The 56,810-nt window shown below is 64.8% G+C and carries 54 protein-coding genes (2 of these 54 running past the window's edge); 30 read left to right on the top strand and 24 right to left on the bottom strand.

All coding sequences use genetic code 11. The features are described from left to right. The 3 genes in view from mtnA to G513_RS0112650 are tightly spaced (at most 47 nt apart) and all read left to right on the top strand, a layout consistent with a single transcriptional unit that may run on beyond the window. Positions 1–147: the 3' end of an S-methyl-5-thioribose-1-phosphate isomerase gene (mtnA, locus tag G513_RS0112660; protein ID WP_022977216.1), read on the top strand. Its footprint begins 864 nt before the window's first position; 147 of the gene's 1,011 nt are visible here — the last part of the coding sequence; its start codon lies beyond the left edge, outside the window; its stop codon occupies positions 145–147. Further along, positions 144–668 carry a gamma carbonic anhydrase family protein gene (locus G513_RS0112655; RefSeq protein ID WP_022977215.1) on the top strand — a complete coding sequence of 175 codons (525 nt, stop codon included), beginning with the start codon at positions 144–146 and terminating at the stop codon, positions 666–668. Before mtnA ends, G513_RS0112655 begins: the two co-directional genes overlap by 4 nt. 47 nt (positions 669–715) lie before the next feature. Further along, positions 716–1,576 carry an N-acetylmuramoyl-L-alanine amidase-like domain-containing protein gene (locus G513_RS0112650; RefSeq protein WP_169560635.1) on the top strand — a complete coding sequence of 287 codons (861 nt, stop codon included), beginning with the start codon at positions 716–718 and terminating at the stop codon, positions 1,574–1,576. Positions 1,577–1,594: 18 nt separating this feature from the next. Here the strand turns inward: G513_RS0112650 and G513_RS0112645 are convergent, their stop codons facing one another. Next, positions 1,595–2,359 (bottom strand): ParA family protein, encoded by a 765-nt coding sequence (locus G513_RS0112645; RefSeq protein WP_028475486.1) that lies wholly within the window; start codon positions 2,357–2,359, stop codon positions 1,595–1,597. A 216-nt stretch (positions 2,360–2,575) separates the two neighbouring features. On the opposite strand from G513_RS0112645, the gene ppnP reads away from it, so the two are divergent. Next, complete coding sequence (gene ppnP, locus G513_RS0112640; RefSeq protein WP_022977212.1) at positions 2,576–2,863, top strand: pyrimidine/purine nucleoside phosphorylase; 288 nt, start codon at positions 2,576–2,578, stop codon at positions 2,861–2,863. Here ppnP and G513_RS0112635 read toward each other — a convergent pair whose 3' ends face one another. Together G513_RS0112635 and G513_RS0112630 are read right to left on the bottom strand one after the other, a co-directional pair. After that, a complete protein-coding gene (locus G513_RS0112635) occupies positions 2,864–3,499 on the bottom strand; it encodes a LuxR C-terminal-related transcriptional regulator (RefSeq protein ID WP_022977211.1) in 636 nt (211 codons plus the stop codon). Then, the gene (locus G513_RS0112630) at positions 3,492–4,835 is read right to left on the bottom strand and encodes a sensor histidine kinase (RefSeq protein ID WP_245563110.1); all 1,344 of its coding nucleotides are present in this window, start codon (positions 4,833–4,835) and stop codon (positions 3,492–3,494) included. The genes G513_RS0112635 and G513_RS0112630 overlap by 8 nt, the downstream gene beginning before the upstream one ends. 549 nt (positions 4,836–5,384) lie before the next feature. Between G513_RS0112630 and G513_RS0112625 the strand changes: the two genes are divergently transcribed. Then, positions 5,385–6,293 carry a bestrophin family protein gene (locus tag G513_RS0112625; protein WP_022977209.1) on the top strand — a complete coding sequence of 303 codons (909 nt, stop codon included), beginning with the start codon at positions 5,385–5,387 and terminating at the stop codon, positions 6,291–6,293. Between the two features lie 55 nt (positions 6,294–6,348). Further along, entirely contained in the window at positions 6,349–7,344 is a 996-nt protein-coding gene (locus G513_RS22855) for a universal stress protein (protein ID WP_084711512.1), read from the top strand. A gap of 45 nt (positions 7,345–7,389) precedes the next feature. On the opposite strand, the gene G513_RS0112615 is transcribed toward G513_RS22855, so the two are convergent. Beyond that, a complete protein-coding gene (locus G513_RS0112615; protein ID WP_022977207.1) occupies positions 7,390–7,893 on the bottom strand; it encodes a SixA phosphatase family protein in 504 nt (167 codons plus the stop codon). 58 nt (positions 7,894–7,951) lie between these two features. Here G513_RS0112615 and G513_RS0112610 point away from each other — a divergent pair, with 58 nt between their 5' ends. After that, on the top strand, positions 7,952–8,392 hold the full coding sequence (locus tag G513_RS0112610; protein ID WP_022977206.1) for a thioredoxin family protein: 441 nt from the start codon (positions 7,952–7,954) through the stop codon (positions 8,390–8,392). Here the strand turns inward: G513_RS0112610 and G513_RS22850 are convergent. From G513_RS22850 to G513_RS22845, 3 genes are all read right to left on the bottom strand, one after another. Beyond that, positions 8,389–9,135 carry a class I SAM-dependent methyltransferase gene (locus tag G513_RS22850; protein ID WP_022977205.1) on the bottom strand — a complete coding sequence of 249 codons (747 nt, stop codon included), beginning with the start codon at positions 9,133–9,135 and terminating at the stop codon, positions 8,389–8,391. The genes G513_RS0112610 and G513_RS22850 overlap by 4 nt on opposite strands. Continuing rightward, a complete protein-coding gene (locus G513_RS0112600) occupies positions 9,128–9,445 on the bottom strand; it encodes an SCP2 sterol-binding domain-containing protein (RefSeq protein ID WP_022977204.1) in 318 nt (105 codons plus the stop codon). The genes G513_RS22850 and G513_RS0112600 overlap by 8 nt, the downstream gene beginning before the upstream one ends. Positions 9,446–9,515: 70 nt before the next feature. Then, positions 9,516–9,806: a hypothetical protein gene (locus tag G513_RS22845; RefSeq protein ID WP_156891639.1), complete on the bottom strand. Its 291-nt coding sequence runs from the start codon at positions 9,804–9,806 to the stop codon at positions 9,516–9,518. 413 nt (positions 9,807–10,219) lie between these two features. Between G513_RS22845 and dusA the strand changes: the two genes are divergently transcribed. The 4 genes from dusA to G513_RS0112575 all read left to right on the top strand — a co-directional run bounded on the left by dusA (position 10,220) and on the right by G513_RS0112575 (position 13,711). Next, positions 10,220–11,275 carry a tRNA dihydrouridine(20/20a) synthase DusA gene (gene dusA, locus G513_RS0112590; RefSeq protein ID WP_022977202.1) on the top strand — a complete coding sequence of 352 codons (1,056 nt, stop codon included), beginning with the start codon at positions 10,220–10,222 and terminating at the stop codon, positions 11,273–11,275. After that, positions 11,272–11,994: a UDP-2,3-diacylglucosamine diphosphatase gene (locus G513_RS0112585; protein WP_028475483.1), complete on the top strand. Its 723-nt coding sequence runs from the start codon at positions 11,272–11,274 to the stop codon at positions 11,992–11,994. Before dusA ends, G513_RS0112585 begins: the two co-directional genes overlap by 4 nt. A gap of 63 nt (positions 11,995–12,057) precedes the next feature. Beyond that, positions 12,058–12,888 (top strand): transporter substrate-binding domain-containing protein, encoded by an 831-nt coding sequence (locus tag G513_RS0112580; RefSeq protein WP_022977200.1) that lies wholly within the window; start codon positions 12,058–12,060, stop codon positions 12,886–12,888. A 103-nt stretch (positions 12,889–12,991) separates the two neighbouring features. Beyond that, a complete protein-coding gene (locus G513_RS0112575; protein WP_211219666.1) occupies positions 12,992–13,711 on the top strand; it encodes a TIR domain-containing protein in 720 nt (239 codons plus the stop codon). Positions 13,712–14,322: 611 nt separating this feature from the next. Here the strand turns inward: G513_RS0112575 and G513_RS0112570 are convergent. After that, positions 14,323–14,748, bottom strand: a complete 426-nt coding sequence (locus G513_RS0112570; protein WP_022977198.1) for a hypothetical protein — start codon at positions 14,746–14,748, stop codon at positions 14,323–14,325. Between the two features lie 345 nt (positions 14,749–15,093). Between G513_RS0112570 and G513_RS0112565 the strand changes: the two genes are divergently transcribed. The 6 genes from G513_RS0112565 to G513_RS0112540 all read left to right on the top strand — a co-directional run bounded on the left by G513_RS0112565 (position 15,094) and on the right by G513_RS0112540 (position 21,871). Beyond that, a complete protein-coding gene (locus G513_RS0112565; RefSeq protein ID WP_022977197.1) occupies positions 15,094–15,408 on the top strand; it encodes a hypothetical protein in 315 nt (104 codons plus the stop codon). Between the two features lie 84 nt (positions 15,409–15,492). Beyond that, on the top strand, positions 15,493–16,761 hold the full coding sequence (locus G513_RS0112560; RefSeq protein WP_022977196.1) for an efflux RND transporter periplasmic adaptor subunit: 1,269 nt from the start codon (positions 15,493–15,495) through the stop codon (positions 16,759–16,761). Positions 16,762–16,789: 28 nt separating this feature from the next. Then, positions 16,790–17,512, top strand: a complete 723-nt coding sequence (locus G513_RS0112555; RefSeq protein ID WP_022977195.1) for an ABC transporter ATP-binding protein — start codon at positions 16,790–16,792, stop codon at positions 17,510–17,512. A 16-nt stretch (positions 17,513–17,528) separates the two neighbouring features. Beyond that, complete coding sequence (locus tag G513_RS0112550) at positions 17,529–18,836, top strand: ABC transporter permease (protein WP_022977194.1); 1,308 nt, start codon at positions 17,529–17,531, stop codon at positions 18,834–18,836. A gap of 15 nt (positions 18,837–18,851) precedes the next feature. Continuing rightward, complete coding sequence (locus tag G513_RS0112545) at positions 18,852–20,069, top strand: ABC transporter permease (RefSeq protein ID WP_022977193.1); 1,218 nt, start codon at positions 18,852–18,854, stop codon at positions 20,067–20,069. Positions 20,070–20,080: 11 nt separating this feature from the next. Then, a complete protein-coding gene (locus G513_RS0112540) occupies positions 20,081–21,871 on the top strand; it encodes a DUF885 domain-containing protein (RefSeq protein ID WP_051144422.1) in 1,791 nt (596 codons plus the stop codon). Here the strand turns inward: G513_RS0112540 and G513_RS25510 are convergent. Next, positions 21,849–23,138 carry a BLUF domain-containing protein gene (locus G513_RS25510; RefSeq protein ID WP_022977191.1) on the bottom strand — a complete coding sequence of 430 codons (1,290 nt, stop codon included), beginning with the start codon at positions 23,136–23,138 and terminating at the stop codon, positions 21,849–21,851. The two genes, G513_RS0112540 and G513_RS25510, sit on opposite strands and share 23 nt — an antisense overlap. Before the next feature lie 382 nt (positions 23,139–23,520). On the opposite strand from G513_RS25510, the gene G513_RS0112530 reads away from it, so the two are divergent. From G513_RS0112530 to G513_RS0112515, 4 genes are all read left to right on the top strand, one after another. Beyond that, the gene (locus G513_RS0112530) at positions 23,521–24,864 is read left to right on the top strand and encodes a sigma-54-dependent transcriptional regulator (RefSeq protein WP_022977190.1); all 1,344 of its coding nucleotides are present in this window, start codon (positions 23,521–23,523) and stop codon (positions 24,862–24,864) included. A 76-nt stretch (positions 24,865–24,940) separates the two neighbouring features. Continuing rightward, a complete protein-coding gene (locus tag G513_RS0112525) occupies positions 24,941–25,507 on the top strand; it encodes an ABC-type transport auxiliary lipoprotein family protein (RefSeq protein ID WP_084711510.1) in 567 nt (188 codons plus the stop codon). 2 nt (positions 25,508–25,509) lie between these two features. Beyond that, complete coding sequence (gene thpR, locus G513_RS24960; RefSeq protein ID WP_022977188.1) at positions 25,510–26,097, top strand: RNA 2',3'-cyclic phosphodiesterase; 588 nt, start codon at positions 25,510–25,512, stop codon at positions 26,095–26,097. 199 nt (positions 26,098–26,296) lie between these two features. Then, positions 26,297–28,498 (top strand): PhoX family protein, encoded by a 2,202-nt coding sequence (locus tag G513_RS0112515; protein ID WP_022977187.1) that lies wholly within the window; start codon positions 26,297–26,299, stop codon positions 28,496–28,498. Between the two features lie 126 nt (positions 28,499–28,624). On the opposite strand, the gene G513_RS0112510 is transcribed toward G513_RS0112515, so the two are convergent. After that, positions 28,625–29,935 (bottom strand): chloride channel protein, encoded by a 1,311-nt coding sequence (locus G513_RS0112510; RefSeq protein ID WP_022977186.1) that lies wholly within the window; start codon positions 29,933–29,935, stop codon positions 28,625–28,627. A 150-nt stretch (positions 29,936–30,085) separates the two neighbouring features. Here G513_RS0112510 and G513_RS0112505 point away from each other — a divergent pair, with 150 nt between their 5' ends. From G513_RS0112505 to G513_RS22825, 3 genes are all read left to right on the top strand, one after another. Further along, positions 30,086–30,511, top strand: coding sequence for a heavy metal-responsive transcriptional regulator (locus G513_RS0112505; protein WP_022977185.1), 426 nt, complete (start codon positions 30,086–30,088; stop codon positions 30,509–30,511). Between the two features lie 4 nt (positions 30,512–30,515). After that, positions 30,516–31,037 (top strand): DUF4396 domain-containing protein, encoded by a 522-nt coding sequence (locus G513_RS22830; RefSeq protein WP_022977184.1) that lies wholly within the window; start codon positions 30,516–30,518, stop codon positions 31,035–31,037. 114 nt (positions 31,038–31,151) lie between these two features. Then, entirely contained in the window at positions 31,152–35,966 is a 4,815-nt protein-coding gene (locus G513_RS22825; RefSeq protein ID WP_022977183.1) for an NAD-glutamate dehydrogenase, read from the top strand. 24 nt (positions 35,967–35,990) lie between these two features. Here G513_RS22825 and G513_RS22820 read toward each other — a convergent pair whose 3' ends face one another. The 4 genes from G513_RS22820 to G513_RS22815 all read right to left on the bottom strand — a co-directional run bounded on the left by G513_RS22820 (position 35,991) and on the right by G513_RS22815 (position 40,794). Beyond that, the gene (locus tag G513_RS22820) at positions 35,991–37,493 is read right to left on the bottom strand and encodes a M16 family metallopeptidase (protein ID WP_051144416.1); all 1,503 of its coding nucleotides are present in this window, start codon (positions 37,491–37,493) and stop codon (positions 35,991–35,993) included. After that, complete coding sequence (locus tag G513_RS0112485) at positions 37,490–38,854, bottom strand: M16 family metallopeptidase (protein ID WP_028475478.1); 1,365 nt, start codon at positions 38,852–38,854, stop codon at positions 37,490–37,492. The genes G513_RS22820 and G513_RS0112485 overlap by 4 nt, the downstream gene beginning before the upstream one ends. A gap of 63 nt (positions 38,855–38,917) precedes the next feature. Then, positions 38,918–39,625 carry a DnaA regulatory inactivator Hda gene (hda, locus tag G513_RS0112480; protein ID WP_022977182.1) on the bottom strand — a complete coding sequence of 236 codons (708 nt, stop codon included), beginning with the start codon at positions 39,623–39,625 and terminating at the stop codon, positions 38,918–38,920. Further along, a complete protein-coding gene (locus tag G513_RS22815) occupies positions 39,622–40,794 on the bottom strand; it encodes an AI-2E family transporter (RefSeq protein ID WP_211219665.1) in 1,173 nt (390 codons plus the stop codon). Before G513_RS22815 ends, hda begins: the two co-directional genes overlap by 4 nt. A 61-nt stretch (positions 40,795–40,855) precedes the next feature. Here G513_RS22815 and purM point away from each other — a divergent pair, with 61 nt between their 5' ends. The 4 genes from purM to katG all read left to right on the top strand — a co-directional run bounded on the left by purM (position 40,856) and on the right by katG (position 45,725). Then, positions 40,856–41,947, top strand: a complete 1,092-nt coding sequence (purM, locus tag G513_RS0112470) for a phosphoribosylformylglycinamidine cyclo-ligase (RefSeq protein WP_022977180.1) — start codon at positions 40,856–40,858, stop codon at positions 41,945–41,947. 10 nt (positions 41,948–41,957) lie between these two features. Next, the gene (gene purN / locus G513_RS0112465; protein WP_022977179.1) at positions 41,958–42,638 is read left to right on the top strand and encodes a phosphoribosylglycinamide formyltransferase; all 681 of its coding nucleotides are present in this window, start codon (positions 41,958–41,960) and stop codon (positions 42,636–42,638) included. Next, a complete protein-coding gene (locus G513_RS0112460) occupies positions 42,635–43,369 on the top strand; it encodes a DUF3108 domain-containing protein (protein WP_022977178.1) in 735 nt (244 codons plus the stop codon). Before purN ends, G513_RS0112460 begins: the two co-directional genes overlap by 4 nt. Positions 43,370–43,541: 172 nt before the next feature. After that, positions 43,542–45,725 carry a catalase/peroxidase HPI gene (gene katG / locus G513_RS0112455; protein ID WP_211219664.1) on the top strand — a complete coding sequence of 728 codons (2,184 nt, stop codon included), beginning with the start codon at positions 43,542–43,544 and terminating at the stop codon, positions 45,723–45,725. Between the two features lie 163 nt (positions 45,726–45,888). On the opposite strand, the gene G513_RS0112450 is transcribed toward katG, so the two are convergent. From G513_RS0112450 to G513_RS0112410, 9 genes are all read right to left on the bottom strand, one after another. Further along, on the bottom strand, positions 45,889–47,241 hold the full coding sequence (locus G513_RS0112450; protein ID WP_022977176.1) for an MBL fold metallo-hydrolase: 1,353 nt from the start codon (positions 47,239–47,241) through the stop codon (positions 45,889–45,891). A 16-nt stretch (positions 47,242–47,257) separates the two neighbouring features. Next, a complete protein-coding gene (locus G513_RS0112445) occupies positions 47,258–47,542 on the bottom strand; it encodes a DUF3862 domain-containing protein (RefSeq protein WP_022977175.1) in 285 nt (94 codons plus the stop codon). Positions 47,543–47,609: 67 nt separating this feature from the next. Next, positions 47,610–47,954 carry a hypothetical protein gene (locus G513_RS0112440; RefSeq protein ID WP_084711533.1) on the bottom strand — a complete coding sequence of 115 codons (345 nt, stop codon included), beginning with the start codon at positions 47,952–47,954 and terminating at the stop codon, positions 47,610–47,612. 81 nt (positions 47,955–48,035) lie between these two features. Beyond that, complete coding sequence (locus tag G513_RS0112435; RefSeq protein WP_022977173.1) at positions 48,036–49,157, bottom strand: trans-sulfuration enzyme family protein; 1,122 nt, start codon at positions 49,155–49,157, stop codon at positions 48,036–48,038. Positions 49,158–49,224: 67 nt separating this feature from the next. Then, on the bottom strand, positions 49,225–49,536 hold the full coding sequence (locus G513_RS0112430) for a hypothetical protein (RefSeq protein WP_156891637.1): 312 nt from the start codon (positions 49,534–49,536) through the stop codon (positions 49,225–49,227). 94 nt (positions 49,537–49,630) lie between these two features. After that, positions 49,631–50,089, bottom strand: a complete 459-nt coding sequence (locus G513_RS0112425) for a flavodoxin family protein (RefSeq protein ID WP_022977171.1) — start codon at positions 50,087–50,089, stop codon at positions 49,631–49,633. Beyond that, positions 50,086–50,547 (bottom strand): RNA-binding S4 domain-containing protein, encoded by a 462-nt coding sequence (locus G513_RS0112420; protein ID WP_022977170.1) that lies wholly within the window; start codon positions 50,545–50,547, stop codon positions 50,086–50,088. The genes G513_RS0112425 and G513_RS0112420 overlap by 4 nt, the downstream gene beginning before the upstream one ends. Position 50,548: 1 nt before the next feature. Further along, entirely contained in the window at positions 50,549–50,806 is a 258-nt protein-coding gene (locus tag G513_RS0112415) for a hypothetical protein (RefSeq protein WP_022977169.1), read from the bottom strand. 7 nt (positions 50,807–50,813) lie between these two features. Beyond that, on the bottom strand, positions 50,814–52,139 hold the full coding sequence (locus tag G513_RS0112410) for a sigma 54-interacting transcriptional regulator (protein WP_022977168.1): 1,326 nt from the start codon (positions 52,137–52,139) through the stop codon (positions 50,814–50,816). A 161-nt stretch (positions 52,140–52,300) separates the two neighbouring features. On the opposite strand from G513_RS0112410, the gene G513_RS0112405 reads away from it, so the two are divergent. Next, positions 52,301–52,720, top strand: a complete 420-nt coding sequence (locus G513_RS0112405) for a group II truncated hemoglobin (RefSeq protein WP_028475475.1) — start codon at positions 52,301–52,303, stop codon at positions 52,718–52,720. Here the strand turns inward: G513_RS0112405 and G513_RS22810 are convergent. Further along, positions 52,717–55,818, bottom strand: coding sequence for a ligand-binding sensor domain-containing diguanylate cyclase (locus tag G513_RS22810; protein WP_022977166.1), 3,102 nt, complete (start codon positions 55,816–55,818; stop codon positions 52,717–52,719). The genes G513_RS0112405 and G513_RS22810 overlap by 4 nt on opposite strands. Positions 55,819–56,033: 215 nt before the next feature. Here G513_RS22810 and G513_RS0112395 point away from each other — a divergent pair, with 215 nt between their 5' ends. Next, on the top strand, positions 56,034–56,810 hold the 5' portion of the coding sequence (locus G513_RS0112395) for an SDR family NAD(P)-dependent oxidoreductase (protein WP_022977165.1). 39 nt of this gene lie beyond the right edge of the window; 777 of the gene's 816 nt are visible here — the first part of the coding sequence; it begins with the start codon at positions 56,034–56,036; the stop codon falls past the right edge of the window.

Raw genomic sequence — 56,810 nt, 5'->3', positions numbered from 1 at the left:
AAGGGCTCGCAGATCGCACCGACCGGCATGCAGGCTTTCAACCCGGTGTTCGACGTGACGCCGGCCAGCCTGATCGACGCGGTCGTGTGCGAGCGTGGCGTGGTGACGCCGCCGACGACGGCGGCCATCGGAGCCATGCTCGGATGATCTACCAGCTCGAAAACCGCGTTCCGCAACTGGCGGAGAGCGCCTGGATCGCCGACAACGCCGTGGTCATCGGTTCGGTGGTGATGGAGGCCGGCAGCAGCGTCTGGTTCAACTGCGTGGTCCGCGGCGACAACGATCTGATCACCATCGGCGAGAACAGCAACGTGCAGGACGGCTCGGTGCTGCATACCGACACCGGCTTCAAGCTGACCATCGGCCGCGACTGCACGATCGGCCATCAGGTGATGCTGCACGGCTGCACGATCGGCGAAGGCACGCTGATCGGCATCCAGAGCATCGTGCTGAACGGTGCGGTGATCGGCAGGAACTCGATCGTCGGCGCCGGCAGCGTGGTGCCGGAAGGCAAGACTTACCCGGACAACGTGCTGATCCTCGGCAGCCCGGCGGTGGTCAAGCGCGAGCTGTCACCGGCCGAGTACGGCCGCATGCGTCACGGCGCCACGCACTACGTGCAGAACGCGCGCCGCTATCGCGATCACCTGAAGCCGTTCGTGCGCTGATGGCTGGGTTTCGATCAGTTCTGCAGGTTCTGGCGTTCGCTCTGAGCTTGATCAGCGGCGCAGCGTCGGCTGATGCGCCGCTGTCCAGTGCCGATCAGGCGAGCTTCGATGCAATCGTTGCCGACCTCGCGCCAACGGCTGGCAGCACACGCTGGACGGCGCTACTGCAAGCTACCGCGACCCATCCGAAGCTGGTTGGTGCGCGCTACGAATCGGCGCCGCTGGACCGTGATGCGAAAGGAACGAGTGAGCCGCTGCGCGCTGGCTTCGATGGCTTCGACTGCGTCACCTATGTCGAAACCGTGCTGGCTCTGGCAAGGACCATCGCGCAAGACAAGCCGACCGCTGCCGGCTATGCCGACGAGCTGAGCAGGCTGCGTTATCGCAATGGCGAGCCCGGCTTCTGCGCGCGCCAGCATTACTTCAGCGACTGGGCCGAGCTGCAGGCCAATGCCGGGGTGCTCGACGAAGTCACCACCAGCATCGCCGGCGATGCCGCCAATCTGGCGACCATCCGTCTGACCCACGGCTTCGACTACCTGAGCCGCAATGCCAACAAGACTGCCGCGCTGATCGGTGCGCCGGAGCGTCTGGCCTGCGTGCTCGCGCAGGAAAAGAGTTTGTCGGATCGCGATGACGGCACGCCGTACATCCGCGCCACCAGCCTGGCAAAGATCGCCGATGGCCTTCAGCCCGGCGACATCATTGCCTGGGTGGCCGATGTGCCGGGCCTCGACGTGATCCATGTCGGCCTGATAGTCGCCCGCCCGAATGGCCGTCTCGAACTGGCCCAGGCTTCGCAGCGCAACGGCGCGGTCGTGGTGTCGCCGGATCTGCTGCGCTACGCCAGCAGCCTTCGCCAGCAGCGCGGCGTGCGTGTGTTCCGGCCGCGCGATCCGCGTCGCTGAGCGTTTTGAAGGCTGGGCTCAGCGGCCCAGCGAATCGAACAGCGCGATGTATTCCTGGGTCACGCGATGCGTCGGGTCGAGATGGATCATCGGCTTGTGCAGCTCGTGCGATTCCTTGACGCGCACCGATGACGACAGGCTGGCATCGAGCAGCGGCTGGCCCTCGGCCCTCAGTTCGGCGACCACGCGCTGCGGCAGCTTGGCGCGACTCTGGAACTGATTGACGATGATGCCTTCGATGCTCAGATCTTCGTTGTGGTCGGCGCGCAGTTCGTGGATGTTGTCGATCAGCGTGTACAGCGCCTGGCGCGAGAACTCGTCGCAGTCGAACGGGATCAACACGCGGTCCGCCGCGATCAGCGCCGAGCGGCTGTAGAAGTTCAGCGCTGGCGGCGTGTCGATGAACACCGCGTCGTAGCCTTTCAGCTTGTCCAGCGCTTGGTTGAGCTTCTGCACCTTCTGCTTGGCTTCGAGCTTCACCTGCAGATCGTCGAGCCGGGTACTGGCGGCCACCACGTCGAGATTCTCGAACGGCGAGTTGGTCGCGTAAGTCACGAACGGCGGCGACTGGATCGAAAAGCTCAGCGTCGCTTCGAAGAAATCGGCGATCGAGCGATCGGCAGTCTGGGCCAGCGGGCCGAGCAGGTACTGCGTCGAATTGCCCTGGGTATCGAGATCGATCACCAGCGTGCGCAGGCCGCGCGAGGCGGCGATCGCGGCGAGATTGCAGACGATGGTCGTCTTGCCGACGCCGCCTTTCTGGTTGAACACGACACGACGGATCATCGAAGGCCTCGAAAGCGTGGAAGCAGCGCAAGTGCGTGGCCCGATTATCGCCAGATTCGCAAGTTTTTGCCGCGTTGCAGCAAGCGAGCGGCGAGGCTGCTTGCATGAGGCTGGCGACTGCCGTCAGGATGCGCGCCCACCGGCCGGCAATGCCCGGCATCGCTGGCCGGTGCGGAAATCATCGATCACATCAACCGAGCAGGGGATTGCAGCATGCTGAAGCACAACAGCTACTTCGAAGGCGCCGTGCAGAGCGTCGGTTACCAGCGCAACGGCCTGCGCGGCTCGGTTGGCGTCATCGCCCCGGGCGAATACCACTTCGGTACCGAAGCGGCCGAGCGGATGACCGTGGTCAGCGGCCTGCTGCAGGCCAAGCTGCCGGGTGCCGACTGGGCCAATTTTCCGGCCGGCACCTACTTCGAAGTCGGTGCCAATTCGGGCTTCGATGTCCGCGCCGTCGGCGGCCCGGCCGCTTATCTGTGCGAGTACTTCGCGGCCTGATCAGATCAGATCGCCGTAGCTCTGGATCACCACCATCACCAGCTGGCTGCGCGAGCGCACGTCCAGCTTGTTGAACAGCTGCTGGAAAGTGGCCTTGATGGCGCTTTCGGAGCTGGCCAGCTGACGGGCGATCTGCTTGTTGGAATGCCCCTGAAGCAGGCCGCGCAGCACGGCGCGCTCGCGCTCGGTGAAGCTGACCCGATCCGGTGCGGCGCTGGCGGCGACGATCGACTGCAGATAGCGCTGCTCGATCAGCACCTGGCCGAGGGCCACGGCGTGAATGCTGGCCTTCAGCTCGTCCGGTGACACCTCCTTGCGGCAGATGCCCGACAAGCCAAGCCGGATCAATTCCAGCGCGTCACGTTCGGGCAGGCCGGCGGTGACCAGCAGCGCGGCACCGGCGCCGGGCGGGCGGCGGCGCATGAAATCCAGCGCCGTGTGCTCGCCGAGATCGTAGTCGACGATCACCACGTCCGGCCGCTGCTGCGCGATCTCGGCCAGCGCCGGTTCGAGCAGGCCGGATTGACCGACCACGACAAAGCGCGGATCGGCATCCAGCAGGCGCAACAGGCCTTCGCGGAACAGCATGTGATCGTCGAGCAGGTAGAGCCGGATCGGTGCGGACGCCTCAACCATGAGCGGCCTCGTTGACTGGCGCCAGCGGCAACAGCAGTTCGAAGCAGCAACCGCTGTCGCCCGGTACATGGCGAAGCTGGCCATCCTGATGGGTCATCAGCGCGCGCGAGATGTAGAGCCCCAGTCCGGAGCCGTTGGCGCCCGAGCGGAACGGCTGGAACAGATGCTCCGGCTGCGCGAGGCCGGGACCGGAATCGAGCACCCGAAGCACGGCGCGGCCGTCGTCGATATGGGCGCTGAGCTGCAGCAGGCGATGGCTCTGATCGGACACCGCGCGCAAGGCGTTCTGCGCCAGGTTCAGCAGCACCTGCAGCAGGGCGTGGCGGTCGGCGCGTACCGGCGGGAAATCCGGCGGCACCGCGATGTGCACTTCGCCCTCGATATCGGCCCAGTCCGGCGCGATGATCACTTCCAGCTCGGTCAGCAGGGCCTGCAGGCTGGTTTCGCTGACTGAAGGATGGGCCTGGCGGCGCAGATCGAATGACGCCAGTTCCAGCAACGCCTGGACCAGACTGCGCAGGGCAGCGAGGTCGGGATCGTCCTGCATCGCCGGATGGCGGGACAGGTTGGAGCTGACCACGCTGGCCGCCGAACACAGGTTGCGGATCTCGTGCGACACCGCGCCGGCCAGCAGCCGGTTGTACTTGTTCAGATCCTGGAAGTGGGCGTATTCGCGTTCGCGCACTTCATCGGAAACGTCGACCACGATCGCCGCCAGATGCCGCGTTTCACGCTGGCCGTAGACCGAGAACCAGATCGTCGTCGGAAACGAACTACCGTCGGCGCGCTGGCCCCAGGTCGAGGTCGAGGTGCGCATGCCATCGATGTTGGCACTGACCGACAACGCGTCATGCAGTACCGGCAGATAGCCGCGCACCGCTTCGCCGATCAGCGATTGGCCCGGCTCCAGATCGAGCATTTCGTGCGCGGCACGGTTGGCGGCGACGATGCGGCCGTCGCTGGCCACGGTGAGGATCGCCGCCGGGCTGCTCTCGGCCAGCAGCCGCAGCTGGCGTTCGGCACGGCGGCGCAGATGCTGCTCGGCACGCAGGCGCGCGTAATGGCCGAAGACCATGCGCCGCGTGCGACTGATCTCGGCCACCAGCAGGCCGCAGCCGGCGTAGGCGATGGTCGCCATGAAGAAGCGCAGTGATTGTTCGACCATCTGCTCGTTCATCACGAACAAGCCACGCAGCCCGGCGCAGGCGACCGCGGCCATGACGATATGGCGGCGGCTCAGCACCGTGGCCGCCAGCACCACCGGCAGGATGTAGAGCAAGCCCAGCGATACACCGAGGCGCGAATACCATTCGGCCATGACCAAGCCTGCAAGCATGGCCGCTGCTATCCAAAGGGTCGCGGCGTAGCCCAGTTTCACCACCTGGCCGCGTATTTCGAACGGCAATCTCAAACGCTCCATGCGATGACTCTTGGATAGGGTCTGTTGACATTACTTTGGTCGCTGCGTTGCCGGTCAAAAAGCCGCCGGGCGAGGCGCGAACCGCAGGCCATAGCCAACTATGGTCAAGGTTCGCAACGAAGTCCCGGCGGCTTTTTGGCCGCAACCCTTCTGGGCGGGATCGCCAATAAAGTTTACTGGGCCCATTGCTGCCTTACTCGTCGCGCCAATGGGTCGGCCATTGCCCGCTCCTTGTTCGTTGCACTGGGCAAAAACGACCTCCGCCGTAGAGACCAAAGCAATGGCAACAGACCCTAGTGGATTCAAGCTCAGATCGGCTTTGAATCACGAGGTTCCGAAACCTATCGAAAGATAGCTCCGCTGCATCTTCCGGCCGATTCAGAGCGGACAACGGATGCCGTTTCGATAGCAGACAGGCGAGCCGCCTCGGCCTGTAATGGCACCACGATTTCTTCGGGTGCACCCATGATTCTTCGAGACAGCATTCCTCTTCAGCGGCTCTGGCCGCGAACCTACAAGCGCCTGCTGGTGTTGGTGGCCTTCGACTGCGCAGTGGCGGCACTGTACGTGTTCGGCGACTGGCACTGGCTGTCGCTCGATGCGCTGCCGCTCGGCACGCTCGGTTCGGCGCTGACCATCTTCCTGGCCTTTCGCGCCAACGCGGCTTACGGCCGCTGGTGGGAAGCGCGCCAGCTCTGGGGCCAGCTGGTCAATACCTCGCGGGCGCTGTCCCGTCAGGTGCTGACCGCGCTCGATGTCGATGACTCCAACCCGCAGCAGGTTGACTTGCGCAACGACATCGTCGTGCATCAGATCGCCTTCGTTCATGCCTTGCGCTGCCATCTGCGCAAGCAGAATCCGTTTCCCGAACTGGCCGGCGTGCTCGGCCGTGCGCAGACCGATGCGTTGCGCGGCTACGGCAACGTTCCCAATGCGTTGACCCTGCGCATGGCCGAGCAGCTTCAGCAGGCGCGTGAGCTGGGCATGCTCGACAGCCTGCGCTGGAGCTCGCTCGACACCAGTCTGACCACGCTGGCCAACATCCAGGGCTCCTGCGAGCGGATCAAGAACACGCCGCTGCCGCGCCAGTTCAGTTCGCTGCCGCGGGTGCTGGTCGACGCTTATTGCTGGCTGGTGCCGCTGGCGCTGGTGTCCGGTCTGGGCATCTTCACGCCGGTCGCCTCGGCCCTGATCAGCTTCACCTTGATCGCCATCGATACCGCCAGCGGCGCGATCGAAGATCCGTTTGAAAACACCGTCAACGACACGCCGATGACCGCGCTGTCACGCGGTATCGAACTGACGCTCCGCGAAATGCTCGACCAGCGCAAGGCGCTGCCCGAAGTCCGCGCCATCGACGGCTTCGTCTACTGACGCCGCCTCTTTCCCATCCCCTCAATCCCCCCATCAAGTCTGCCCAGGAGCTGCCATGTCCCCCATGTCCCAGACCGCGAATCCGCATCTGATCTTCGCCACCAATTTTTCCGAGGCCTGCCACGCCGCCATTCCGATGGTGGCGCAATGGGTCGATTCGCTGCAGGCCAAGCTAACCTTGCTGCACGTCCATGGCCGCGGCGCGCAAGCGCAGGCATCACGCTCGCTGGATTCGTTCTTTGCCGAGTCCGCTCACTATCCGCACAGCGATCGGCAACTGCTCAGCGGCTCCACGGCAGCCGGCATCGCCGAGTTCTGCAGCCAGCATCCGGAGTCGATGCTGGTGATGCCGCCCAGCGTGCGCACCTATCTGCCGCGCCCGTTTCACAGTTCCTTGCGCACCGAGGTGCTGCGCCACGTCACCACACCGATGCTGACCATGCTGCCGGACACTTACGCGGTGCCCGAACTGCCGAAAACCGGCGGCCGCGTCGCCTGCTGGATCACCGGCGACGAAACGCGTCTGGACCACGTGCGTGAAGCCGCGTCCCTGGCACGTCAGCGCGACGCCGAACTGCATCTGCTGTTCGTGTTGCCCGAGGTCAGCGAAGGTCTGATGCTGGAAGCGCTGTACTCCGAGCGCCCGCTGGCCGAGCCTGCCGCGATCCAGCGTCTCGAAGATATCGCCGCTCGCGTGGGCGACGATGTGCGAGTTCGGGTCCAGATCGGCACCGGCCAGACCCAGCGCACCTTGGCGAAGCTGCTGCGGCAGAGCCGGGCCCAGACCCTGGTGGTCGATCGCGATACGGCAGTGCGCAAGCGCCTGCTGCTCTCCTCGTTCACCTCGGCACTGCGTGAGAGCCCCTGCCTGCTGATCTGCGTGCCGCCGCGCTTCAAGCAAGAGAACGATCTGCTGCCGCCGCCGAATGCTCGGTTGCCGCTGGAGAAGAAGCCGATTCAGCCAGGGCTCATCGTGGCGCGCCGCGAGATTGCTCAACCACGCCGCTCATGGCTGGCGGCTGACTGGTCGTCGGATTTCGTCCCTGCGTGAATTCGGTGCTATCGGCAAGACGCCCGCTGGGCGCTTGCCGGCGTTCTACTGCTGGCCTTCCTTGGCGTAGTGGAAGGCCAGCACCTGGGCGCTGCCGGGTACGATGTCCTGCCAGCGCTCCTCCTCGAAGCCGAGGATGACGACACCGCAAGTCGGCAGTTCGATGAACGGCAGCGGGCCGTCGACGAGCAGGCGGGCGACATCGGTGAAGCCCGGATTGTGGCCGAACATCAGCACCTGATCATCGGCCTCGTCCAGCGTGTTGATCAGGTGCAGCAAGGTGCCCGGTGTGGCGTCGTAGATGCGTTTCTCGATGCTGATCTGCGCTTCCGGCAGCTCGAAGGTTTCAGCGAACAACTGGGCCGTGGTCAGCGCCCGGACGGCAGGGCTGGCAATCATCCGGAACGGAGGTGTCAGCAGGCCTTGCAGCCGCAGCGCCATGATCGGCGCGTCACGTCGGCCGCGAGGATTCAGCGGGCGATCGAAATCGGCGAGCATCGGATAATCCCAGCTCGATTTGGCGTGGCGGATCAGGATCAGGCGTTTCATGGGCGCGGAGAGTACCGGAAGCGGATGACCGCTTTCGGAAACAGGAGTGAGGCTGCAGATGAATCGCAAATGGCTGCGTTACGGAGCGTATGCACTGGTGCCGGTGGCGCTGTACTTCGGCTATGTCGAAGTCCAGACCCGTCGCGGCATGGCAGCGATGGCGGCGACTGAACTGCAGTTTCGACCGCTGGCGGCAGCGCTGGTTCAAGCCAAGGCTGCGGGCAAACCGGTGCTGGCTGATTTCTCCGCGATCTGGTGCCCGACCTGCCGCCGCCTGCACACCGAGGTGTTCAGCGATCCCGCCGTCAAGGCTGCGATCAACGCCGGCTATGTGCTCAGCGGCATCGACTATGAATCCGCCGAAGCGCCGGCCTTCATGGCCAAATACGACGTCAGCAGCTTTCCGAGCCTGCTGGTGCTCGACGGCGATGGCGCCTTGCTGCGCAAGCTGCCGATCACTTTTGATCCCGCCGCGTTTGCCGCTGCCCTGAAGCATTAATTACGCAGATAGACATCGAAGCGGAGTTGCGTGCCTTCGAATCGCAACGAAGGTTCGACCCCGGCCAGTGGCGGCGCCTTCGACGGCCGCTTGACCACCACTCGATGACGCGCGGCCAGCAGTGCCGGCGCCAGCAGTTCGTCGGCATCGGCATCGCCACCGGTGAGATCACGCAGGATCTGCATTTCCTTCGACGGCAGCGCCGCCTTGCCATCGTCCGGGTACATCGGATCGAGATGGACGACGTCGAACGCCGCGCGATTCTCCGCCAGCGCCATGAACGCGCAAGCATCGGCTTCGATGATCGCGATGCGTTCGCCGATCGCCTGCGTCGCCGACGTGGCGAGCACGCGGGCGAGGGCGTCGCGGAGCAGCGCGCAGACTGTCGGATTGCGTTCGACCAGCGTCACGCGAGCGCCGAGTGCGGCCATCAGATAGGCATCGCGGCCCAGGCCGGCGGTGGCATCGAGCACATGCAGCAGGCCGTCTTCCGGCTTGCGCGGCTTGTGCAGGCCGATCGCCTTGCCAAGTGCCTGCTTGCGGCCGGCGCCGATGCGGCGGCTGACATCGGCGGTCAGCCAGTCGGCGTGGATCGCGCCGTATTGCGGGCGATGCAAGGCGCGCAGGCACAGATACTCGTTGCCGCGTTCGACTTGTGTTTCGAGCGCAAAAGCCCGCTCAAAAAAAGGACCCCGGGCCTCGCGGTCCGGGGTCTTCGTGCTCGGCGGCGGCCGATCAGCCAAGCTTCGAGGCGTCGAAGAAGCTTGTCATGCGCTGCGCCAGCATCATGTCGCCGTCGAGCTGCAGCTTGCCGGTCATGAACGCGGTCATGCCGTTCAGGTCGCCCTTCAGCAGCGAGACGAGATCGTCGTCGTCCATCGTCAGGGTGACATCGGCGTTGGCGGCCGTGCCCTGGTCGAGCGAGCAGCTGCCGCCCTTGATGGTCAGGTAGGCCGGCGACGAGATCGCGAACTGGACGACGGCATCGGTGCCGGCGGCGGCGCTGGCATCAAACGCGGCGGGGAGTTTCTTCAGGAAGTCGATGGCGCTCATGGGGGTGCTCCTTAAAGGGAGCCGCATCCTACTCGGGCCGCTGCCGTGATGTAAACAACTGTAAACATAATTACCGAACGTCCGGGCCGGGCGGCGTCATCATCATCGACTGGACCCGCGCGGCCGTCGTTGCCGACAGCAGCACCGGTGCGATCGAGCTGCGATACAGCCGTCCCTGCACGGTCATGCTTGCCGCAAGGCCTTCTGTCGTACGGTGATCGAGCACCACGTAGTCGATCCCCTCAGCCAGATCGCCGGCCAGCGCCTTGAATGCGCGGAACGCCGAACCCTTCGGCAGGCCAGCCGCTTCGTCGAGTTCACGCATCGAAAGCCAGCCGGAGTAATCACTCGTTCCGGTCATCGCGGGTTTGGCTCGGCGTTCGCGGGCTCGCGAGGCGACAGCAGGAGGAGGGCTTCGGTCATTCGGTTCGGGCTCGGAATGGCGGGATTCTACGAGCGATGCCGTCGCCGCGAGCGACCCCCGGAATCCTGAAAGCAAACGGCTAGCTGGCGCGCCATTTGCAGCCAAATGTGCCGCAGCGCTCAGGCCTTCACCGGCACCCGGTGTACGGCGAGGGGCCTAAGTCTTTATCCTTGTGCTTGATTAGTCCCGGTTTTTACCTGTTTTTCCGGAACTTTCACGGCGAATCTGGCCTCACAGCCAAGCTAGCGGTTCAAACGATCCGAGACACTGCAGCACCCGGAACGCTCCACCAGGCGTCCGGCTTCCAATCCGGCAAGCCAAGGCTGCGCCGCGACCTACAAGGAATCAGGATGGACCTGTCCAGCGCCGCCGCCCCGACGACGGAATCCGCAAGCCCCGCCGGCTCGCACAACCCATGGCGTTTCTGCGTGGCGCCGATGATGGATTGGACGGATCGGCACTGCCGGTTCTTCCATCGCCAGTTGACCCGTCACACCCGGATGTACACCGAGATGGTCACCACTGGCGCGCTGCGCCACGGCGACGTGCCGCGCCATCTGCGCTTCGACAAGGCCGAGCATCCGGTTGCTCTGCAGATCGGCGGCAGCGATGTGCCTTTGCTCGCCAATGCCGCCGAACTGGGCGCGGAATACGGTTACGACGAACTGAATCTGAACTGCGGCTGCCCGTCCGATCGTGTGCAGGACGGCGGTTTCGGCGCCTGCCTGATGATGGGCCCGAAGCAGGTCGCCGCCGGTGTGCTGGCGATGAAGAAGGCCAGCGGCCTTCCGGTGACGGTGAAGTGCCGCATCGGTGTCGACTACAGCGAGGACTACACCTTCCTGCGCGATTTCATCGAGCCGATCGCCGAAATCGGCTGTACGACCTTCATCGTACACGCCCGCAAGGCTTGGCTGAGCGGCCTGAGCCCGAAGGAAAACCGCGAGATTCCGCCGCTGCGTTACGACACGGTCTACCGTCTGAAGCAGGAATTCCCATCGCTGACCATCGTCATCAATGGCGGCATCCACACGATGGATGAATGCCTCGCCCATCTGAAGCAGGTGGATGGCGTGATGCTCGGCCGCGAGGTTTACGAAAATCCGTACCGGCTTGCCGAAGTCGATTCGAAGCTGTTTGGCGACACTCGGCCGGCGCCGACCCGAGTCGAAGTGGTCGATGCGATGTACGACTACATCCACGCCGAACTGGAAGCCGGCAACAGCCTGCCGCATATCACCCGGCACATGCTCGGCCTTTATCGCAACCAGCCGGGTGGCAAGCAGTTCCGGCGCGTGCTCAGCGAGCATGACGCCAGCCGCGAACCGGATTGGGACACCATCGAAGCGGCGCTTGCCGAAGTGGAACGGGCCGCAGCCAACGTCGGAAATCGCGCGGCCGCGTGAGTCGTTCGACTTTGCTGTTGTCGGACCTGCACCTGCCGAACACGCCGTCGCCACTCCGCGAACGCTTTCTAAGCTTTCTTGCCGGTCCGGCTCGCAAGGCAGAAGCGGTCTACATCCTCGGTGATCTGTTCGAGGTCTGGATCGGCGATGCCGAAGGTCTGGCCGATTACCGTCCGGAAGCCCAGGCACTGCGCGCGCTGCGCGATAGCGGCGTCCGGGTTTGCTACCAGCATGGCAATCGCGATTTCATGCTCGGCGCCGCGTTCGCGAAAGCGGCCGGGCTCGAACTGCTGGCCGATCCGATCATCGTCAAGCTGGCCGGCGAGCCGACCCTGCTGAGCCATGGCGACATCTGGTGCACAGACGATCTCCCGTATCAGCGCTGGCGCCGTTTCTCGCGCAACCCGGTGGCCCAGTTCGTCTACCGCCGTCTGCCGCGCGCCTGGCGTCAGAAAGTCGCGGGCCAGGCGCGGGGTGATGGCACGCGCAACAAGCCGGCGGCGATTCTCGACGTCAATGCTGATGCGATCCGCAACGCCTTCGCCGAGCATGGCGTGGCCCGGATCATCCACGGCCACACCCATCGGCCCACCGTGCATGTGCTGGATATCGACGGTCGCCAAGTCGAACGCCTGGTGCTGGCGGACTGGCGGCCGGAGCTTTGCGAGTACCTGCAGATTGACGACGCCGGCCTGATTCGCAAGACCGTGCCCGGCTGATTGCGGCGGCCCGGACGGCGGTCGATGTAAGCTCGAATCGAGCCCGAAACCGACACCCCGCCGATGCGCCACGCCCTGCTGCTTGCTCCTCTGTTCACCTTGCTGCTCGGTCTGTTCGGCGCGCCCGCGGCGACAGCCGCCGATCAGGCGCTCTGGGAGAAATCGACCCTCAACCAGATCATCAAGCGCGGCGAACTGAGAGTCGGCCTGGAAGCCGGCTACCTGCCGTTCGAGATGCGCGACAAGCGCGGCGAGATCATCGGCTTCGATGTCGATCTGGCCAAGCTGATGGCGCGCTACATGGGCGTCAAGGTCAGCTTCGTCAACACTCAGTGGGACGGCATCATCCCGGCGCTGCTCACCGACAAATTCGACATCCTGATGTCCGGCATGACCATCACGCCGGAGCGAAACCTGCAGGTGAACTTCGCGCGGCCCTACATCACCATCGGCCAGACCATCCTGCTGGCAAAGAAGCACGCGGACACGGTGAAGTCGGTCAAGGATCTCAACGATCCGAAATACGTGATCGCCACCAAGCTCGGCACCACTGGCGACATTGCGGCCAAGCGCTTCCTCGGCAAGGCCAAGCTGAAGACCTTCGAGACCGAAGCCGATGCCGCGCTGGAAGTACGCAATGGCCGCGCCGATGCCTTCGTTTATGACCTGCCGTTCAATGTCGTCTACATCGCGCAGTTCAAGGACTCACTGGTCCATCTGAAGGAGCCGTTCACCAAGGAGCCGCTGGGCTGGGCGGTGCGCAAGGGCGATCCGGATTTTCTGAACTGGCTGGATCATTTCCAGGATCAGATTCGGAATGATGGGAGTTATGACGCGCTTTATGGCAAGTGGTTTGAGGGGGTGGCTTGGTTGGCGAATGTGCAGGGAGGGTGAGGGCGCCTTGCTGTGCTAAGCGAAAAAACTGATTGAGCCTCCAAGCTGTTTTGCCTTTCCAGCGTTAATTTTGCTCGGGATATATATGGATAAATGCTTCGTTATGCAGCCGTTTGATGGTGGAGTCTTCGACAAAAGATACGAGGATGTATTCGCTATTGCCATCGCAGAAGCGGGCCTCGAAGCATACCGAGTAGATCAGGATCCTCAGGTTGCTATACCTATTGAGGATATCGAAAACGGAATTCGAGACGCGCGAATTTGCTTGGCTGATATCACTTTGGATAATCCAAATGTGTGGTTCGAACTGGGTTTCGCTTATTCCGCAGGTAAGAATGTCGTACTTGTCTGTTCCAATGAAAGAACAACGAAGTTTCCATTCGATGTTCAACACCGATCGATCATCAAGTACACGTCGGAGGCCCCGCGCGATTTTGAAGAACTAAAAAAATCAATTACTAATAAGCTGAAAGCGTTTTTACACCGTGAAGAATCGTTGCCAAAAGTGTCTGAAATGGCCCGCCTTGTCCAGATCGATGGGCTGAGTCAGCACGAAATAGTTGCTATCGCGTCGGTAGCAGAGAACCTAGAACATCCTCATGATTACGCCACGACTTACCAAATTAAGCGAGATATGGATCGAAGTGGATTTACTAAGATAGCCACTACAATTGCCCTTCGTGCACTAATTGACAAGGAATTTCTGGTGTACGAAAAATTCACGGATGAAAATGGCGACCCCTATTCGGCGTATTACTTCACCCCAAAGGGCTGGGCATGGGTAGTTAATAATCAGGACCGATTCCTGATGCGGAAGCCATAAGTCAGAGAAGAAGCAAAGTAATTGGCCTACGAGTAACAAGTAGCCCGAGTATGTGGGGAAAAGCAGCTTCATCGCGCATCTCGACGGATTTGATGCGGTTCATTTGATGTGCTTTCGGACTTGCTCGATCTGTTGTATTTGCTTGCTGATTTCACCGAACTATTCCGCGCTTTCGCGCGGGTAACTTTCCCTGACGCCCGAGGAGAGTGGCGCCCCGGCGCTGCGTCGGATCGCAAGTCCTTCTGATCGACCCCCGGCCCGGCCCAACATCGCGGCCGGGCGTTCAGATTCGCAGCGAGCAGTGCTCGCAAAGCGCGAATCTTCACCCTGCGCTTCTCGGCCACGTCGGGGCTTTTTGACGCGCTATCCTTGGCGCGGCAAAAAGGCTTCGGCTCCTGCCTCGCCCCCTGCGGGGCCTGTTCCGCCATGTCCTGCGATGCTCGGCGCTGCGTAAGGGGAAGACCGTCAAAAGCTCAAGCGGAAGCCGCGTCAACGGCCGAAATGTCAGTCCGGCGAAAGCCGGAATCCAGAGTCGGGGAGTTCGCGCGTGGTGCTCTGGATACCGGCTTTCGCCGGTATGACAACGGACTTAGTGATGGCAGTTTAAGAAATCACCGCTTTCCACTGAGTGGAAAACTTGCCATCAAGCCGATCCCTTTGGACTGCCCGAACTTCCAGTGGCCGAGCTTGAGTTTGCCGGGGGTGGGGTAGTCGACGTTCCAGACGATCGGTTGGGCTTTGGGGGAGACGGTGAGTTCGTCGGTGTTGGACGGTGATTCTGCGGTCAGCGTTCGATGCAGGGAGCGTTGCTCGGTGGCCGGGGTGGCAATGACGCTGTTTGCGGATTTTCCCCAGGGTTTCAGAGATTTGATTCCTTCCAGCATCGAGCTTGCGTGAACTGTGATGTTGTTCCCGGCTTTCGGCGCATGCGGCTTCGGCAGTTCGCGTGCTTCGGCGGGAGCGATGGCCAGAACGAGCAGGGCAGCGAGGATCTGGTGTTGGATGTTCAGCTTCGAGACTGCGATCTGGTAGGTCATTTCTGCGAGCTCCGGGTCCGGGAGAGCTGTGGAAGGGCTGGTCGACTAAACGCGAGAGCAAGCCTCGATCCCGGCCCGCTTTCAGCGCCTTGTCGATGCCGAATTCCGGTGTATTCCGTGCTCGTGCGGACAGTAGCGATGGATGCTGAATCCCGTCGCGAGGACATGCCCGGACGGTATTGCTGTCCGTCTCACTCGCAGACACTGTCCGGTGTCTGTCCGCGGACACTTTCGTCGAGTGCTCGACAATGCACTTTAATCAATGAAAACAGGGCAATAGGCCCGTTATCCAGGCCGGCACGGCGTTTGCGCTAACTAGCCTGCAATCGGAACGGGAGAGTCGCGATGCACAAGCGGATCGGGGTGATGGTGCTGGGTCTGGGTTTGAGCTTGCCGGCGCTGACGGCGGTGGGTAGCCGGATGATTCTCAGCGGCAAGATCGACGCGGTTGCTGCGTCGGCCACGGCGGTGAGGCGGTCGGATGCCAGACCGGAAATTCGCGTCGGCGGTGCAGAAGTTCCACATCCCGGCGTGCCTTGCCGGCGCAGTGCCGGTGACGCCTTGCCTGAGGCCGCGCCGAAGTACGGCATGGCGCCGAAGTCCGGTTGCAATCTGCGGCTGGTCAAGCGCCGGCCGGGCGACGCGATGATCTGGGTTTAACGCCCTTCACCAACGGGGCGTCAGCGCCCCTCGCTATCGAATTCCTTTCAACGATCACCGTCCTTGCACGGTGATGGAGACCGCATGTTTCGTGAAACCACAGGCCAGGATCGCGTGATCGCCGCAGCACCGGTCTGGCGGCGGCGTGCGCCGTGGCTGGCGGGCGCTGCGCTGTTGCTGATCGTGCTGGCGTTGGCGCTGCCGGCGGCGCGTCGTCTGCTGACCGCGGAAGCCACGGCCAGCCTGGCGCGGCTGAATGTGGCGACGGTCGAGCGCGGCGATTTCGTTCGCGATATCGCTGCCGAAGGCCGCATCGTCGCAGCGGTCAGTCCGACCTTGTACGCGCCGGCCGCTGGCATCGTGCAATTGCGGGCGCAGGCCGGTGATCGCGTCGAGCAGGATGCGGTGATCGCGGTCATCGACAGCCCGGAGCTCAGTAACCGGCTGGCGCAGGAGCAGTCGCAGCTGGCGGCGCTCGATATCGATTTCCAGCGCGCCCGGTTGCAGGCGCGGCGCCAGCAGATGACCGTGCAGGAATCGGTGGACCGTGCCGAAGTCGATCGAAAGACGGCGATGCGCGAAGTCGAGCGCAGCCGCAAGGCTTACGAACAGGGCGCGTATTCGGAGCTGCAGGTGCTGCGCAACGAGGACGCCTTGGAGAAGGCGGAGTTCGCGCTGAGCCGTGCCAAGGAAGATCTGCTGATGGAGCCGGAGCAGATTCGCTTCGATGTCGAATCGAAGAAGCTGGCCCGTGATCGTCAGCAATTGCTGGTCGGCGATCTGGCGCGCCAGGTCGGGCAGTTGAGTCTGAAGGCGCCGGTGGCGGGGCAGATCGGCCAGTTGCTGATCGCCGAGCGGGCCAGCGTGGCACGCGATACGCCGCTGCTGACGGTGGTCGATCTCAGCCGCCTGGAACTGGAAATCAAGGTGCCGGAAAGCTTCGCCCGCGATCTGGCGACGGGCATGCCGGCGCAGATCAGCGGTGGTGGCAAGCAGTGGCCGGGCGAGTTGAGCGCGGTATCGCCGGAAGTGGTCGCCGGCCAGGTTTCGGCCCGGGTGCGCTTCAGCGGCGCGCCGCCGGAAGGTTTGCGCCAGAACCAGCGGTTGTCGGCGCGCGTGCTGCTCGATGAGCGCAAGGACGTGCTGACCGTGCAGCGCGGCCCGTTCCTCGATTCCGGCGCCGGCCGAGTTGCCTATGTCATTCGCGGCGACATCGCCGAGCGCACGCCGATCGAGGTCGGCGCCACCAGTCTCAATCGCGTCGAAATCCTGTCCGGCCTCGTCGCTGGCGACCGGATCGTGATTTCCGGGACGGACGATTTCAAGAGTGCTGCGCAGGTCGTCCTGCACTGACACCCGAACTGAACAACGGAGCAAAGCCATGCTGAAGATGAACCACCTGTCCAAGGTCTACCGCACGCATCTGATCGAAACGCATGCGCTGCGCGATTTCTCGATCCACGTTCGTGAAAGCGAGTTCGTTGCGGTCACCGGGCCGAGCGGCTCGGGCAAGACCACGTTCCTCAACATCGCCGGCCTGCTCGAGGAATTCACTGGCGGCGAGTACTTCCTCGATGGCGTCGACGTGCGCGGCATGAACGACGCAGCGCGCTCGAAGCTGCGCAACGAAAAGATCGGCTTCATCTTCCAGGGCTTCAACCTGATTCCCGATCTCAACCTGTTCGACAACGTCGACGTGCCGCTGCGCTATCGCGGTTTCAATGCGGCGGAGCGCAAGCGGCGCATCGAGGACGCGCTGGCGCGGGTCGGGCTGTCGGCGCGCATCCGTCATTACCCGTCGGAGCTGTCCGGTGGCCAGCAGCAGCGGGTGGCGATTGCCCGGGCGCTGGCCGGTTCGCCGAAAATCCTGCTGGCCGATGAACCGACCGGCAATCTCGACACCCAGATGGCGCGCGGCGTGATGCAGCTGCTGGAGGAACTCCATTCCGAAGGCGCGACGATCCTGATGGTCACCCACGATCCGGAACTGGCGGCACGCGCGCAGCGCAACGTTCACGTGATCGATGGCCAGGTGGTCGACATCCATGCCGAACCGCGGATGCGCGGGCTCGGTGTAGTCGCCGCACAAGCTGCGCACGGCTGAAGACGAGACCACGATCATGTTCGGCTACTACCTGAAACTCGGGCTGAAAAGCCTGCGCCGCAACCCGGTGCTGACTGCGCTGATGGTGTTCGGCATCGCCCTCGGCATCGCCGCGAGCATGACCAGCTTCACCGTGTTCTATCTGATGGGCGGCGATCCCATTCCCTGGAAGAGCGATCGCCTGCACGCCGTGCAGGTCGACAACTGGGACGCCAACGAAGCTTTCGATGACAAGGGTCGTTTGCCCGATCAGATGACCTACATCGATGCCAAGGCGCTGATGACTGCGGCCAAGGCTGATCGTCAGGCGGCGATGTTCAAGGTGGCGTTGCCGATTCAGCCCGAGAATCGCGAGGTCAAGCCTTATCTGGAGATCGGCCGCGCGACCTACGCCGATTTCTTCGCGATGTTCGAGCCGCCGTTCCAGTACGGCGGGCCGTGGAATGCCGAGCAGGACGCCAACAGCGCGCGGGTCACGGTGATCACCCAGGAAACCAACGAAAAGCTGTTCGGTGGCGCTGATTCTGTCGGCCGCACGGTGCGCTTCAACAACGTCGAATACACGGTGGTCGGCGTGCTGGCGCACTGGCAGCCGCGGGTCAAGTTCTACGACGTGACCAACGGGCCGCTGACCGATGCCGAAGCCGCCTATCTGCCGTTCACGACGGCGATCGATCTGCGCCTGGATTCCACCGGCAACAACAACTGCTGGAAGAACTCCGATCCGGGTTGGGAAGGCTTCCTGGCCTCGGAATGCATCTGGACCCAGTTCTGGGTGCAGCTCGACAGCCGCGAGAAGCTGGACGCCTACAAGTCCTTCCTCGATGCCTATGTCACCGAGCAGAAGAAGCAGGGCCGCTTCCCGCGGCCGGTCGCCACCTTGCTGCCGGACGTCAACCAGTGGCTGAGCTTGCAGGAAGTGGTGTCGCGCGATGTCGAGATCCAGGTCGGCCTGGCCTTCGCATTTCTCGCCGTCTGCCTGGTCAACACCGTGGGCCTGTTGCTGGCGAAGTTCATGCGCAAGAGCGGCGAGATCGGTCTGCGTCGTGCGCTCGGTGCCAGCCGCCAGCAATTGTTCATGCAGCATCTGGTGGAAGCGGGTGTCGTCGGCATCAGCGGCGGGCTGGTCGGGCTCGCGCTCACCGCGGCTGGATTGATGGGCGTGAGAGTGCTGTACACGCAGTTCAAGAACATCGCCCAACTCGACTGGACGATGATCGCCATCACGCTACTGCTGTCGGTGGCGTCGGCGATGCTCGCGGGCCTGTTCCCGACCTGGCGCGCCTGCAAGGTGCAGCCGGCCACCCAGCTCAAGACGCAATAGCCCGGAGACGCTGCCATGCTCGAACTACGTCCCATCCTGTCGGCGCTGATGCGCAGCAAGGTATCGCTGGTGCTGATCGGCCTGCAGATCGCGCTGACCCTGGCGATCGTCTGCAACAGCCTCTTCATCATCAGCGAGCGCGCCACGCTGATGGAGCGGCCGAGCGGCATCAACGAAGCCGATACCTTCACCATCGGCAGCATCGGTTTCGGTGCCGATTTCGATCTGCGTGCCTCGATGGCCGAAGACCTCGCGATGCTGCGCGGCTTGCCGGGCATCGTCGACGCCGCGCCGATCAATTCCCTGCCGCTGAGCGACGGCGGCTGGAGCCAGGGCGCTTCGCTGAACAAGGAACAGAAGACACCGACCGCACCGACCGCGATGTACTTCATCGACGAGCACGGCCTGAACACGCTCGGTGCGCGGCTGGTCGCCGGCCGCAACTTCCGGCCCGATGAAATCGGCAGCCGCACCCGCCAGTCGCAAGGCTGGCCGCCGGGCGTGATCCTCAGCAAGCCGCTGGCCGAAAAGCTGTGGCCGGGCGTCGATCCGATCGGCAAATCGTTCTATCTGGATACCGAGGCGGCACCGAGCACGGTGATCGGCATCGTCGATCCGCTGCAATCGCCCTGGATTCACAACAAACGGATCATCGATTACTCGACCGTGGTTCCCGAGATGATTGGCGATGGCCGCTTCACCCGCTATGTGCTGCGTGCCGAGCCTGGCCGGCGCGACGCGATGATGAAGCTGGCTGAAGCGAAGATGGCCGAGCTGAATCCCAATCGCATCGTCCGCGACGCGAAGAGCGTCGAAAAGATCCGCGCCGACGGCTACGCCGAAGACCGGGCGATGATGATCATCCTTGGCGTGGTCATTGCTTCGCTGCTGATCATCACTGCACTCGGTATCGTCGGCATGGCCAGCTTCTGGGTGACTCAGCGGACCAAGCAGATCGGCACGCGACGGGCGCTGGGCGCCACGCGCGGCGCGATCCTGCGTCATTTCCTGGCCGAGAATTTCGTCATCACCAGCTTCGGGCTAGTGGCCGGAACGGTGCTCGCCTACGGCTTCAACGCCTGGCTGATCCAGCACTACGAAACCGCGCGGATGCCCTGGTACTACGTGCCGGCCGGCTGCGTGACCCTGTGGCTGCTCGGCCAGATTGCCGTGCTCGGCCCGGCGCGTCGGGCTTCGCGGGTGACGCCAGCGATGGCGACACGATCGGTGTGAAGCGCTTGCCCATGCCGAACGTCCTGGTCCATCTTGGCCGTATCCTGTTCGTGATGCTGTGCTTGTCCATCGGCAGCAGTTTCGCCGCCGACGATGATTCGCTGGCGGCCCGGCGCAAGGCGCTGACGGCGCTGCTCGACGAGCAATGGCAGGACCAGCTCGAGCAGAGCCCCGAGCTGGCAACCACCATCGGCGACTACCGCTACAACGATCGCTGGACCGACAACTCGCTGGCGGCGACGGCCAGGCGTCAGCAGCGGGCCGCCGATTTTCTCGAGCGTTTTGTAGCGATCGACAGCAGCGGCTTCCCGGAACCCGAGCGCCTGAACCGCGAACTGATGATCGATCAGCTCAAGGACGGCCTCGAGTTCAACCGCCTGCGCCTGCATCTGATGCCGCTCGATCAGACTGCCGGCGCGCATCTGCAGTACCCGCAATTCATGAGCGTGCTGCCGACCGACACGGTGCGGCAGTTCGAGGACTACATCGCGCGCCTGAACGCGATGCCGGAGCAGATCGACGCTCTGATCGCCGTCGCCCGCAGCGGCCTCAAGGCCGGGTTGATGCCGCCGAAGTTCCTGCTCGAAAAGGTCGTGACCCAATGCCGCAGCCTTGCCGAGCCGGCCGGTATCGCCAGCGCATTCGCGGCGCCGCTGCAGAAATTTCCGGACAGCATTCCGGCCGCCGAGAAAGCCCGATTGAAAGCAGCGGCTATTGCCGCGATCGATGGCAAGGTGCGGCCGGCCTATCAGCGTCTGGCGACTTTCGTGGCCAGGGATTACGCACCCCAAGGCCGCCGCGAGCCGGGCATCTGGGCGCTGCCCGATGGCGATGCGCTCTATCGTTTCGAGGTTCGCTCGCAAACCACGACGACGATGACGCCGCAGGCGATCCACGAGCTCGGGCTGGCCGAAGTGGCTCGCATCGAAGCGGAGCAGACGCAGATTGCCAAGCGCCTCGGGCATCAGGATCTGGCCAGCTTTCGTGCAGCGCTGAAGAAGGATCGCAGCACCTTCGCGAGCTCGCCTCAGCAGATCGTCGATGCCTACAGGCGCTACAACGCGCAGATGGAACCGATGCTGCCCAAGCTGTTCGGCCTGCGGCCGAAGACGGCGGTGATCGTCAAACAGGTCGAGGCCTATCGCGAGAACGAGGCGCCGGGCGCGTCGTACATGCAGGGCACGCCGGACGGCAAGCGGCCGGGGCAGATCGAAGTCAACACCGGCGACTTCGCGCACCGCTCCTTGCTGACCATCGAGTCGACGGCCTACCACGAAGGCTCGCCCGGCCATCACATGCAGATCTCGATCGCCCAGACGCTGCCGGAGTTGCCGCCGTTCCGGCAGCAGGCCGGTTACACGGCGTATGTCGAGGGCTGGGCGCTGTATGCCGAGCGGCTCGGCAAGGATGTCGGCTTCTACACCGAGCCGCTCAGCGACTACGGCCGCTTATCCGATGAGCTGCTGCGCGCCAACCGCCTGGTGCTCGATACCGGCGTGCACTACAAGCACTGGACGCGGCAGCAGATGGTCGACTGGTTCCACACCCATTCGTCGGACGACGAGCCGGACCTGCAGTCGGAGACCGATCGCTACATCGCCTGGCCAGCTCAGGCGCTGGCCTACAAGCTTGGTCAGCTACGCATTCTGGCCTTGCGCGAAGAAGCCAAGGCGGCCCTCGGTGATCGCTTCGACATCCGCGCCTTCCACGACACCGTGCTCAGCGGCGGCGCGCTGCCGCTGGACAATCTCAGCGAACGGGTACGCGCCTGGATAGCAACTAGCGCTTCAGCGTCGCCATGATCTTGGCGGCCAGCAGCGGTGCCGAGCGGTTGCTGGCATCGGCACCGATGTCTGCACCGATCTGTTCGTGCTCGTAGAACACGCGGCCACCGACCACGACGACCAGCTGCGGATTGCGCGAGGCATCGCGGACATGCTGGATGGTCTGCGCCATGCGGGGCAGCCAGTGCTCGCGGCGGAACGAGTTGCTCAGCGACAGGTCGAGCGCATCGAACCAGGTATCGGCAACCAGCTGTTCCAGCGCTTCATCGGTGGCTGGCGCTTCGTACTGGGTATTCCAGCCGGCCTGCCAGAGCACTTCGGCGTCAAGACTGGCGCCGAGCCGGTGCTGCTCGCCGGGCTGCGGTGTGACTAGCACGGCCGGCAGATGAACGCCCCGTGTTCGCGCAGCACCTGAAGTTGCGTTGCGCATCGAGCTCTGCACGCGGCACAGCGCGACGGTCAATTCCAGTTCAGTGCAGTCATCGGCCTGCCAGAGATCGCCGAGGCTGCGCGCCAGCGGTTCGTAAAGATCCGTGCACAGCGCACCGATCGAGCGGGATAGCGACTGCAGTTCTCCGAACTGCTGGTCTCCGGCGTGAGGATCGGTGGCGATCAGCAGCTTCGCCAGTTCGGCGATGCGCGGATCGACCGGTACCTGCACCTTATCACCAGTGTGCAGGGCCGCCAGCTGCGGGATCAGCACCTTTTCGACCACATTCCGCAGCGCTGCGTACTGGGGCTTCTCGGCGATGCGCTTCGCGGCAGCCTTGGCCGACAGCGGCTCGCGAGCGATGACCACCGGTGACTTGATCGCCATCGAGGCCAGCAGTTCGGTAGCGGCATGCGGACGACGGCTCAGCGAGTCGATCAGCATCGGCGGCAGCTGGAGGGCGCCAGATTGCGCTTTGCCGGTTCTGAGGCTGCGCGTCGACAGCTTCATGTCCCAGTCGCCGAAGCAGCGCAACGGCGCCGGATTGCGACCGAGCACGTCGATCGCGCCATGTCGTGGATCGCGCTGGATCGACGGCCAGACCTTCTCGATGCTGGCTTCTGGTCCTTCCAGCCATTGGAAGAAGCGGCCTTCGTCGTAGATCATCAGGCCGGTCAGACCTTCGGCATGATTGCGTGCCGCAGCTGCCCGTTGCAGTTCGTCCAGATCGGATTCCGACATCGGCCTGGCGGCGCGGCTGTGATAGACCAGCGACCAGATCGGCGGCGCCGCGTCGTCGCGGACGGACTCGCGGGAGTAGGGCTTGCCTGGCTGAAACGAACGGGAAGTCTGCATGGTCGGCTCCTCAGCACGATGTCCCGAGCGGCCCGGCTGAACGCGATCTGAGCAAGCGCTGCGGCCGCAGCCATGCCCTGGAAAGCGTCCGATCGGTGCACCCCGCCGAAGGACTGTTTTTCTGACCTCTTTCTGGCGTCGGCAGGCTTCCTGGCTCATGGACCCGGATTCCCTCGTCGCATCCAGAAATAGCGGTCCCTGGATGACCGAAGCGATGGCAGGTTGGCCTTCGATCCGAGCCTTGTCAAGACAGATTGACTGCCGTTTGTCCGAGTATCCGAACACATGGATAGTCGCTTTGTGCAGCGCTGACGTCTGATCTGAAAAGCGCCTGCAAACCAAAGCCTGCCGTGCACGCATCAGACGTTACGATGGAGTGCCCATGCGAACGATCCTGATCATTGACGACAACCCCGGCGTGCTTGAAGCGTTGAGCCTGCTGTTTTCGCTGCACGACATCCAGGCGATCACGGCGCTGTCGCCCGAGGCCGGCCTGGAAGTGCTGACCCGCGAGCCGGTCAGCCTGGTGATCGCCGACATGAACTTCGCTGCGGATACCACCTCGGGCCAGGAAGGTGCGGCGCTGTTTCACGCCATTCGTGCCCGCAATCCCGATCTGCCGGTGATCCTGCTGACGGCTTGGACGCAGCTCGCGGTCGCCGTCGAACTGGTCAAGGCCGGTGCTGCCGACTATCTCGCCAAGCCCTGGGACGATGCCAAGCTGCTGGCGACGGTCGAGAATCTGCTGGAGCTGGCCGAAGCCGCACGCGAAGCGACGGCCAGACGCGCCGAGCGCAACCGCCGCCGGGAAGCGCTGGCGGCGCGCTTCGATCTTTGCGGCCTGGTCTACGCCGCCGATGCCACCGAGCGGGTGGTGACGATGGCCTGCCAGATCGCTCGCTCGAACGCGCCGGTGCTGATCACCGGCCCGAACGGCGCTGGCAAGGAACGCATCGCCCAGATCGTTCACGCGAATTCGGCAGTCAAGGCCGCGGCGTTCATCGCGGTGAATTGCGGAGCATTGCCCACCGAACTCGCCGAGGCCGAACTGTTCGGTGCCGAAGCCGGCGCCTACACGGGCTCGACGCGCCCCCGCGAAGGGCATTTCGAAACTGCCGAGGGTGGCACCTTGTTTCTCGACGAGATCGGCAATCTGCCGCTCTCGGTACAGGTGAAGCTGCTGCGGGTGCTGGAGTCCGGCGACTACCAGCGCCTGGGTTCCAGCCGGGTGCGCAAGGCGCGGGTGCGGGTGCTCAGCGCGACGAACAGCGAGCTGCCGCAGATGATTCGCGAAGGCCGCTTTCGCGAAGATCTGTACTACCGCCTGAACGTCATCGAACTGAACCTGCCGCCGCTGACCGAGCGCATGGACGATGTCGATCCGCTGGCCGAGCATTTCCTCCGCGACAGCGGCGCCGTGCTGTCCGACGAAGCCCGCGAGCTGCTGCACGCACACAGCTGGCCGGGCAATGTCCGCGAACTGAAGAACGTGCTCGAACGCGCGCGGCTGTTTTGCCAGCAAGGTACGATTGCGCCCGCCGATCTCGGCTTGCAGGTGCAGCCGCGCGCGGTCGCTCGTTCGCTGGATGATCCGAGCAAGGAAGCGATCGAAGCGGCGCTGGCAAAGGCCGGCGGCATGGTCAGCCGCGCGGCGCAGTCCCTGGGTCTGTCGCGCCAGGCGCTGTATCGACGCATGGAGCGTTTCGGGATCGCGCAGCCGGGCTGAGCAGAACTGGGCGCGGCAGTTGCGCGGGCCGGAGGTCCCCCGGACACTAGGCACCCCGCTCAAGAACGTCCGCCCGATGCAACAGAACCGCCGCCAAGTCTTGAGCCTGCTCGGTGCGCTCCTCGCCGGTTGCGCCGGCAAATCAATGGCTCTGGCGCCTGCTGCAGCGCCGCTGCGCATCGTCGTCGAACCTTTCGAAGTGCGCGGGCTTTATGCCGACCGTGGCTTCGTCAATCGCATTGCCGACCGGCAATCAGGCAGCAGCTTGATCGGCCCGCCAGCGCTGCTGTTCGGCGATGTTCTGGTCGATCACCTGCGGGCCGCCTACGGCCAGGATTCGGTGCTGGCGCAGCCGGCGCGGTTCGGTAGCGATATTCGCCTGCGGCCGGTCTTGCAGCGGCTGGAACGAGTGTCGGGCGACCGCGGCGATCAGGCGCTGCTGGCGATCGAGTTCGTCGTCGACGACAGCGACGGTGCGGTGCTCGGCAAGCAGCTGTTCAGTGATTCACTGCCAGCCGGCAGCACGCCGGCCGAATACCTTGCGGCGCAGGCACAGCTGCTGGCCTGTGCCTGTGAGCTGTCACGGCTATTGCTCGATCGCAGCTTGCCGGTACTCGGTTCGATGCGATTGGCGCAACGCTGAACTTGGCCCGTCGTGACCAGCCGGGCCTGTTCTCGGAATTGCCGGATGCGAGCCGTCGCGGCGGCCGGCGTGCCAGCTACTTCTTCGCGCTATGGCCAGACGCTGCCGTGCGTCGCCGGCTGGCCTCGGCTGCTGCGGCGCTGCCGCTGGGCGAGGGTGGCGTGGCCTACCGGATCAAGCCCGAGCGCCTGCATCTGACCCTGGCCTGGCTCGGCGACATCGGCCGAACCCAGGTCGATGCGGCGCTCCTGGCCGGAGATGACGTGCAGGCCAAGCCATTCCTGTTGCGGCTTGATCGCAGCGGTCATTTCCCGAACGCCAGCACCGCCTGGCTCGGGCCATCGGCCTTGCAGCCGACCTTGGCCCGGCTCAAGGCCGAGCTGGATCGCGAGCTGCTGCGATACGGCCTGCCGGTGGCCAGCGAAGCTTTCGTGCCGCACCTCAGCTGCCAGCGCAACGTCCGCACCCTGACCGAGATGCCGCCCTTCGAAGTGCTGTGGCCGGTCACCGAATTCGCGCTGCTGCGCAGTGCCCGCAGCAATGGCAAGGCGGACGGCTACCGCATCGTGCGGCGCTGGTCGCTGGGTTGATCACTGAAGGGATCACGGTTGTTGGAGAAAGCCCCTTCATTGCAGCCAGAAACAGGCGTTATGTGAGAAGAGTGTAAAAATCGTAGGAAACTGTCGCGATTCTGAAAAATCGCTGCAACACCGCGCTCCTAGGCTTCCGGCTCTGCCAGCTTTGAGGTGCGAATTCATCGCGCCTCATCCACTTATTCCGGAGCCAGCGATGAATGATTTGAGCAACAGCCCGCTACCCGCGCATCGTCACGTCGATGACGTCTGCACCAACGAAACCAATAATCCGACCCTGCAGAGCATGGTCGAGGCGCGGCTGTCGCGGCGCGAAGTGCTGGTCGGCGGCCTCGGCGCCGCAGCGGCGTTCACGGTCGGCAGCAGCGGCCTGCTGGCCAGCCCGGAAGCGCAGGCGCTGCCGTCCGGCTTCAGCTTGAGCTTCAACCCGGTCGCCAAGAGCCTGGCCGACGTGGTCACCGTACCGGAAGGCTATACGGTCACCGTGCTGTCGCCGCTCGGCGAAGCGCTGAATACCTCGACGCCGGCCTGGGCGGGCGACGGTAGCGAAACCGGTGATTCGTATGCCTTCCGCGCCGGCGATCATCACGACGGCATGTACTACTTCGGCCTGAGCTCGGACGGCGGCCGTCCGGATCCGTCGAACTCGCGTCGCGGCCTGCTGTGCCGCAACCACGAGAACATCACCCAGCCGTTTCTGCACGCCAATGGCGCCACCGTGGTCGGCGGCGTTCGTACGGTGGCCGATGAAGTGGTCAAGGAAATGAATGCACATGGCGTCAGCGTCGTCGAACTGGTTGCCGGCCCATCGCGCGCCGTGCCGGTGGCGACCAATGCCAGCTCGCGCTTCAACCGCCGCATCACCTCGCTGACCGATATCGAAATGAGCGGCCCGGTGCGCGGCGACGCCCAGCTGGTCACCCGTTACTCACCGGATGGCACCCGCACCCGCGGCACGATCAACAACTGCGCCAACGGCTTCACGCCTTGGGGCACCTATCTGACCTGCGAAGAGAACTGGGCCTTCTACTTCCGCCGCTCGGGCACCGACAACGCCAACCGCAGCGCCGCCGAAGTGACCGCGCTGAACCGCTACGGCATCACCCAGGGTTCGGCCGGCAACTATGGCTGGACCACCGTGGTGCCGTCGGATCCGAGCGACACCCGCTTCTCGCGCTGGGATGCGACCGTCACCGGCAGCACCGCCGCCGACGATTTCCGCAATGCGCCGAACACCTTCGGCTGGGTCGTCGAGATCGACCCGTACAACCCGCAGTCGACGCCGCGCAAGCGCACTGCAATGGCTCGCTTCTTCCACGAAGGCGCCTGGCCGGCCAACTTCGTCGTCGGCCGTCCGCTGGTCTATTACATGGGCTGCGACTCGCGCGGCGAATACATCTACAAGTTCGTGTCGAAGGCGCTGCTCGATCCGCGCGACCTCAACAACACCGATCGTCTCGCGGTCGGCGACAAGTATCTGGACAACGGCACGCTGTACGTCGCCCGCTTCGATGCCGATGGCAGCGGTAACTGGGTGCCGCTGCAGTTCGGCATCAATGGTCTGGATGCGAACAACGCGATCTATCCGTTCAGCTCGGAAGCTGACGTGCTGCTGCACGCTCGTCTGGCCGCCGATTCGGTCGGCGCCACCAAGATGGATCGCCCGGAATGGGGTGCGGTCAATCGTCTCAACGGCGAGGTCTACTTCACGCTGACCAACAACTCGGCGCGCGGTGTCGGCACCGGCCCGGCGGTCGACGCGGCAAACCCGCGTTCGTACGCGGACCAGAAGGGCGCGACCACTCAGCGTGGCAACGTCAATGGTCACATCATCCGTTTCCGCGAAGCCGGCAACCGCTCGGCGGCGACCACCTTCAAGTGGGACATCTTCGGCTTCGGCGCCCAGGCGGACGCCGATCCGGCGACCGTCAACGTCTCCGGCCTGACCGATGTCAACGACCTGTCCAGCCCTGACGGCCTGTGGTTCGGTCGCGACAGCAATGCCTCCAACGGCCTGCTGTGGATCCAGACCGACGACGGTGCCTACACCGACGTCACCAACTGCATGCTGCTGGCCGCGGTGCCGGGCAGCGTCGGCGACGGCGGCGTGACCACCATCAACGGCCAGACCACCTATGTCGGCGCCAAGGCCAGCGCCTCGCGCATGCGCCGCTTCCTGGTCGGCCCGAAGGGCTGCGAGCTGACCGGTCTGGACTCCACGCCGGATGGTCGCGTGCTGTTCGTGAACATCCAGCATCCGGGCGAGAACACGCCATCGGCGCTGCTCGGCAATCCGGCTGCGTACGAAAGCCACTGGCCGGCCAACGACGGCATCAGCCGTCCGCGTTCGGCGACGCTGGCGATCGTCAAGAACGATTTCGGCGTGATCGGGCTCTAAGCAAGCGTTGCCAGTATCGGGATTGCAAGCTCGTCGGCTTCGGCCGGCGGGCTTTTTTTTGCCTCGACGATCTGCTTCTCGACTTCGCCGGGCTTGATTGCGGCTTCGGCTACCCGTTGCTGTCGATTACCCGAGCCTGCCCGGCGCCGTTCGATCGACCTGCTGCAGGAAGGGTTGGGCCAGTGCGCGATAGAGCGGCTCCCTGCACAGCAATCGGGAGACGCCGAGTGCCACGAAGCAGGTTGCCAGCATCGGCAGGATGAGCGAGTGGTCGTCGACCATTTCCATCACGATGACGGCGCCGGTCAGCGGCGATTGGGTGACGCCGGTGAAGTAGGCGACCATGCCCAATACGATCATCGTCGCCAGCGAAGTCTGCGGAACCAGCGGTGCGAGCGCTGCACCGATACCGGCACCGGTGGACAACGAGGGCGAGAAAACGCCGCCCGGAAGTCCGGTGAGATACGAGGCGAGCGTCGCAAGCCATTTCAGTATCGGAAACAGCAGACCGGGCGTGACTTCGCCGGTGAGCAGGCCGCGCGCCTGCTCGTAGCCGGAGCCGTAGGTGGTGCCGCCCGACGCCAGCCCGAGGACCGCGACGACGATGCCGAGGCCGGCTGCCAGCAACACCGCCTGACGCATCGACAGCGGCGCCAGCATGCCGCTGCCCTTGATCAGGATTCGTGCGAACAGGCCGCCGATCAAGCCGCCGCTGATGCCGCACAAGGGTACGGCGATCCAGGCCCGCCAAGTCAGCAGATGGGCATCGGCGACGCCGAAATACGTGTAGTTGCCGAGCAGGCCGGTGGCGACCACACCGGCCAGCACCACGGCGGTGATCAAGGTGCCGGTCGTGCGCTCTTCGAAGGAGCGGGCCATTTCCTCAACGGCAAACACGATGCCGGCGATCGGCGTATTGAAAGCCGCCGCCAGTCCCGCCGCTCCGCCAGCGAGCACCAGGCCGCGGCGCAGCGACTCGGATGGAAAATGCGCAAAACGGCCGAGCGCATCCATGATGGAGGCGCCGATATGCACGGTTGGCCCTTCTCGCCCGATCGATGCACCGCTGAGCAGGCCGAGCAGGGTCAGGGCGATCTTGCTGACAGCGATGCGCAAGGACAGCAAACGTGAACGCAGGGCGTCGTCCGCGGTATCCAGGGCTGCGATCGCCTGCGGAATTCCGCTGCCCTTGGCGGCGGGTGAGCACCTTCGGGTCAGATAGACGCCGGCAGCGAATCCGAATGGCGTGATGAACGGAGCGGCGAGCGGCCACGCCGCGATGAGCTTCGCGTGCTGCTGGATTGCCCAATCACAGGCCTCGGCGAAGCCGACAGCGACCAGGCCGACGGCGATCGCCCCGCACCAGAAGACTGCTCGTGCCTGCCAGGCCTTGAGGAAAGCCATTCGGCTCGCGCGTGCATCTTCCTGAGCATTCATGACGGCATTCTATCGGGGGGTGCGAAGCATCCGAGGAGCCCGTCGCAAAGGAAAGCCCTTGATCCCGCTTTTAGGCCGGGCCCGATCAACGGGCTTGACCCTGAAGTAGAGTCCAGACTCCAAGCTGCAGCCTGAGTCTGGAGAACCCGCATGTCCCGAACCACGACGATCGGCGCCGCTGCCAAAGCGGCCGGCGTTGCCATCGACACCGTGCGCTATTACGAGCGCGAAGGTCTGCTGCCGTTGGCCAACCGCAGCGGCGGTGGTTATCGGCTGTACACGGCGGCCGATGTCGAACGTCTGCGCTTCATCCGTCAGGCCAAGGCGCTCGGTTTCACCCTGAGTGATATTGCCGGCCTGCTGCAGTTGCAGGACGGCGGCGGCCCGCGCCAGCAGGTGCGGGAAATGGCCAGGGCACGCGTTTCAGAACTCGACCGCAAGATCCGTGAGCTGACTGCGATCCGCGACACCCTCGTCGCGCTGGAACGGCAGTGTCACGGCAGCGGTACCGTCGCCGGCTGCCCGATCATCGAAGGCGTGCAGTCGGTCTCCCTGAGTCAAAGTCTGGAGTCCTGAAGCCATGTCCGCATCCACCTCGCATCCCGAACCCGCCGCGACCAAGTCCTGCTGCCACGGCGATGCCGCAGCCTCGTCTGCCAAGGTCCACGTTCACCCCCCGGTTTCCCGTTTCCGCCTGACCACGGCGGCGACCCTGCATTGCCTTACCGGCTGCGCGCTCGGCGAATTCATTGGCCTGGCGATCGGCGTGGCGCTCGGTCTTGATCAGTGGACGACGATGGCGCTGGCCACCGCTACCGGCTTTGCCAGCGGCTACACCCTGGGCCTGCTGCCGCTGGTTCGTCGCGGTTCGACCTGGGCCGCAGCCTTGCGCACGCTGTGGCTCGGCGAAACGATCTCGATCGCGGCGATGGAGCTGGCGATGAACGTCACCGATTACCACGTCGGCGGTTTGCGAGCGCCTTCCCTGGTCAGCCCGATGTTCTGGGCCGGCTATGCGGCGGCGCTGCCGGCCGGCTTTCTGATGGCCTGGCCGGTGAACTACTGGCTGCTGAAATCGAGCATCAAGCAGCCCTGCCATTGAGGCGATCGCTGCCCTGAAAGGCGCCATGGGTTTCGCCGTCCGAACCCATGGCGACATACTCGGTCCAAAGCCGCACTGCGACTCCTCGCAGCCAGCGGGAAGAGACCTAAAAACATGACGGCCCCACAAGAACCGGGCCTCGATCGCGCCCAGGAAGACCTGCTGGCGCGGCTCGATGCCATTTGCATTGCCAACCCCGATACCGTTGCTGCGAGCGACAGCGAAACCTTCCGCCGTTTTCTTCGCAGCTACTACGAAACCTCGACCCCCGAACTGCTGAGCCAGCGCAGTCCGGAAGCATTGCTGGCGATCGCCCGTCAGCACTGGCTGCTGGTGCAGCAGCGTCCGGCCGATGGCTATCGGCTGCAGCTGCTGCCGCCAGCGGCGGGGCAGACCCTCGCGACGCTCGACACCGTGGTCGCCGATCAGCCGTTCCTGGTCGATTCGCTGACCTTGGCAGTGCGCGCCTCGGGCAGCCCGATCGACTGGAGCGTGCATCCGGTGATGCGCCTGCAGCGCGATGCCGACGGCCAGTTGACCGGAGTCGGCGAGGGCACGGCCGAATCTCTGATCCATCTCGAATTCGAGACCTTGCCGAGCGCCGAGGCGCTGGCCGGGCTCGAAGCCGAATGCCGTGCAGTGCTCGATGACCTGAAGCGGGTCGTCGATGACTATCCGCTGGCGCTGGCCCGTGTGCGGCGTCTGATCGAGGAACTGGACAGCCTGCCGCCGGGTGCCGATGCCGAGGAGTTCGCCGAAGCGCGGGCCTTGCTCGACTACCTGCACAACCATCACTTCACTTTTCTCGGCGTCATCGAAAGCGTTGCCGAGAAGACCGCCGACGGCCGCGGCCGTTTCCGCATCGATGCCGCTTCAGGCCTCGGCCTGCTGCGCGCCGGCAGCCGCTGGGCCGCGCAGGACCTGATCGCGCCGACGACGGAACTGGACAAGTACGCCGATTCGCCGCGAGTGGTCGTGGTCACCAAGGCCAACCTGCACGCGACCATCCATCGCGCCGGCTTGATGGACGTGGTGTCGGTCAAGCATTACGACAGCAACGGCACCCTGGCCGGCACCGTGCGCCTGCTCGGCCTGTTCTCGTCCGAGGTCTACATCGACCGGCCGCGGCAGATTCCGCTGATCCGCCGCAAGGCCGATATGGTGCTGGCGCGGTCGCGGCTCTCCGAGCATTCGCACTCGGGCAAGAACCTGCGCGACATCCTGCATACCTTGCCGCGCGACGAGCTGTTCCAGTCCAGCGAGGACGAACTGTTCCGGCTGTGCATGGGCATTCGCAGCTTGCGCGAGCGCCATGGCCTGCGTCTGTTCATGCGCCGCGATCGTTACGGCCGCTTCTTCTCGTTCCTGATCTATCTGCCGCGCGAACGTTATTCGCGCGAGCTGCGCGACAAGGTCGGCAGCACCCTGATGACCTTGTGCAACGGCCTGTCGCTGGAGCGCACGGTCGAATTCCTGCGTGGTGATATCGCCCGTCTGCAGCTGATCGTGCGGACGCCGCCGGGCACCCAGTTGTCGCTGACGGTCACCGACGTCGAAAAGATCCTGAGCATCGCCACCCGCACCTGGCGTGATCAATTACGCGATCTGCTGCGCGATGACGCCAGCCTTGCGGCCCGCTACGCCGATGCCTTTCCGCCGTCCTACGCGGAGCTGGCTCAACCCACCGAAGCGGCCGACGATGTCCGGGTCCTGGCGAGCTTGAGCGAAGCGCAGCCGCTGGCCGCGCGGCTGGCGGTGCAGAGTCCGGACGATGGCAGTCTGCCGCGCGCCATCGGCCTGAAGCTGTACACGCTCGGTGATCCGCTGGCGCTGTCCGATGTCTTGCCGACCCTGGAAAACTTCGGCTTGAGAGTCGTCCGTCAGGATCCGACCGAAATCCTGCCCCGCGATGGCGGCAGCCAGTGGCTGCAGGCTTTCGAGGTCAGACATGCTGGTTGCAGCCTGCCGGCGGAAACCCAGCGCGCCTACTTCGAGGCCGCGTTCCTGGCTTCGTGGAACGGCCTGCTCGAGAACGATGGCCTGAACCGTCTGGTGCTCGGTGCCGGCCTCGACGCGCGGCAGGTGACCATCGTTCGCGCGCTGACCCGTTACCTGCTGCAGACCGGCCTGCCGTTCAGCCAGAACTACATCGAAACCATCCTCGACGAGCACGCGGCGATCGCACGGTTGCTGGTCTCGGCCTTCGAGGTGCGCTTCGATCCGGCGCTCGACGACGACGCACGCACGGCCAACGCATTGACCTTGGCGCAGGCGCTCGATCACGCGCTGGATCAGGTTGCCAGCCTCGATGCCGACCGCGTGCTGCGCGCCTTCGTCGCGGTGATCCGCGCCGCGTGGAGAACCAACGCCTATCAGCGCGATGGCGAAGGCCAGAACAAGCGCTGGCTCAGCATCAAGCTCGATCCCTCGAAGATTCCCGAGCTGCCGCTGCCAAGGCCCATGTTCGAGATCTGGGTCTACGCGCCGGAAGTTGAAGGCGTGCACCTGCGCGGCGGCAAGGTTGCCCGCGGCGGTCTGCGCTGGTCCGATCGCCGCCAGGATTTCCGTACCGAAGTGCTTGGCCTGATGAAGGCGCAGCAGGTGAAGAATACGGTGATCGTGCCGGTCGGCGCCAAGGGCGGTTTCGTGGTCAAGCAGCCGGTTGACCCGTCCAATCGCGAAGCCTGGATGGCGCAGGGCGTGGCTTGCTACAAGACCTTTCTGCGCGGCTTGCTCGATCTCACCGACAACCGCGTCGGAACCGTCGTCGTGCCGCCGGCCGACGCCGTGCGCCACGATCCGGACGACGCCTATCTGGTCGTGGCCGCCGACAAGGGCACGGCGACGTTTTCCGATTACGCGAACGGCGTGGCTGCCGAATACGGCTTCTGGCTCGGCGATGCTTTCGCCAGCGGCGGCAGCGCCGGCTACGACCACAAGCGCATGGGTATCACCGCGCGCGGCGCCTGGGAATCGGTGAAGCGTCACTTCCGGGAAGGTACCGGCTTCTCTGGCAGAGGCGTCGACATCCAGACCCAGCCATTCACCGTGGTTGGCGTCGGCGACATGAGCGGTGACGTGTTCGGCAACGGCATGCTGTTGTCGCCGACCTTGCAGCTGATCGCGGCCTTCGATCATCGCCACATCTTTCTCGATCCGAATCCGGACGCGGTGACCAGCATGGCCGAGCGCCAGCGGCTGTTCGCGCTGCCACGTTCATCCTGGGCCGATTACGACGCGAGCCTGATCTCGGCCGGTGGCGGTATCCATCCGCGTTCGGCCAAGGTGATTCCGATCAGCGCCCAGGTCCGCGCGGCGCTGTCGATCACCGCCGAAGCGATGGCGCCGGCCGAGCTGATGCGGGCGATCTTGACCGCGCCGGTCGATCTGCTCTGGAACGGCGGCATCGGCACCTACGTGAAGGCGGCGACGCAGAACAACGCCGAGGTCGGCGATCGCGCCAACGACGCCATACGAGTCAATGGCCGCGATCTGCGCTGCAAGGTGGTCGGCGAGGGCGGCAACCTCGGCTGCACGCAGGCGGGGCGCATCGAATTTGCCCAGGCCGGCGGGCGGATCAACACCGACGCGATCGACAACGCCGCTGGCGTCCATACTTCGGATCGCGAGGTCAACATCAAGATCGCACTCAGCGAACTGACCACGACTGGTCAGCTGCCCCGCGAGAAGCGTGACCCGCTGCTGGCCAGCATGACCGACGACATCGCCCGCTTTGTGTTGCGCGACAACTACGTGCAGTCGCAGGCGATCAGCCTGCTGCAACTGACTGCGCCGGCGCGGCTCGACGATCACGCCGAGCTGATGCGGATGCTGGAGCGCGAGGGCCTGCTGAATCGTGCGATCGAAGGTCTGCCGGATGAGGATCAGATCAAGGAGCGACGTACCCGCGGCGTCGGCCTGACCCGGCCGGAACTGGCGGTGCTGATCGCGTATTCGAAGATCTCGCTGTACGACGCGATTCTCGCCTCGACGGTGCCGGACGATCCCTTCTTCGTCCGCGATCTGCTCGGCAACTTCCCGCCGCTGCTCGTCGAGCAGTATCGCGAACTGCTCAGCCGCCATCGTCTGCGCCGCGAGATCATCGCTACCATCCTGTCCAACGCCCTGGTCAATCGCATGGGCGCCGGCTTTGCGCAGCTCTGGGCCGACGATCACGGCCTGACGCGCGCCGAGGTCCTGAAGGCCTACGCGACGGCGCATCAGATTTACGGCGGCGACAGCTACTGGCAGGCGATCGAAGCGCTCGACAACCAGGTGCCGGCGGCGACCCAGTACCGGCTGATGAATCTGGCGATCGGCTTGCTCAAGCACGCCACCGGCTGGTTCGCCGGTTCGCGTTGGGCGGCCAAGCCGGTGCAGGAAGCAGTCGAACGCTTCACGGCGACGGTGGCCGAACTGGAAGCGAGCCTGCCGGACGCGCTGCCGGCCAGCTATCGCGAGGACTGGGATCGCAGCCATGCCGCAATGCTGGCGGACGAAGTGCCGACCGATCTCGCCCGCCGGCTCGCCAACACTCGCGCGCTGGGCGGCGCGCTGGATATCACCGAGCTGGCCGAAGCCTCGGGCCGGTCGCTGGCCGAGGTCGCGGCGGTCTACTTCCAGCTCGGCGAGCGGTTCCGCTTGCTGTGGCTGTTCGGGGCGATCAACGAGTTGCCGGTCAGCGGCAAATGGCAGTCGCTGGCCCGGGTCTACCTGCGCGACGACGCTTGGCGCATCCATCGCGCTTTGGCGGCTGCGGTTCTGGCGCTGGATGGCAAGGATGCCGATGCGCGCATCGCGGCCTGGACGGCGCTGCGTGAGCGCGTCGCCGGCCTGGTTCAGACCCGGCTCGCCGAACTGCAAGCTGCGGGTACTCGCGATTTCGCCGGGCTGTCGGTGGCGATTCGCGAGTTGGGCAACCTAGTCTGACTGGGGTTTGATTGGGGTCCGAGGCTAGCGCTTTCCGTTCGGGCGCCGCAGCAACGGCGCGTCGAGATCAAGCTCGGCGAGCGGAATCACGTCGATGCGCTGGCCGTCCTTCTGCAGCGCCTCGGCGAACTGCCGGGCATCGCCGACGATCACGAAGCGCAGTGCTTCCGGCTGGAAGTGCTGCGTCGCGTAGTTGCGCACCTGGGCGCTATCGACCGCCGAAACGCGGTTGATCACTCGAGTGATTTCGTCCGCCGGCAGGCCCTGGGCAAGGCGGCCGGCGATCAAGCCGGCGATGCCACTCGCAGTTTCCAGACGTCGCGCGTAGTTGCCGATGTAGCTGGCCTTGCGGGCGGTCAGTTCGTCGGCCGGCACTGCGTCCGCACCCAAGCCTGCGACTTCAGTGCGGATCAGGCCGACGACTTCGGCAGCGGACGCGTTCTTGGTCTGCACGCTGGCCATCCAGGCACCACCGTCGCGCAGCACGCCGTAGCTCGCGCTGGCGCCGTAGCTCAGTCCGCGCTTGATGCGGATCTCGCTGTTCAGCCGTGACGAATAGCCGCCGCCGAGCACGTTGCTCGCGACCAGTCCGGGGTAATAGTCCACGGCCGCGCGTTCTGGCAGCGGCAGCACGGCGATGACGGCGGCCTGGCCGGCGTCGGGTTGATCGATGACGGTGATCGTTGCTGGCGCTACCCGAGTTGCGTTTTTCGGCGGCGGGACTGCCAGCGCTTCGGCCGGCGCATTCCAGTCGCCGAACACCTGGGCGGCGAGCGCAAAACCGGTATCCGGTTCGAGTCCTCCGGTCAGCACCAGCACGGCCTTGTCCGGCCGGTAGTAGCGCTGATGGAGCGCGCGCAGCTCGCCGGCGGTGATGCGTTGCACGGAGGCCGGGGTACCGAGACGCGGATGACCGTAAGGCGCACTGCCGTGAACGATGCGCGCGGCCACCAGCGGCGCGACATCGGAGGGATCGCTGAAGCTCAGGCGCAGGCTGTCGATCGCCTGGGCGCGATAGCGTTCCACCTCATCCTCCGCGAACGCTGGATGACGGACGACATCGGCCAGCAGATCGAGCGCAGCGGCCAGCTTCGGTGTGGTCACGGTGATGCCGACCGTCGTCGCATCCCAGCCGGCCTGCGCCTGCAGCGGCCCGCCCAGCGCTTCGGCAGCGGCGGCAAGCTGACTGGCGCTGCGGCTGCCCGTTGTAGATTTCGTGCCCTGGGTGAGCAGGCTGGCGGTGAAATCGGCGAGGCCGGCGCGATCGGCTGGATCGACTTCACTGCCGGACAGCAGCAGGAATTCCGCAGCGACCAGCGCGCTGCCGGCGCGCGGCAACACGACCACTCTCAAGCCATTGGCCAGCTGCTTCTCGATCGGCGCGGCGATCTCGGCCGCAGGCGTCGGGCCGGGCGCCGGCAGCTGGCTGTTGTCGCCGGAGACAGCTGGTGCTTCGCTGCGTCCACAGGCAGCGAGCAGGCCGAAGCCAAGCAGAACGATCAGTCGCTGCACAGGATGGCGGCTCATGGCTTGCCTCCGGATGCGGCGGTCGTCTCGGGTAGGTATTCGAGACTCAGACGCTTGCCATCGATCAGCTGCGTCTTGGTCACCCGCTGCACATCGGCCGCGGTCACCGCGAGCAGGCTTTCAAGCTCGGTGTTCGCGGTCTTCGCGCTGCCGGTGCCGATCCAGGCATCACCGAGCGCGTAGGCGCGGCCTTCGTTGGTTTCGCGCTTGGCGAGCAATTCGGTCAGCAGCACGGTCTTCGCTTTGTCGAGTTCGGCAGGCGGGATCGGCTTGCTTGCCAGCTTGCCGATCTCGGCCATCAGCGCGGCTTCAAGCTTGGCAATACGCTGGCCGCTGGCCAGCAACACGGTGGCGTAGACCGCGCCACGATCGGCGGTTTCCTCGTAACTCAGATCAACGCCCTGGGCCGCCTGCAGCCGGTAGACCAGTGCCTGATGCAGCCGCGAGGATTCACCGCCAGCCAGCAGCGCGATGGCGATCTTCAGCGCCGGCGCATCGGCGCTGTCCGGCTTCGGTGCCAGCCAGGACAGGCCGAGCGCCGGCAGTGGCACGTTCGGCAGCCGCACCGTGACCCGGCGATCGGCTTCGCGTTCCGGTTCGATGGCGGTGACTCTCGGGATCGGTTGAGTCGGCCTGGCGATGCCGCCGAAATAGCGATCGATCCAGGCATCGAGCTGCGCGGCATCGAAATCGCCGACCACGATCAGCGCGGCGTTGTCGGGTCGGTAATAAGTGCTGTGGAAAGCCTGCACGTCAGCGAGCGTCGCGGCATCGAGTTCTTCGATGCTGCCGATCGTCGGTCGGTGGTAGGGATGGACGCGCCAGGTTTCCTGTTGCAGGTGATAGGACAGCCGGCCGTAAGGCGGCGTCAGCACCGCGCTGCGGAACTCTTCCTGGACCACGGCGCGCTCGGACTTGAAGCTGGCCTCGTCGACGGTCAGATGCTGCAGCCGCTCGGCCTCGGCCCAGAGCAGGCGTTCGAGATGGTTCGACGGCACCACGTCGAGATAGTTGGTGCAGTCATCACCGGTGCTGGCGTTGTTGGCGCCACCGACGTCCTCGGTCAGCCGGTCGAACTGCTCGGCGGCCAGGTACTTCGTGCGCTTGAACATCAGGTGTTCGAACAGATGCGCGAAGCCGCTGCGCCCCTGCGGATCGTCCTTGGCGCCGACCCGATACCAGACCTGGATCGCCGTGGTCGGGCTGCTGTGGTCTTCGAGGCTCAGCACGGTCAGGCCGTTGCCGAGCACGCGTTGCTGGTAAGCGAGCGGCGGCAGGGTCAGCGGCGCTTCGGCCAGAACCGGAAGTTGGGCCGATAGCGCGGCGAGTAGCAGAGGCAGGAACACGGTCAATCGGCGCATGGCGGGGCTCGAAATATCTGCTGGAACCATAGCAAGCCGGCAAGCAACCGGACGACAGCCGCTTCAGCGCTCTGCGAGTACCTGACGCACGAACGGCAAGGTCGGCTGACGGCGTGCGGCGAGGGCGGCGCGATCGATGCGGGCGAGGGCGGCGAGCAGGCTGGGGGTGTCGCGCGGCAAGTGGGTGAGCATCCAGTGCACGGCGTCGCTGGACAGGGCCAAGCCAAGGCGCTGGCCGCGCGCCTTGAGCATCTCGGCGTGCTCGTTGTCGTCGAGCTTGCGCAGTGCGAAGCAGGCCGAGGCACATAGGCGCGTACGCAGATCGGGCATGCGGGCGATCGCCAGGCGATCGGGCGGCATCGCCGCCGACAGCAGGCAGCGGCCGCCGTGGCTTTTCACCGCATCGAGCAGGCGCAGCAGGGCCTGCGCCCAGTGGCGATCCTGCAGCGGCGCGTCGACATCGTCGAGGCAGATCAGCTCGCAGGTCTCGAAGCCCTGCAGCACGGCGGGGTCTTCGGCGGCGAACGAGGCCAGCGGCAAGTAAGCAGCGTGAGACCGGCGGCTCAGTGCTTCGCGCGAAGCGGCCTGCAGCAGATGAGTCTTGCCGCAACCGACCGGGCCGTGGATCAGCGTGGTGCCGCCGTCACCGCCGGCGAGTTCGCGCAGAGCGGCGAGCGCCTGGCCGTTGGGGCCGGCATCGCTCGCGTAGAAGCTGTCGAAGCTGGCCGGGTCGGCCATCTGCACCGACAGCGGCAGTTGCTCGCCGATCACGGGATGCTTGCAGCATCCTGCTTGGTGCCGATCAGGATCTCGGTCGAGACTGGCGGCGGCACTTCATCGACATCCAGATACAGGGTGCTGCGCTCCCAGCGGCGCAGCGCATGGCGCACCAGCACCGCCAGCACGGCGGCGACTGGCAGCGCCACCAGCACGCCGACGAAGCCGAACAGCTGGCCGCCGGCCATGATCGCGAAGATCACCGCGACCGGATGCAGGCCGATGCGATCGCCGACCAGCATTGGCGTCAGCACGCCACCTTCGAGCATCTGGCCGACGGTGAACACGATGATCACGTAGATCAGCGGCATCAGCGCCTGCTCCTGCACCAGCATCGCGATGCTGGCGGCGAGCAGACCGAGGATGAAGCCGAGATAAGGCACGAAGCTGACAAGACCGGCCATGATGCCGACCAGCAGTGCCACGTTGAGGCCGATCGCCCACAGGCCCAGCGAGTAGATGATCGCCAGCGCCAGCATCACCAGCAGCTGGCCACGGATCAGCGCGCTGAGCACGTCATCGGTTTCGGCAGCAAAGGTGCTGGCCTGCGGCAGCAGGCGGCGCGGAATCAGCTTGCGGATCTTCAACACCATCGTATCCCAGTCGCGCAGCAGATAGAACGACACGATCGGGATCAGGAACAGATTGGCCAGGAAGCCGAGCAGTGCCGGCGTCGAGCGGCTGACGTAGTCGAAGGCAGTCGAGGCGATGCCGCTGGCACCATCCCAGTGGCTGGTCATGAACTTGCGCAGGCTTTCCACATCGAACTGGTAACCGCGCGGCATGGTGATGCCGAGCTTGGGCAGCGCCACGTCCTGCACCCATTGCGCCCAGGCCGGCGCGTTGTCGATCAACGACAGGATCTGCACCTGCAGCAGCGGCACTACCAGCACCAGCGCCAGCGCGGTCACGGCGGTGACCACGACGAACACCAGGCAGACGCCGACGGTGCGCGACATCCGATACGTTTCCAGGCGATCGACCAGCGGATCGCCCATGTAGGCGAAGGTGGCGGCGATCGCGAACGGCGCCAGGATCGGCCCAAGCAGGACCATCATCACCAGAATGCCGGTGATCAGCGCGAACCAGCCCCAGTGTTCGCGGAGCATCGACAGGGTGGATGACGACTTGGTGCGGGCGGGTGCGGAGTAAACAGAGGCCATGAGAACGCGGATGCCGGACGGGAACGGTTAAAATCATACGGCCCTCCGACCGACTGCGCCCATGACCGCCGCCAAAAAGAACAAGAAGCCCGTTTCTCGCGCCGCCGCTCCTTCCGTCATTCCATCGAAGCAGTCATTGAGCTACGCCGATGCCGGCGTCGATATCGATCGCGGCGACGCGCTGGTCGATGACATCAAGAAGATCGTCAAGTCGACCCATCGGCCGGAAGTGCTCGGCGGCGTCGGTGGTTTCGGCGCGCTGGTGACCCTGCCGAAGAAGTACAAGCAGCCAGTGCTGGTGTCCGGCACCGATGGCGTCGGCACCAAGCTGCGGTTGGGTATCGAATCCGGAAGGGTCGAAGGGCTGGGCCGGGATCTGGTCGCAATGTGCGTCAACGATGTGCTGGTCAACGGCGCCGAGCCGCTGTTCTTCCTCGACTACTATGCCACCGGCAAGCTCGATACCAGCATCGCTTCGGCGGTCATCAAGGGCATTGCCAAGGGCTGCAAGCAGGCGGGCTGCGCGCTGGTCGGCGGCGAGACCGCCGAGATGCCCGGCATGTACCAGCACGGTGATTTCGATCTGGCCGGCTTCTGTGTCGCCGTTGCCGAGAAGAAGAAGCTGATCGACGGCACCAAGATCAAGCCGGGCGATGTGCTGATCGCGCTGCCGTCCTCGGGCCCGCATTCGAACGGCTATTCGCTGATCCGCAAGATTCTCGAAGTCAGCCGCGCCACCTACGGCGAGAAGCTGAGCAAGAACACCCTGATCGAAGCGTTGATGGTGCCGACCACGATCTACGTCAAGCCGATCCTGTCGCTGCTCGACGCCGGCCTGCCGATTCGCGGCATGGCCCATATCACCGGCGGCGGCATCACCGGCAACCTGACCCGCATGTTCCCGAAGGGCACCTCGGCCGTCGTCGACATGGCCAGCTGGAAGCGGCCGGACGTGTTCAGCTGGTTGCAGCAGCAGGGCAACGTCGCGGAAGACGAGATGCGCCGGGTCTTCAACTGCGGCGTCGGCTTCGTCATCGTGGTGCCGAGGCTGAAGGCCGATGACGCGCTGGCCGCGCTGCGTGCTTCGAAGATCAAGGCCTGGATGCTGGGCGAGGTGGTCAAGGGCAATCCGGACGAGGTTCAGTACGCCTGAGGCTGCCGCCGTGAACGTTGCTGCGAAGGGGCGTGCGCGGCTGGTGGTGCTGATCTCCGGGCGCGGTCGCAATCTGGCAGCGCTGATCGCGGCGGTGAACGATGGCCGCATCGCCGCCGATCTGGTCGCCGTGATCAGCAACCGGGCCGATGCCGCCGGGCTGGCTCTGGCGCGTGAAGCCGGCGTGCCGGTGCAGGTGCTGCCGCATGTCGATTATCCGGATCGCGCCGCCTTCGATGCCGCGCTGGCGGCGGCACTGCGCGCGCTCGAGCCGGACATCGTTGCGCTCGCCGGTTTCATGCGCATCCTCACCGAAAACTTCGTGCGGGAGTTCGAGGGCCGGATGCTGAACATCCATCCTTCGCTGTTGCCGCGTCACAAGGGCTTGAACACCCATGCGGCCGTGCTGCGCGACGGCGACGCCGAGCACGGCGCGACGGTGCACTTCGTCACGCCGCAGCTCGATGGCGGGCCGCTGATAATTCAGGGAAGGTTCACGGTATCGGCGCAAGATGGCGCCCAGCAACTCGCCGAACGCGTGCTGGAGCAGATCGAATGCCGGATCTATCCGCAAGCCGTGGCCTGGATGGCACGAGGCGAATTGCGCTGCGAGCAGGGCGTGCCGCGGTTTCGCGATCGCCCGTTGTCCGCTGTTCTGAGCCTTGATGATCTGGAGCCTGGTTTCCGATGAACACCCCCAACGCGCTGCGCAAGCTGCTGTTCGCTGTCGCGATCGTCACGGCTGGCAATGTCCAGGCCGCTGCAGTGGTCGATGCACCGCTGCCGGTGCTGAACCTGGTCTACAGCGTCAACTACGGCGGCATCGGTGCCGGCGAGGCGGATGTCAGCCTCAAGCCCGATCCTGCTGTTGGGGCCAAGGCTGGCTGCTACATCTATGAAACGGTGACGCGACCGGTCGGCTTCATCAAGATGCTGTTCGGGTCGCCGAATCAGGTCAGCCGTTTCTGCGTGGAAGGCGGTGTGGTGCGCTCGCAGCGTTTCGAATCGGTGCTCCAGAAAGATGAGGAGCAGAGCTATGTGCTCGATTTCGACTACGCCAAGCATCAGGTCACCGACGAGAACGGCTTGGTCCGCGACATTCCCTCCGAGGCAGTCGACAGCTTCGCGCTGCAGCAGGCGGTGCGTCTCTGGGTGGCGAAGCATGCCACCGACTCTTCGCCGCCAATTGCCGAATTCACGATGGTCGATCGCAAGAATCTGACCCACTATCAGTTGAAGCTGGCGGGCCGCGAAACGATCAAGACGCCGGCCGGCGACTTCGACACCATTCGCCTGGAGCGCATCGACAATCCGGACAAGGTCGGCCGTTTCTGGCTCGCCGCCGAACGCGACTGGATGCCGGTAAAGATCCAGACCAAGAGCGGCAACAAGCCGACCGCGGTGCTGACCCTGAAGCGCTGATAGCGCCGGGCTCTCGAGCGATCGGAGATAGGCTCAGTATATATAGTTTATGAATATCTTTTTGAGTTGATTTGTTAGCTGGTGGCTATAGTCCTCGCGCTTCATTCATTCCAACGAGGGCTCAGCCATGCTCAAGAAAACACTTCATCTGGCGGCTGCTTTTGCAGTCACCATGTCTCCCTTCTCACTGATTGGGACCGCCAGCGCCGATGACGGAGCGGTGCGCACGACCCAGTTCTGGTGGCCGGAGCAACTGAATCTGGCGCCGCTGCGCCAGCACAGTGCCGAATCCGATCCGTACGGCAATGACTTCGACTATGCGAAGGCATTCGCCCGCGTCGATCTCGCCGCGCTCAAGGCCGACATCGCGGCCGTGCTGACCACTTCGCAGCCCTGGTGGCCGTCCGATTACGGCAACTACGGTCCGTTCTTCATCCGCATGGCCTGGCATAGCGCCGGCACCTACCGCCTCGGCGATGGTCGCGGCGGTGCGGGCAGCGGTCAGCAGCGCTTCGAGCCACTGAATTCCTGGCCGGACAACGTCAACCTCGACAAGGCCCGCCGCCTGCTGTGGCCGGTGAAGCAGAAGTACGGCCGCAGCGTCTCCTGGGCCGACCTGATGGTCCTCACCGGTAACGTCTCGCTGGAAACCATGGGCTTCAAGACCTTTGGCTTCGCCGGTGGCCGCCGCGACGACTGGGAGCCGGAACTGGTCAACTGGGGTCCGGAAACCGAGATGCTGGGCGACAAGCGCTACACCGGCAACCGCGAACTGGCCAAGCCGCTCGCCGCCGTGCAGATGGGCCTGATCTACGTCAATCCGGAAGGCCCGAGCGGCAATCCCGACCCGCTGGCCGCCGCCAAGGACATCCGCGAGGCCTTCGGCCGGATGGCGATGAACGACGAGGAAACCGTCGCCCTGATCGCCGGTGGTCATACCTTCGGCAAGGCGCACGGTGCGCACAAGCCGGATGAGTGCGTCGGCAAGGAACCCGCTGCCGCTGCCGTCGAAGCGCAGGGCATGGGCTGGAACAACAAGTGCGGCAAGGGCAATGCCGAAGACACCGTCAGCAGCGGTCTGGAAGGTGCCTGGACCTCGGCCCCGGCCCAGTTCACCCACCAGTACCTGAGCAATCTGTACGCCTTCGAATGGGTGCAGACCCGGAGCCCGGCTGGAGCCATCCAGTGGGAGCCGAAGAATGCTGCTCAGGTGCAGACGGTTCCGGACGCGCACATCAAGGGCAAGATGCATGCGCCGATCATGTTCACCACCGATCTCGCACTGCGTACCGACCCGAGCTACAAGAAGATCACTCAGCGCTGGCTGAAGAACCCGCAGGAATTCGACGCGGCGTTCTCGAAGGCCTGGTTCAAGCTGACCCACCGCGACATGGGGCCGCGCGCTCGCTACATCGGCAATGAAGTGCCGAAGGAAGAACTGGTCTGGCAGGACCCGATTCCAGCCGTTGATCATCCGCTGGTCGATGCGGCGGACATCGCGTCGTTGAAGGGCAAGATCATGACCACCGGCCTGAGCGTGCCGGAACTGGTGCGTACCGCCTGGGCCTCGGCTGCCAGCTTTCGCAATACCGACTACCGCGGTGGCGCCAACGGTGCACGCATCCGGCTTGCGCCGCAGAAGGACTGGGCGGTCAACAATCCCGCTGAACTGGCCAAGGTGCTGGCCAAGCTCGAAGGTGTGCAGAAGGACTTCAACAAGCGCGCATCGGGCGGCAAGAAAGTGTCGATGGCCGATCTGATCGTGCTTGGCGGTGCGGCGGCGATCGAAAGTGCAGCGCAGCAGGCGGGTCAGACCATCTCGGTGCCGTTCACGCCGGGCCGCATGGATGCGACACAGGACAAGACCGACGTCGCCGCGTTCGCTGCGCTGGAACCGGCGGCGGATGGCTTCCGCAACTACTACGGCAAGGCGGCGAGCCGTTCGCCGGCGGAGATGCTGGTCGACAAGGCCAGCACGCTGAGCTTGTCGGTGCCGGAAATGACCGTGCTGGTCGGCGGTCTGCGAGTGCTCGATGCCAATACCGGCGGCGCGAAGTACGGCGTGTTCACCGACAAGCCGGGCGTGCTCACCAATGACTTCTTCGTCAACCTGCTTGGCATGGAGACGAAGTGGGTGAAGTCGGAAAAGGTCGAGGGCCTCTACGAAGGTGTCGACCGCAGCAGCGGCAAGCTCAAGTGGATGGCAAGCCCGGCCGATCTCGCCTTTGGCTCCAGTGCCGAGTTGCGTTCGGTGGCCGAGGTCTACGGCGCGGCGGACGGAAAGGACAAGTTCGTCACCGACTTCGTCACCGCCTGGAACAAGGTGATGATGCTCGATCGTTTCGAGAAGATCTGATCGGCTGGTGAGGTAGTCGAGGACCCGGCGGGCTGGTCAATCGCGAATCGATGACCGCTTGGCATGCAGGAAATGGCGACGCTCACCCCGTCGCCATTTTTCGTTCCGGCAGCCATTCAGCCCCGTGCATGGTCGGCGAGGGCGAAATGCTCCGCCTCAGCCATCAGGTCTGCAAAGCACCTTCGGAACGCAGCTTGGCCAGATGACCCTCGATGTTGATCCGGGCCAGCGGCATCAGTCGCGGATCGGTGCCGACATACATCTCGGCGAGCATCTGGTCGACGCTGCGCCCGGCCTCGAACAGCGTCTTGACCTGCGCTTCGCGGGCGCGGCGATGCTTCAGCGTCAATTCCAGGTAATAGGTGCCGCCGAGCGCGGTGCCGTGCGAGGGCCAGATCACTTTCGGGCCCAGTGCAATGACCTTCTCGAGCGTCGCGAAGTACTTGGCCATGTCACCTTCCGGCGGCGAAATGACCACAGTGCCGACGCCCTGGATCAGATCGCCGACGATGCAGAACGCGCGGTTGTCCGGCATCAGCGCCAGTTGGCCCTCGTCATGACCGGGTACCGCGATCACCCGCAGCGGATGACCGAGCCAGCGCGTGGCGACGTCGCCATCGCGATAAGTCTTCACGGTGAGGCCATCGAAGAAAGTCGGTACCCGGCGGGAGATGCGCTCGAAGGTATCGGCGCTCGTCGCGATCGGCACGCCGAGATGGCGGGCGAGGTCGTTCGCGTACTGGCAGTGATCCGGGTGGTGATGGGTCAGGAACACTTCGCTGATGCCGCGCCCGGCGACATGGCGACAGAGCTTGTCGAACTCCGTGCGATTGGCCGGTGACGGGTCGATCAGCAGGATCGGCGAGCCCTGATCGCCAATCTGGAAGCAGTTGGTGCGATCGGCCGGCGGCAAGGTGTTCGAGAGCACTGGCATCTGCAACACGCCGCGCAGCGGCTCGATTTCCGGGATGCCGTCGACTTCGTTGTAGTCGCGCAGACGGCTGATTGTCGTCGCATCCGGACGCTCGGCAAGGTCTTGCAGCACATCGAGCGTTGGCGGAGCCAGCAGCAGATCGCCGCGCTCGAAATCGGCCAGCCAGTCAGCAGTCGATTTCCAGGCGCCGCCGGAAAGCTCGCCCAGCTCGATGGTGAAGTTCGGTTTGGAGCGCAGACGGATCGCGAAAAAACCGGTGTCGAAGCGTGTCTGCAGGAATAGCGGTGACAGCGCTGTACCAAGCTTGTCGATCGCCAGCACTTCGCCGGCGGCCAGTGCGGTATCGAGGTCGTAGTCCAGCTCTTCGCGCAGCTCGCGCGCCAGCGCATGAACGTGGCGTGGCGTCTGTTCGGCCAGCAGGGGATGCGCGTGCAGGTGCTCGGCTTCACCCTTGTCGACCTTGCCACCCGGAAAGGCCATGAAGCCAGGGAACGCGGTCAGATGCGGCTGGCGGTGGGTGAGATAGATCTCGCCCTCACAGATCAGCACCGCCGTGACGGCTTCGACGATCTTCACGGTCATGGCTTTAGGTGCTGGGTCAGTTCGGTGCGGCTTCGGCAGCGTCGAAAGACTTCAGCGCGACCTTGTCGTTGCCGTAAGTCACGGTCAGCAGTTTCTTGCCGGCCTTCCAGGTGTCCTTGCTCAGGCTGAGCACGCCGCCAACGTCGGTCGCCGAGGTGTCGTCCGGCTTGCCGAGCAGTTTGTGAACCTCATCGCGCGCCATGCCGGGTGCAATCTGATCGTAGTTCTCGACCGTCACTTTCGAGGAACAGGCGGTGACGACGATGACAGCAGCCAGCAGGACGCAGCGCAGGGATTTCATCGACGATCAGGGAGCGAGACGGGTTCGACCAAGAGGATGCCACAGGCCGCCTCGCGGACGCTGATGCCTAGCGGCGGTAATCGCGGTCATGGCCATGGCGATCATCGTAGTGATCGTGGTCATGGCCGCGGCCATCCCGGTAACCGTCGCGATAGCCGTTGCGGTAGTAGGGGCGGGCGTAATAGCTGCCGCCGTAGTAGCGCGGTTGGTAGTAGTCGTAGACCACTCTCGGGCCGCGATAGACCGGCGCTGGCGCGTAGTAGACCGGGGGGCCGTAGTAACGCGGACCATAGCTGTAGCCATAGCCGTAGTTGGGCACGCCGAGGTTGATGCCGACATCGACTCTGGCCATCGCGGCCGTGGGAACCAGCAGGGCCGACAGGCTCAAGCCAGCGATTGCGACGAGTTTCATCATGGTCCTTCTCCGGAGTGCCGATTGCTGGATCCGAAGTTAAGGCCGCGTCGCTGAATCGATCCTGAACGCTGCGACGAGTTAGCCGGCCAGAGCCTGACGCAGATCGTCGACCAGATCATCGACGTGTTCCAGGCCCACCGACATCCGCAGCAGGTCCTGCGGCGTGCTCGTATGCGGGCCTTCAACAGACGCGCGATGCTCGATCAGGCTTTCGATGCCGCCGAGGCTGGTGGCGCGGGTGTAGAGCTGCACTTTGCCGGCAACGGCCAGTGCGGCGTCTCGGCCGCCATGAACCTGGAACGACAGCATCGCGCCGTAGCCGGTCATCTGCCGGCTGGCCAGCGCATGGCCGGCGTGCGTGCTCAGCCCCGGGTAATGCACCGCGCTGACCTGCGGATGCGCAGCCAGGAATTCGGCGATCGCTTGAGCATTCGCGGTCTGGGCGCGGACTCTCAAGGGCAGGGTGCCGATCGAGCGCTGCAGCAGCCAGCAGTCGAACGGTGCGGGCACCGAGCCACCCTTGGTCTGCAGATCGCGGATGCGCGCGAACAGCGCGTCCGGCTCGCGGGCGATGACCGCGCCGCCGAGCACGTCGCTGTGGCCGCCGAGATATTTGGTCGTCGAATGCATGACCATATCGGCGCCGAGTGCCAGCGGCTGCTGCAGCACCGGTGTGGCAAAGGTGGAGTCGACCACCAGCTGCGCGCCGGATGCATGCGCCAGTTCTGCGAGGCCGGTGATGTCGCTGATCTTCAGCAGCGGGTTCGACGGCGTTTCGGCCCAGATCAGCTTTGTCGCCGGCGTGATTGCGGCGCGCACGGCATCGAGATCGGTCAGATCGACGAGGCTGTGGCTCAGGCCCCAGCGCGCCAGCAGCTCACGGAGCTGGGTGCGAGTGCCGTGATAGACATCATCGGGCGCGATGACGTGGTCGCCTGGCGCCAGCGCCTGGAAGACCGCCATCGACGCGGCCGATCCGGATGCGAAAGCGGCCGCCGCGGTTCCGCCATCAAGCGCCGCCAGCAAGCTCTCCAGCGCGGCGCGCGCCGGATTGCTGGATCGCGAATAGATATGACCGTGCGGATAGTCGCCCTGTGCGTCGCGGGCGAAGGTCGTCGACAGGATCGGAGACGGCGCCACGGCGCCGGTGGCGAGGTCCGGCGCGCGGCCGGCATGAATGGCGAGGGTTTCAAGTTTCACGGCAACGCAGCGAGTGGCTTTGGAGACGTCAAGGCTACCGCGCTGCGTGCAGCTTGGTCAGACAGAATTACTTGCAGTTGCACTCAGGCGCAGTGACACAGGAAGCGCTGGCCTGCGGGCCGACGGCGATGCCTGGCTTGCACTGCGCTGACTGGCCGGTGGTGCAGGAAACCGAGCAGGAGCCGCAATTGCCGATCACCGGCGTGGCGCAGGACGCGCCCTGACTTGACTGCAGATTCAGCGTCGACTCGCCGCGCTGATGATCGCCGTGCTGGATGACCACCGGGTTCGGCGCCGAATTCGGTCCATTCGGACCGGCCAGAGCGACGGCCCAGGCAGCCACGAAAAAGATGGACGTGAAACGTCTAAGGATGGTCATGGCGCGCGGCTCGTTCAGGGTGTTTTGACTGCGCGACTCTATGCAGCGGGCGCTGAACCGAAAATGAACACGGTCATACGCAGCCACATCGAAGTCACAAGGTACCGCAGGCAATTCCGACAGCGAGCATCGCGCCAAGTTCGTGGCATTTCGCCAACGCGGCGTCGTCCGGTTCGCCACGCACGATCAAAGGTTCGCAAACGCGCTTCCAGCGGTAGCCGGTGGCGATCCGTTCCAGCGCCCGAACCGCGCCGCTGCCATCGTTGCCGGCGCTGACCAGCATCGCGTAAGGCAGGCCGTCGACCTTGCCTTCGGCCGGGTAATAGGTGCGATCGAGGAAGTCCTTCATCGCGCCGGACAGATAGCCGAAGTTTTCCGGCGTGGCGACGATCAGGGCATCGGCCCAGAGCAGATCATCGAGCCCTGCAGCCAGGGCACCGATGCAGCGCAGTTCGACTTCATCGGCGAACTCGGCAGCGCCCGCGCAGGCCGCACGCATCAGCGCTTCCGTGCGGCCGCTCTGGCTGCTCCAGACCACCAGCAGGTGCTTCATCCTCTGCCGAGGCTGCGCTTGAACTTGTGGATCAGCCGCCGCTGAAGCTTGTTCGGGCGATCGCTGCTCATGTCGTCGGCTGCGGCACGCAGTTCGGCTTCACGCGCACGCCGGGCCTTGCTGGCCTCGGTTTCGGCATAGAGCAGGCGCGCGAATGGTGCGGCGAGGCGTTGGTCGGAGCGTTCCCTGACCGTGACCTGCAGCTCGTCCTGTCCCTTGCGCACGCTGATTTCCGCACCGATCGCCACATCCTTGGCGACCTTGGTGCGCTGACCGTCGTAGCGCACGTGGCCGGCGTCGATCGCTTCCTTGGCGATGCTGCGGGTCTTGTAGAAGCGCGCGGCCCACAGCCATTTGTCGAGCCGTACCGAGGCCACCGGTTTCGGATGGCGGGCCGCTGCCGGCGTGTCGCCGTCCTCTTCGTCATCGGTGTCGAACGGCTCGTCGTCGTCGATCAACTCAGTCTCCCGCGGGGCGACGGCAGACCGGGCCGGCGACCACCGGCAGTCCGAGCGCGAAGCGCAGACGGCGCAATGCCAGGCTGGTGGCTTGCGCGGTGCCGCCGTAGTCGCGAGTCCAGTTCAGCAGCCAGTCGATATCGACCGGCTGCTCGCGGGCCAGTCTGCCGGCGTGCTCCAGCGCGGCTGCATCGTTGTCATCGAACCAGGCGGCGAGGGCGCTCGTCAGTTCGGGATGCGTATTCGAAGCAGCCGTCATTCAGTGCTCAGGCCACCGCGTAGATCTGGTGGCTGTGGTGGGTCTTCGGTTCCCAGAGCAGGATGCCCTGCTGGATTTCCGGAGCGTGGATCAGGGTATCGCCGGCGCGCAAGGTGGCGGTATCGACGAAAGCCGATTCGAGCACGCGCACCAGGCCACGGATATTGCCGTGCCAGCGGCACTCACGGACCATCGTCCAGGCTTCATTGCTGAGGCCGGTCGGTGCGACCCAGTTCGAGCAGCGGGCCGACAGTCGGGTCAAGGTGGTGGCGATCACCGCGATCATGTCTTCCTCGCGGCGCGACAGTTCCGGCACCTGCAGGGTCGATGCGCCGAGGCGGGTGAACTGGTCGAGGTTCACCGAATTCTGCAGATGATTCCAGCTGCGGTTGGTCGCGTAGAGGATGGCGCATTCGAGCTGCTGCTTGGCCGAGGCGCCATAGGGCAGGTACTGGCCGCTGTCGAGCGCTTCCATCAGCACTTCCATGACCGCGCCGCTGATCTCGTGGCTTTCGTCGAGGAAGCAGACGCCATCACGGGCGTGCTGGAAAGTGCCGGTACGGGCGCCGGCACCAGGGAATGCACCGGAAACGTGACCGCAGAGCAGCGATTTGATCGCCGCCTTGTCGCCGACATTCTCGGCCGCCAGATTGACCGACACGAAGCGACCCTTGGCGCGCTGCAGGAAGTAGTAGTAAGCCAGCGTGGTCTTGCCGCTGCCGGGGCCGCCGAGCAGGCAGGCCCGGGAGATGCCGTTGGCCGCGAAGCCGCGGATGCGCGCGACCAGGGTCTGCAGTTCCGGGCTGAAGACGAAGAAGTTCTTGTAGATCGGCGTGTCGACTTCGGTGGTCACCGGCATGCGGATGACGTTCTCCTCGGTCACCGGGCCCATACGCTGGACCAGCTGACGGGCCACGCCATCGACATCCGCCGCCAGCAGCAGGCGGGTGCCGGCAAGCTTGCCGGCGACCGCGCGGCGCTCCAGCCACTGGCCGAGCGCCACCAGCTGGCTCGGATTGATCGCGATGATCAGCACGCTGTTGCCGCCGGCGTTGCGGGCCGCGATCACCTTGTCCGCCAGGAAGTCGATATCGAGCGGGTTGTTGAACAGGCTCAGCACATAGGGGCTGTCGACGCTGGCCAGCCGGGCGTCGTTCGGCAGCATCGCTTCGCAAAGCTGACCAGTGGGCAGTTGCAGCGCTTCGGCACTCAGGCGTTCGCGATCGCGGATCACCAGTTCGGAGGCGACGATCAGCAGATCCGGCGCAGGCGTCCGCGTCAGGCTGACTTCGGATTGCCGGCGGATATCGCTTTTCTTGCCTGTGCCAAACATGTCGTGACTCCATTGAACGTCGATAGGTCCGAACGCTACCGGTATCGACGCCGAAACCCGTCGCGGCCCGACATAACGCCGCCGATCGCCGACCGGCGGCACGCCACGTTTCCCTGACGCGGCGTCTTATGATTGCAGTCACGATGCCAGCCGACAAACCGATGAGCGAATCCGTCACCCCCACGCCGTCTGCGGAGCCTTCCGACAGCCTGTTCGAGCAGCTCGGCGGCGAGCCGGGCATCCGGGCGCTGGTCGACGATTTCTATTCGATCATGAACGCCGAACGCTATGCCGATGGCATCCGCGCGCTGCATCCGCCGACGCTGGATGGCTCCCGTGACAAGTTCTTCTGGTTCCTGTGCGGCTGGAGCGGTGGCCCGGATCACTACGTGTCCCGTTTCGGCCATCCGCGGCTGCGTGCCCGGCACCTGCCGTATGCGATTGCCATCGCCGAGCGCGATCAGTGGCTGGCCTGCATGCAGCAGGCGCTCGATCGCCAGCCCTGGCCCGTGCCGCTCAAGGAAAGGCTGCTCGCCTCGTTCTTCGATACCGCCGACTGGATGCGCAACCAGCCGGGCTAGGTATGAAAACCGGGGCCGATCGTCTGCGGCGGATTGCGTGAGCTGATCATGCGCAACGCGTCTTCGGCGAGCAGGCCGGCGCGGTCCTGCTTGAAGCGTTCGATCAGTTGCGGGAACGGCGTCGTCGGGGTGAAGCAGAACGCGGCCCAGCCATCGCGGCCGGTTTCCTTGACGTGGTACATGGCCCGGTCGGCAAGCTCGACCAGGTCCTGCCAGTCCAGCCCGGCCGGCGTGCCCTTCAGCGGGTATTCCGAGAGGCCCACCGAGCAGCTCAGCATCAGCGGCGCATCGCTTCCGGCGTTGAAGCTGTGCCCGGAGACCGCGCTGCAGATTCGCGTCGCGTAAGCCATCGAATGCTCGCGTGACAAGGGCCGCGACACGATCAGGAATTCCTCGCCGCCCCAGCGCGTCACGTAGTCGCCAACCCGCACCAGGTCACCGAGCAGCGCGCTGAACTGCTGCAGCACCTGATCGCCACCGCCGTGACCGTAGTGGTCGTTGACGGCCTTGAAGTGATCGATGTCGACCAGCAGGAACAGCAGGATGTGATCGGCGCTGTAACTGTCCGGCCCCTTGCGGCGATAGAACGCGAGATCCTGCGGCAACTGGTTCTGCAGATAGCGGCGGTTGCGCAGGCCGGTCAGGGCATCGGTGTAGCTGGCTTTCTCGAGCTGCTGATTGGCGACGGCCAGCGCATCGGTCCGCTGGGCGACGATGGTTTCGAGCACCGCACGGCGCTGGTTCAGCGCCCGCAGTTGCCAGTGGTGTCCGCCATAACCGACCAGCAGCAGACTGAAGGCCAGCAGCGCGTAGAAGCCCAGCGTCTCGTGGAACTTCGCCGTGATCGCGAAGTGCAGCGAAGCAGGCACCTGGCTCCAGATGCCTGCATTGTTGGCGCCGCGCACTTCGAAGGTGTAGTCGCCCGGGGGCAGATTGGTGTAATCGGCATCACGGCTCATCAGATCGGTCACCGAACGCCAGTCTTCGTCATAGCCGCGCAGCCGGTACTGCAACTGGACGGCATAAGGATTCTGGAAGCTCAATGCCGAAAACTTGAAGCTCAGGTCGCGAACCCGCGGCGGCAGTTTTTCGGCCGCGAACTGCGCGGGGCTGAGCCAGCCGTTGCCGGCGTTAACGGCTTCGATGCGCACCGTCGGCGGCACCGGATTGCGGGCCATGGTTTCGGTCGGCACCACCAGCACGCCATCGCGGGTGGGCAGCCAGATCGAGCCGCGATCGAGAAAGCCCTTGCTGTTGCCGGCGCCGTTGCAGCACTCGCCACGTGGTCCGGTACCGCGCGCGGCCAGTTCGTTGCCGTAGACCTCGGCATGCAGCAGTCGTTGTCCGCCGCCGGGGCGTGGCTTCAGATCACCGACCGGCAGGCGATACAGACCGCGCAGCCCGGCCACCCAGAGATAGCCGCGGCCGTCATCGGTGATGAAGAACGGCGAGTTCTGTGGCAGCCCCTGATCGTGAGTGAAGGCGGTCCAGCGATCACCGTCGGAAACGAATATCTGCTCGGTGGCAACGCCGACCACCAGGCTGCGATCCGGCAACTCGTGGATCGCGGTGACATCGATCTCGGCCGGCAGGCCGTTGTTGCCGCCGAGCATGTTCACGGCGCCAGACAGCCATTCGCCAAGGCCGTTCTGAGTGCCGAGCAGCAGCCGGCCATCGCGGGTCTGGTAGAGCAGGCGGACACTGGGATCGGTCAGGCCTTCGGCCTCGCCGTATCGGGTCAGCGCGCCGCCGGCGAAGCGGAACAGGCCGTTCGAAGTGGCGAACCAGAGACGCCGGGCGCGATCGCGCAGGATGCCGTTGATGCGCAGGCCGACCAGCGGCCGCAGCACCAGCGGCAGATCGTCGAGCGCGCCGTGACGAAGCAGGGCCGGGCCTTTCAGTGTGCCGAGCCAGACATCATCGCCCTCGACCATCAGGCTGTAGACATTGGGATCAGGCAGCAGGCCGCCGGCGACGACGCTGCGGAAGCGGCCGCGTTCGAGCAGGCTCAGGCCGTTGTCGGTCCCGACCCAGGTGCGCTCGGCACCGTCGTGCTCGACAGCCCAGACCAGCGGCGAATTCAGGCCTTCGGTGGTCGAGTAGCGGGTGGTCAGGCCGTTCCACAGCCGGGTCAGGCCGCGGGTGCGGCTGCCGAACCACAGATTGCCTTCGCGATCCTCGAAAGCGCTGAGATAGTCCCAGCGGGTGCCCATGCGTTCGTTGTCGACCTGTTCGGCGACCAGGCCATCGCGAATCCGGATCAGCCCCGCAGCGGTGCCGACCCACAGGTTGCCGGCACGGTCTTCGTGCAGCACGCCGATCGCCTTGCTGCCCAGCCCCTTGTCGTCGAAACGCCGCCAGGCACCGTTCTCGCGCAGATACAGGCCGCCGCTGGTGCCGGCCCACAGCCGTGACCCGGAACGCACCAGATGCTGCACGCTATCCTGAAGATTCAGGCCGGGCAGGGCCTCGAAAACCGGGTCGCCGCCATGCGTGCGATAGACCCCGCCCCAGCCGCCGATCCAGCGTTCGTTGTCGGCTTCGACGATCGAATACAGCGGCCCTGGCACGTTGCGGTCCTGCTGCAGCTTGCCATCGACCACCCGGTACAGGCCGGCGGAGGTGGCACAGAGCACTTCGCCGGTCGCGGTGATCAGCAGATCCTGGATATCGAGATGGGCGCTGGCCAGCGGGTTCTCGACCGGTACCGTTTCGAAGCGGCCGTCGCGATACCAGGCCAGGCCCTTGTTGGTGCCGATCCACAGGCGGCCGGCGCCGTCGAGACGCATCGTCTGCACCTGGTTGCCGGGCAGGCCGGGCGAGGTGGCCGGCGTGTAGTTGACGAAGTTGACGCCGTCGAAACGGGCCATGCCGCTCAAGGTACCGGCCCAGATGTAGCCCTCGGCATCCTGAGCCACGGACAGCACGCCGATCTGCGGCAAACCCTGCTCGATCGACCAGCTGTCGCGGACAAAGTTGTGGAAGCTCTTGTCGACCGCAACTGCCTGCGCGGTGCAGGGAAACAGCAGCCAAGCATGCGCGATCAGCCACAGGAACGCGGCCGCAGCTGCAGTTCGGCATCGCCGGTCAATCAGCAAGGGAGGCTTCCAGCGGCAAGCGGTCCGGGGTCAGGCATTCGTTCGGGAGGCACGTCGTCGTGCTCGGAGCATGGGGTGCATTAAAACGGCTTGAGTGTACATCCATGTTCTGTCGGGCAATCCAGGTTCCGGCCTCGCTCCGGCGTCCGGAAAGGACCGTTCGGCAGCAGCGCGGTGCATCATTCAGCGCGATCGCAAACGGGGAACACGGCGGCATGAGCGGACGGCAATTGCAGGATCAGGTGATCGTCATCACCGGCGCATCGAGCGGCATCGGCGAAGCGGCCGCCCGGCAACTGGCTGCGGGCGGCGCGAGGCTTTGTCTGATTGCCCGTCGCGAAGACGAATTGCGCCGCGTGCAGGCAGACATCCAGGCAGCCGGCGGCCGTGCCGAAATCCATGCCGCCGATCTTGCCGATGGTGCTTCGGTGGACGCGCTCTGCACCCGCCTGCTGGCCGATCATCCTCGCATCGACGTGCTGATCAACAACGCCGGACGCTCGATCCGGCGCAGCCTGCGCGAGTCGGTCGGCCGTCATCATGATTTCGAGCGGACCATGCAGATCAACTATTTCGCCGCCGTGCGGCTGACCATGAATCTGCTGCCGCGGCTGCTCGAACAGGGCGGGGCGCACATCGTCAACGTGTCGAGCGTCGCCACGCTGATGAGCTCGCCGCGCTTCGCCGCCTACCTGTCCAGCAAGGCGGCGCTCGACGCTTTCGCGCGGGTGCTGCGCATCGAGCACGAAGCCGATGGCATCACCGTGTCGACGATCAACTTCCCGCTGGTCAAGACGCCGATGACCGCACCGACCGTGGCCTACCAGCATGTCGACCAGATGATGCCGGACGAGGCCGCCGGCTGGATCGTCGACGCCGTGATCCATCGCCGGGCACGGCGCACCACTTGGCTGGCGCGCAGTTTCGGTATCGCCACCGCTGTGGCGCCCGGCCCGGCGCTGCGGCTGATCGCCGGCTATTTCCGGCGCCGT

It is taken from the genome of Nevskia ramosa DSM 11499, from assembly GCF_000420645.1.
In the GTDB taxonomy this organism is placed as follows: Bacteria; Pseudomonadota; Gammaproteobacteria; order Nevskiales; family Nevskiaceae; genus Nevskia; species Nevskia ramosa.
Note: the sequence above shows the minus strand (reverse complement) of the source record. Positions and strands in the feature narration are given on the sequence as shown.

Coding starts and splice junctions, on each gene's coding strand:
- G513_RS0112655 (WP_022977215.1), top strand. CDS start 144: ATGATCTACCAGCTCGAAAACCGCGTTCCGCAACTGGCGGAGAGCGCC.
- ppnP (WP_022977212.1), top strand. CDS start 2,576: ATGCTGAAGCACAACAGCTACTTCGAAGGCGCCGTGCAGAGCGTCGGT.
- G513_RS0112635 (WP_022977211.1), bottom strand. CDS start 3,499: ATGGTTGAGGCGTCCGCACCGATCCGGCTCTACCTGCTCGACGATCAC.
- G513_RS0112630 (WP_245563110.1), bottom strand. CDS start 4,835: ATGCTTGCAGGCTTGGTCATGGCCGAATGGTATTCGCGCCTCGGTGTA.
- G513_RS0112625 (WP_022977209.1), top strand. CDS start 5,385: ATGATTCTTCGAGACAGCATTCCTCTTCAGCGGCTCTGGCCGCGAACC.
- G513_RS22855 (WP_084711512.1), top strand. CDS start 6,349: ATGTCCCCCATGTCCCAGACCGCGAATCCGCATCTGATCTTCGCCACC.
- G513_RS0112615 (WP_022977207.1), bottom strand. CDS start 7,893: ATGAAACGCCTGATCCTGATCCGCCACGCCAAATCGAGCTGGGATTAT.
- G513_RS0112610 (WP_022977206.1), top strand. CDS start 7,952: ATGAATCGCAAATGGCTGCGTTACGGAGCGTATGCACTGGTGCCGGTG.
- G513_RS0112600 (WP_022977204.1), bottom strand. CDS start 9,445: ATGAGCGCCATCGACTTCCTGAAGAAACTCCCCGCCGCGTTTGATGCC.
- G513_RS22845 (WP_156891639.1), bottom strand. CDS start 9,806: ATGACCGGAACGAGTGATTACTCCGGCTGGCTTTCGATGCGTGAACTC.
- dusA (WP_022977202.1), top strand. CDS start 10,220: ATGGACCTGTCCAGCGCCGCCGCCCCGACGACGGAATCCGCAAGCCCC.
- G513_RS0112580 (WP_022977200.1), top strand. CDS start 12,058: ATGCGCCACGCCCTGCTGCTTGCTCCTCTGTTCACCTTGCTGCTCGGT.
- G513_RS0112575 (WP_211219666.1), top strand. CDS start 12,992: ATGCAGCCGTTTGATGGTGGAGTCTTCGACAAAAGATACGAGGATGTA.
- G513_RS0112570 (WP_022977198.1), bottom strand. CDS start 14,748: ATGACCTACCAGATCGCAGTCTCGAAGCTGAACATCCAACACCAGATC.
- G513_RS0112565 (WP_022977197.1), top strand. CDS start 15,094: ATGCACAAGCGGATCGGGGTGATGGTGCTGGGTCTGGGTTTGAGCTTG.
- G513_RS0112560 (WP_022977196.1), top strand. CDS start 15,493: ATGTTTCGTGAAACCACAGGCCAGGATCGCGTGATCGCCGCAGCACCG.
- G513_RS0112555 (WP_022977195.1), top strand. CDS start 16,790: ATGCTGAAGATGAACCACCTGTCCAAGGTCTACCGCACGCATCTGATC.
- G513_RS0112550 (WP_022977194.1), top strand. CDS start 17,529: ATGTTCGGCTACTACCTGAAACTCGGGCTGAAAAGCCTGCGCCGCAAC.
- G513_RS0112545 (WP_022977193.1), top strand. CDS start 18,852: ATGCTCGAACTACGTCCCATCCTGTCGGCGCTGATGCGCAGCAAGGTA.
- G513_RS0112540 (WP_051144422.1), top strand. CDS start 20,081: ATGCCGAACGTCCTGGTCCATCTTGGCCGTATCCTGTTCGTGATGCTG.
- G513_RS25510 (WP_022977191.1), bottom strand. CDS start 23,138: ATGCAGACTTCCCGTTCGTTTCAGCCAGGCAAGCCCTACTCCCGCGAG.
- G513_RS0112530 (WP_022977190.1), top strand. CDS start 23,521: ATGCGAACGATCCTGATCATTGACGACAACCCCGGCGTGCTTGAAGCG.
- G513_RS0112525 (WP_084711510.1), top strand. CDS start 24,941: ATGCAACAGAACCGCCGCCAAGTCTTGAGCCTGCTCGGTGCGCTCCTC.
- G513_RS0112515 (WP_022977187.1), top strand. CDS start 26,297: ATGAATGATTTGAGCAACAGCCCGCTACCCGCGCATCGTCACGTCGAT.
- G513_RS0112510 (WP_022977186.1), bottom strand. CDS start 29,935: ATGAATGCTCAGGAAGATGCACGCGCGAGCCGAATGGCTTTCCTCAAG.
- G513_RS0112505 (WP_022977185.1), top strand. CDS start 30,086: ATGTCCCGAACCACGACGATCGGCGCCGCTGCCAAAGCGGCCGGCGTT.
- G513_RS22830 (WP_022977184.1), top strand. CDS start 30,516: ATGTCCGCATCCACCTCGCATCCCGAACCCGCCGCGACCAAGTCCTGC.
- G513_RS22825 (WP_022977183.1), top strand. CDS start 31,152: ATGACGGCCCCACAAGAACCGGGCCTCGATCGCGCCCAGGAAGACCTG.
- G513_RS22820 (WP_051144416.1), bottom strand. CDS start 37,493: ATGAGCCGCCATCCTGTGCAGCGACTGATCGTTCTGCTTGGCTTCGGC.
- G513_RS0112485 (WP_028475478.1), bottom strand. CDS start 38,854: ATGCGCCGATTGACCGTGTTCCTGCCTCTGCTACTCGCCGCGCTATCG.
- G513_RS22815 (WP_211219665.1), bottom strand. CDS start 40,794: ATGGCCTCTGTTTACTCCGCACCCGCCCGCACCAAGTCGTCATCCACC.
- purM (WP_022977180.1), top strand. CDS start 40,856: ATGACCGCCGCCAAAAAGAACAAGAAGCCCGTTTCTCGCGCCGCCGCT.
- G513_RS0112460 (WP_022977178.1), top strand. CDS start 42,635: ATGAACACCCCCAACGCGCTGCGCAAGCTGCTGTTCGCTGTCGCGATC.
- katG (WP_211219664.1), top strand. CDS start 43,542: ATGTCTCCCTTCTCACTGATTGGGACCGCCAGCGCCGATGACGGAGCG.
- G513_RS0112450 (WP_022977176.1), bottom strand. CDS start 47,241: ATGACCGTGAAGATCGTCGAAGCCGTCACGGCGGTGCTGATCTGTGAG.
- G513_RS0112445 (WP_022977175.1), bottom strand. CDS start 47,542: ATGAAATCCCTGCGCTGCGTCCTGCTGGCTGCTGTCATCGTCGTCACC.
- G513_RS0112440 (WP_084711533.1), bottom strand. CDS start 47,954: ATGAAACTCGTCGCAATCGCTGGCTTGAGCCTGTCGGCCCTGCTGGTT.
- G513_RS0112430 (WP_156891637.1), bottom strand. CDS start 49,536: ATGACCATCCTTAGACGTTTCACGTCCATCTTTTTCGTGGCTGCCTGG.
- G513_RS0112425 (WP_022977171.1), bottom strand. CDS start 50,089: ATGAAGCACCTGCTGGTGGTCTGGAGCAGCCAGAGCGGCCGCACGGAA.
- G513_RS0112415 (WP_022977169.1), bottom strand. CDS start 50,806: ATGACGGCTGCTTCGAATACGCATCCCGAACTGACGAGCGCCCTCGCC.
- G513_RS0112410 (WP_022977168.1), bottom strand. CDS start 52,139: ATGTTTGGCACAGGCAAGAAAAGCGATATCCGCCGGCAATCCGAAGTC.
- G513_RS0112405 (WP_028475475.1), top strand. CDS start 52,301: ATGAGCGAATCCGTCACCCCCACGCCGTCTGCGGAGCCTTCCGACAGC.